The sequence below is a fragment of the Kitasatospora sp. NPDC098663 genome, from assembly GCF_044760075.1.
Taxonomy (GTDB): domain Bacteria; phylum Actinomycetota; class Actinomycetes; order Streptomycetales; family Streptomycetaceae; genus Kitasatospora.
Genome location: NZ_JBIWAP010000023.1, coordinates 1 through 56,183, shown reverse-complemented (window position 1 = coordinate 56,183; position 56,183 = coordinate 1). Strand labels below are relative to the sequence as shown.

At 72.6% G+C, this 56,183-nt stretch carries 49 protein-coding genes, 1 tRNA gene and 1 riboswitch; of the genes, 26 read left to right on the top strand and 24 right to left on the bottom strand.

All coding sequences use genetic code 11. The features are described from left to right. Nucleotides 1–91: 91 nt before the first annotated feature. On the top strand, nt 92–283 hold the full coding sequence (locus ACIQVZ_RS24355) for a hypothetical protein (RefSeq protein ID WP_350879703.1): 192 nt from the start codon (nt 92–94) through the stop codon (nt 281–283). A gap of 42 nt (nt 284–325) precedes the next feature. Continuing rightward, the gene (locus ACIQVZ_RS24350; RefSeq protein WP_350879702.1) at nt 326–1,441 is read left to right on the top strand and encodes a PDZ domain-containing protein; all 1,116 of its coding nucleotides are present in this window, start codon (nt 326–328) and stop codon (nt 1,439–1,441) included. Between the two features lie 79 nt (nt 1,442–1,520). Here the strand turns inward: ACIQVZ_RS24350 and ACIQVZ_RS24345 are convergent, their stop codons facing one another. Then, the gene (locus ACIQVZ_RS24345) at nt 1,521–2,102 is read right to left on the bottom strand and encodes a PPA1309 family protein (protein ID WP_350879701.1); all 582 of its coding nucleotides are present in this window, start codon (nt 2,100–2,102) and stop codon (nt 1,521–1,523) included. 199 nt (nt 2,103–2,301) lie between these two features. Between ACIQVZ_RS24345 and ACIQVZ_RS24340 the strand changes: the two genes are divergently transcribed. From ACIQVZ_RS24340 to ACIQVZ_RS24330, 3 genes are all read left to right on the top strand, one after another. Further along, entirely contained in the window at nt 2,302–5,271 is a 2,970-nt protein-coding gene (locus tag ACIQVZ_RS24340; protein WP_402452755.1) for a UPF0182 family protein, read from the top strand. An 88-nt stretch (nt 5,272–5,359) separates the two neighbouring features. After that, nucleotides 5,360–5,433: transfer RNA gene (locus tag ACIQVZ_RS24335), tRNA-Met, on the top strand. Nucleotides 5,434–5,789: 356 nt separating this feature from the next. Beyond that, nucleotides 5,790–7,766 carry a tetratricopeptide repeat protein gene (locus ACIQVZ_RS24330; RefSeq protein ID WP_402452753.1) on the top strand — a complete coding sequence of 659 codons (1,977 nt, stop codon included), beginning with the start codon at nt 5,790–5,792 and terminating at the stop codon, nt 7,764–7,766. Between the two features lie 37 nt (nt 7,767–7,803). On the opposite strand, the gene ACIQVZ_RS24325 is transcribed toward ACIQVZ_RS24330, so the two are convergent. Then, on the bottom strand, nt 7,804–8,223 hold the full coding sequence (locus ACIQVZ_RS24325; protein WP_063347892.1) for a Fur family transcriptional regulator: 420 nt from the start codon (nt 8,221–8,223) through the stop codon (nt 7,804–7,806). 103 nt (nt 8,224–8,326) lie between these two features. Here ACIQVZ_RS24325 and ACIQVZ_RS24320 point away from each other — a divergent pair, with 103 nt between their 5' ends. Then, complete coding sequence (locus tag ACIQVZ_RS24320) at nt 8,327–9,802, top strand: catalase (RefSeq protein ID WP_350879698.1); 1,476 nt, start codon at nt 8,327–8,329, stop codon at nt 9,800–9,802. Nucleotides 9,803–9,890: 88 nt separating this feature from the next. Here the strand turns inward: ACIQVZ_RS24320 and hisN are convergent, their stop codons facing one another. From hisN to ACIQVZ_RS24295, 5 genes are all read right to left on the bottom strand, one after another. Then, nucleotides 9,891–10,688 (bottom strand): histidinol-phosphatase, encoded by a 798-nt coding sequence (gene hisN / locus ACIQVZ_RS24315; protein WP_350879697.1) that lies wholly within the window; start codon nt 10,686–10,688, stop codon nt 9,891–9,893. A 63-nt stretch (nt 10,689–10,751) separates the two neighbouring features. After that, nucleotides 10,752–11,075, bottom strand: coding sequence for a multidrug efflux SMR transporter (locus ACIQVZ_RS24310; protein ID WP_063347889.1), 324 nt, complete (start codon nt 11,073–11,075; stop codon nt 10,752–10,754). Nucleotides 11,076–11,206: 131 nt separating this feature from the next. Beyond that, a complete protein-coding gene (gene rsgA, locus ACIQVZ_RS24305) occupies nt 11,207–12,262 on the bottom strand; it encodes a ribosome small subunit-dependent GTPase A (RefSeq protein ID WP_350879696.1) in 1,056 nt (351 codons plus the stop codon). Nucleotides 12,263–12,277: 15 nt separating this feature from the next. Continuing rightward, nucleotides 12,278–13,609, bottom strand: a complete 1,332-nt coding sequence (aroA, locus tag ACIQVZ_RS24300; protein WP_063347887.1) for a 3-phosphoshikimate 1-carboxyvinyltransferase — start codon at nt 13,607–13,609, stop codon at nt 12,278–12,280. A gap of 110 nt (nt 13,610–13,719) precedes the next feature. Further along, nucleotides 13,720–14,451 carry a M50 family metallopeptidase gene (locus ACIQVZ_RS24295; RefSeq protein ID WP_350879695.1) on the bottom strand — a complete coding sequence of 244 codons (732 nt, stop codon included), beginning with the start codon at nt 14,449–14,451 and terminating at the stop codon, nt 13,720–13,722. Between the two features lie 138 nt (nt 14,452–14,589). On the opposite strand from ACIQVZ_RS24295, the gene ACIQVZ_RS24290 reads away from it, so the two are divergent. From ACIQVZ_RS24290 to def, 8 genes are all read left to right on the top strand, one after another. Further along, nucleotides 14,590–15,342, top strand: coding sequence for an SOS response-associated peptidase (locus ACIQVZ_RS24290; protein WP_402452749.1), 753 nt, complete (start codon nt 14,590–14,592; stop codon nt 15,340–15,342). A 65-nt stretch (nt 15,343–15,407) separates the two neighbouring features. Further along, the gene (locus ACIQVZ_RS24285; RefSeq protein WP_402452747.1) at nt 15,408–16,043 is read left to right on the top strand and encodes an alpha/beta family hydrolase; all 636 of its coding nucleotides are present in this window, start codon (nt 15,408–15,410) and stop codon (nt 16,041–16,043) included. Between the two features lie 310 nt (nt 16,044–16,353). After that, nucleotides 16,354–17,097: a sigma-70 family RNA polymerase sigma factor gene (locus ACIQVZ_RS24280; protein WP_350879692.1), complete on the top strand. Its 744-nt coding sequence runs from the start codon at nt 16,354–16,356 to the stop codon at nt 17,095–17,097. Then, complete coding sequence (gene rsrA, locus ACIQVZ_RS24275) at nt 17,094–17,498, top strand: mycothiol system anti-sigma-R factor (RefSeq protein ID WP_350879691.1); 405 nt, start codon at nt 17,094–17,096, stop codon at nt 17,496–17,498. The genes ACIQVZ_RS24280 and rsrA overlap by 4 nt, the downstream gene beginning before the upstream one ends. Before the next feature lie 359 nt (nt 17,499–17,857). Next, entirely contained in the window at nt 17,858–19,306 is a 1,449-nt protein-coding gene (locus ACIQVZ_RS24270; protein WP_350879690.1) for an HD-GYP domain-containing protein, read from the top strand. After that, complete coding sequence (locus ACIQVZ_RS24265) at nt 19,303–20,703, top strand: HD-GYP domain-containing protein (protein ID WP_402452744.1); 1,401 nt, start codon at nt 19,303–19,305, stop codon at nt 20,701–20,703. Before ACIQVZ_RS24270 ends, ACIQVZ_RS24265 begins: the two co-directional genes overlap by 4 nt. 247 nt (nt 20,704–20,950) lie before the next feature. Beyond that, complete coding sequence (locus tag ACIQVZ_RS24260; RefSeq protein WP_350879688.1) at nt 20,951–21,943, top strand: hypothetical protein; 993 nt, start codon at nt 20,951–20,953, stop codon at nt 21,941–21,943. An 83-nt stretch (nt 21,944–22,026) separates the two neighbouring features. After that, nucleotides 22,027–22,671 carry a peptide deformylase gene (def, locus tag ACIQVZ_RS24255; protein WP_350879687.1) on the top strand — a complete coding sequence of 215 codons (645 nt, stop codon included), beginning with the start codon at nt 22,027–22,029 and terminating at the stop codon, nt 22,669–22,671. Between the two features lie 121 nt (nt 22,672–22,792). Here the strand turns inward: def and ACIQVZ_RS24250 are convergent, their stop codons facing one another. After that, entirely contained in the window at nt 22,793–23,806 is a 1,014-nt protein-coding gene (locus ACIQVZ_RS24250) for a LacI family DNA-binding transcriptional regulator (RefSeq protein ID WP_350879686.1), read from the bottom strand. Between the two features lie 182 nt (nt 23,807–23,988). Between ACIQVZ_RS24250 and ACIQVZ_RS24245 the strand changes: the two genes are divergently transcribed. The 5 genes from ACIQVZ_RS24245 to ACIQVZ_RS24225 all read left to right on the top strand — a co-directional run bounded on the left by ACIQVZ_RS24245 (nt 23,989) and on the right by ACIQVZ_RS24225 (nt 31,185). Further along, nucleotides 23,989–25,803, top strand: a complete 1,815-nt coding sequence (locus ACIQVZ_RS24245; protein ID WP_402452741.1) for a glycoside hydrolase family 13 protein — start codon at nt 23,989–23,991, stop codon at nt 25,801–25,803. Continuing rightward, nucleotides 25,800–27,167 (top strand): alpha/beta hydrolase, encoded by a 1,368-nt coding sequence (locus tag ACIQVZ_RS24240; RefSeq protein WP_402452739.1) that lies wholly within the window; start codon nt 25,800–25,802, stop codon nt 27,165–27,167. The genes ACIQVZ_RS24245 and ACIQVZ_RS24240 overlap by 4 nt, the downstream gene beginning before the upstream one ends. A 118-nt stretch (nt 27,168–27,285) precedes the next feature. After that, nucleotides 27,286–28,581 carry an extracellular solute-binding protein gene (locus ACIQVZ_RS24235; RefSeq protein WP_402452737.1) on the top strand — a complete coding sequence of 432 codons (1,296 nt, stop codon included), beginning with the start codon at nt 27,286–27,288 and terminating at the stop codon, nt 28,579–28,581. 106 nt (nt 28,582–28,687) lie between these two features. Then, nucleotides 28,688–30,304, top strand: a complete 1,617-nt coding sequence (locus tag ACIQVZ_RS24230; RefSeq protein ID WP_402452735.1) for an ABC transporter permease subunit — start codon at nt 28,688–28,690, stop codon at nt 30,302–30,304. Further along, the gene (locus ACIQVZ_RS24225) at nt 30,301–31,185 is read left to right on the top strand and encodes a sugar ABC transporter permease (protein WP_350879681.1); all 885 of its coding nucleotides are present in this window, start codon (nt 30,301–30,303) and stop codon (nt 31,183–31,185) included. The genes ACIQVZ_RS24230 and ACIQVZ_RS24225 overlap by 4 nt, the downstream gene beginning before the upstream one ends. A 262-nt stretch (nt 31,186–31,447) precedes the next feature. Here the strand turns inward: ACIQVZ_RS24225 and ACIQVZ_RS24220 are convergent, their stop codons facing one another. The 10 genes from ACIQVZ_RS24220 to ACIQVZ_RS24175 form a co-directional block, all read right to left on the bottom strand. Further along, nucleotides 31,448–31,867: a hypothetical protein gene (locus ACIQVZ_RS24220; protein ID WP_402452733.1), complete on the bottom strand. Its 420-nt coding sequence runs from the start codon at nt 31,865–31,867 to the stop codon at nt 31,448–31,450. An 83-nt stretch (nt 31,868–31,950) separates the two neighbouring features. Beyond that, a complete protein-coding gene (locus ACIQVZ_RS24215; protein WP_402452731.1) occupies nt 31,951–32,187 on the bottom strand; it encodes a DUF397 domain-containing protein in 237 nt (78 codons plus the stop codon). Further along, nucleotides 32,184–32,525: a hypothetical protein gene (locus ACIQVZ_RS24210; RefSeq protein ID WP_402452729.1), complete on the bottom strand. Its 342-nt coding sequence runs from the start codon at nt 32,523–32,525 to the stop codon at nt 32,184–32,186. Before ACIQVZ_RS24210 ends, ACIQVZ_RS24215 begins: the two co-directional genes overlap by 4 nt. Before the next feature lie 249 nt (nt 32,526–32,774). Next, entirely contained in the window at nt 32,775–33,389 is a 615-nt protein-coding gene (locus tag ACIQVZ_RS24205) for a DUF5753 domain-containing protein (protein ID WP_402452727.1), read from the bottom strand. 40 nt (nt 33,390–33,429) lie between these two features. Continuing rightward, nucleotides 33,430–34,263, bottom strand: coding sequence for a helix-turn-helix domain-containing protein (locus ACIQVZ_RS24200; RefSeq protein ID WP_402452725.1), 834 nt, complete (start codon nt 34,261–34,263; stop codon nt 33,430–33,432). After that, entirely contained in the window at nt 34,260–34,787 is a 528-nt protein-coding gene (locus ACIQVZ_RS24195; RefSeq protein WP_402452723.1) for a DUF6879 family protein, read from the bottom strand. The genes ACIQVZ_RS24200 and ACIQVZ_RS24195 overlap by 4 nt, the downstream gene beginning before the upstream one ends. Further along, nucleotides 34,771–34,956, bottom strand: a complete 186-nt coding sequence (locus ACIQVZ_RS24190) for a hypothetical protein (protein ID WP_402452860.1) — start codon at nt 34,954–34,956, stop codon at nt 34,771–34,773. The genes ACIQVZ_RS24195 and ACIQVZ_RS24190 overlap by 17 nt, the downstream gene beginning before the upstream one ends. A gap of 138 nt (nt 34,957–35,094) precedes the next feature. Next, the gene (locus ACIQVZ_RS24185; protein WP_402452721.1) at nt 35,095–35,406 is read right to left on the bottom strand and encodes a hypothetical protein; all 312 of its coding nucleotides are present in this window, start codon (nt 35,404–35,406) and stop codon (nt 35,095–35,097) included. A gap of 155 nt (nt 35,407–35,561) precedes the next feature. After that, complete coding sequence (locus ACIQVZ_RS24180) at nt 35,562–36,557, bottom strand: ribonucleotide-diphosphate reductase subunit beta (RefSeq protein WP_079136257.1); 996 nt, start codon at nt 36,555–36,557, stop codon at nt 35,562–35,564. A 20-nt stretch (nt 36,558–36,577) separates the two neighbouring features. Next, nucleotides 36,578–38,989, bottom strand: coding sequence for a ribonucleoside-diphosphate reductase subunit alpha (locus ACIQVZ_RS24175; protein ID WP_402452857.1), 2,412 nt, complete (start codon nt 38,987–38,989; stop codon nt 36,578–36,580). 191 nt (nt 38,990–39,180) lie between these two features. Continuing rightward, nucleotides 39,181–39,323: riboswitch (cobalamin riboswitch) on the bottom strand. A 421-nt stretch (nt 39,324–39,744) separates the two neighbouring features. Between ACIQVZ_RS24175 and ACIQVZ_RS24170 the strand changes: the two genes are divergently transcribed. The 5 genes from ACIQVZ_RS24170 (at nt 39,745) to ACIQVZ_RS24150 (ending at nt 46,197) form a co-directional block, all read left to right on the top strand. After that, entirely contained in the window at nt 39,745–40,752 is a 1,008-nt protein-coding gene (locus ACIQVZ_RS24170; protein WP_402452719.1) for a hypothetical protein, read from the top strand. A gap of 140 nt (nt 40,753–40,892) precedes the next feature. Continuing rightward, nucleotides 40,893–42,347, top strand: a complete 1,455-nt coding sequence (locus tag ACIQVZ_RS24165) for a glycoside hydrolase family 26 protein (protein WP_402452717.1) — start codon at nt 40,893–40,895, stop codon at nt 42,345–42,347. A gap of 203 nt (nt 42,348–42,550) precedes the next feature. Next, nucleotides 42,551–43,438 (top strand): hypothetical protein, encoded by an 888-nt coding sequence (locus ACIQVZ_RS24160; RefSeq protein ID WP_402452715.1) that lies wholly within the window; start codon nt 42,551–42,553, stop codon nt 43,436–43,438. Nucleotides 43,439–43,521: 83 nt separating this feature from the next. After that, entirely contained in the window at nt 43,522–44,973 is a 1,452-nt protein-coding gene (locus ACIQVZ_RS24155; protein ID WP_350879670.1) for a glycosyltransferase family 2 protein, read from the top strand. 15 nt (nt 44,974–44,988) lie between these two features. Next, on the top strand, nt 44,989–46,197 hold the full coding sequence (locus tag ACIQVZ_RS24150) for a glycoside hydrolase family 113 (protein WP_402452713.1): 1,209 nt from the start codon (nt 44,989–44,991) through the stop codon (nt 46,195–46,197). 3 nt (nt 46,198–46,200) lie between these two features. Here the strand turns inward: ACIQVZ_RS24150 and ACIQVZ_RS24145 are convergent, their stop codons facing one another. Next, complete coding sequence (locus ACIQVZ_RS24145; RefSeq protein WP_402452711.1) at nt 46,201–48,360, bottom strand: acyltransferase family protein; 2,160 nt, start codon at nt 48,358–48,360, stop codon at nt 46,201–46,203. Between the two features lie 134 nt (nt 48,361–48,494). Next, the gene (locus ACIQVZ_RS24140; protein WP_371517178.1) at nt 48,495–48,989 is read right to left on the bottom strand and encodes a GNAT family N-acetyltransferase; all 495 of its coding nucleotides are present in this window, start codon (nt 48,987–48,989) and stop codon (nt 48,495–48,497) included. A gap of 397 nt (nt 48,990–49,386) precedes the next feature. On the opposite strand from ACIQVZ_RS24140, the gene ACIQVZ_RS24135 reads away from it, so the two are divergent. Continuing rightward, nucleotides 49,387–50,346: a helix-turn-helix domain-containing protein gene (locus ACIQVZ_RS24135; protein WP_350879666.1), complete on the top strand. Its 960-nt coding sequence runs from the start codon at nt 49,387–49,389 to the stop codon at nt 50,344–50,346. Nucleotides 50,347–50,424: 78 nt separating this feature from the next. Here the strand turns inward: ACIQVZ_RS24135 and ACIQVZ_RS24130 are convergent, their stop codons facing one another. The 4 genes from ACIQVZ_RS24130 to ACIQVZ_RS24115 all read right to left on the bottom strand — a co-directional run bounded on the left by ACIQVZ_RS24130 (nt 50,425) and on the right by ACIQVZ_RS24115 (nt 54,403). Beyond that, nucleotides 50,425–51,213, bottom strand: a complete 789-nt coding sequence (locus tag ACIQVZ_RS24130; RefSeq protein ID WP_402452708.1) for a histidine phosphatase family protein — start codon at nt 51,211–51,213, stop codon at nt 50,425–50,427. 155 nt (nt 51,214–51,368) lie between these two features. Further along, entirely contained in the window at nt 51,369–52,982 is a 1,614-nt protein-coding gene (mctP, locus tag ACIQVZ_RS24125) for a monocarboxylate uptake permease MctP (protein WP_350879664.1), read from the bottom strand. Continuing rightward, nucleotides 52,979–53,245, bottom strand: a complete 267-nt coding sequence (locus ACIQVZ_RS24120) for a DUF3311 domain-containing protein (protein WP_350879663.1) — start codon at nt 53,243–53,245, stop codon at nt 52,979–52,981. The genes mctP and ACIQVZ_RS24120 overlap by 4 nt, the downstream gene beginning before the upstream one ends. Nucleotides 53,246–53,611: 366 nt before the next feature. Next, nucleotides 53,612–54,403 (bottom strand): GntR family transcriptional regulator, encoded by a 792-nt coding sequence (locus tag ACIQVZ_RS24115; protein ID WP_244293370.1) that lies wholly within the window; start codon nt 54,401–54,403, stop codon nt 53,612–53,614. A gap of 337 nt (nt 54,404–54,740) precedes the next feature. On the opposite strand from ACIQVZ_RS24115, the gene ACIQVZ_RS24110 reads away from it, so the two are divergent. Beyond that, nucleotides 54,741–56,033 carry an extracellular solute-binding protein gene (locus ACIQVZ_RS24110; RefSeq protein ID WP_350879662.1) on the top strand — a complete coding sequence of 431 codons (1,293 nt, stop codon included), beginning with the start codon at nt 54,741–54,743 and terminating at the stop codon, nt 56,031–56,033. The last annotated feature ends 150 nt before the right edge of the window (nt 56,034–56,183 follow it).

Here is a 56,183-nt window from a genome sequence, read left to right as displayed (position 1 = left end):
ATCGGCCGTCCCGTAACCCGGACGGCGCCGCCCGCGTTGTCCGCCGGAGTGGTTAATCTGCTCGTAGACACGACGAGCTGGGAGTACTGATATGGGTGCGCTCGCCTGGTTGATCATTCCGGTCATCGCCGTCCTGCTCGCCGCCCTGTGGGCGGGCTGGGCCCAGCGAGCCCCGAGAGCCACGGGGGACCCCGCCTCGCTCGCCGAGCACCGGCGCTTCATGGCCGCGATGGAACGCACCACCGCCGGGAGCGCCGCCTCCGAGGACGGTTCCGGCCGGTAGCCCGGGGGGCGCCCGCTCATCCGCGTCCCGTACTGTCGAGGCATGCCACGCCGCTCCGCGACGATGCTCGCTGCCACCCTGCTGCTCATAGCGCTGCTCTGCGTCTCGGTGCTGATGAAGGTGCCGTACACGGAGATGAGCCCGGGGCCGACGTACAACACGCTCGGCAACCAGGGGGGCAAGTCGGTGATCACCATCACCGGGCGCGACTCGTACCCGACCACCGGGCACCTCAACATGACCACCGTCCAGGTCACCGGGGCCAAGTACGAGCCCAGCCTGGTCAACGCGGTGGTCGGGTGGCTGCGCGACGACGTGCTGGTGGTGCCGCACGACAACGTCTATCCGAAGGGGCAGACGGACGCCGACGCCAAGAAGCAGAACGCCGAGGAGTTCGCCTCCTCCGAGGACAGCGCCCGCACCGCCGCGCTCAACCAGATGGGCATCCCGGTCGGCACCGAGCTGATCATCAAATCGGTCACGGCGGGGGCCCCGGCGGAGGGCCGGCTGCACGCGGGCGACCAGATCGTGGCCGTCGACGGCACTCCGGTCAGCACGGCCGAGCAGGTGGTGGCCGCGGTCACCAAGCACAAGCCGGGCGAGTCGGTGGTCTTCACCGTCGTCCCGCGGGTCAAGGACGCGACCGGCAACGGCGGCGCCAACCCGGGCGACCGGACCGACGTCACCGTCCCCACCGTGCGGGCCAAGGACCTCGACCCGAAGGCCCCGGCCGAGCGGGCGGAACTCGCGGTGGTCGGCATCGGCACCACGATCCGGCACACCTACCCGTTCCAGATCGACATCGGCCTCCAGGACGTCGGCGGGCCGAGCGCCGGGCTGATGTTCTCGCTCGGCATCATCGACAAGCTCACCCCCGGCGGCGACCTCACCGGCGGCCGGTTCGTGGCGGGCACCGGCACCATCGATGACGACGGCAAGGTCGGCCCGATCGGCGGGATATCGATGAAGCTGATCGCCGCCCGGGACGCCGGTGCCGAGTACTTCTTCACCCCGTCCTCGAACTGCGCCGAGGCGACCAAGAACGTCCCGTCCGGGCTGAACCTGATCAAGACGGACACGCTGGACGGCGCGCTGAAGTCGCTGGAGCAGATCCGCTCCGGGCAGACCTCCGCGCTGCCGTCCTGCGCCGTGAAGTAGTGCCGTGAAGTAGTGCCGTGACGTAATGCCGTGACGTCGTGCGGTGAACCTGAAGGGCGGCCGCCGGGGCGGCCGGGGGCTACGAGAAGGTCGCCAGCAGCGCAGCGGTCAGGCCGGGCACCAGGTCCGGGCCGGTCAGCACCTCACGGGCGACGTCCTTGGAGCGCAGCCGCAGCGCGATCTCCTTCTTGCCGTTGCGCAGCACGGCGGCGGTGATCCGCACCTCCTCGCGCTTGGGGTGGTTGGCCACCCACTCGGCGAGCTGGGCGTCGCTGGCGTTGCGCGGGCGGGTCTGCTCGGAGCCCGGCGGCAGCATCAGGCGCTCGACGACCAGGGCGCAGCCGACCACCGCGTCGGGCCAGGCGATGGTGCCGAGGAACTTGTCCAGCTCCATGCCGGCCGGCAGCTCGTCCTGCTCGACCGGGGTGAGGCCGGCGGTGTCGTCGTCGGCGAGGCCGAGCTGGGCGGCGATCTTCGGGTCGGCCTTGCGCAGGGCGGTGCTGTCCACCAGGGCGAACAGCCGGGCCGGGAGGTCCCAGCCGAGCGTGGCGGCGTACTCGTCGATCTCCAGCGCGGCCCGGGTGAGCGGGGTGGCGGCGGGGAGCTTGGAGACGTCGTCGGGGGAGCCGGGGGAGTTGAGTGCATTGGACGCGTCGGACATGCCTCAATCCTCACACGCCGGGCGGGGGCCCGGGCGCCGGGCGCCGCGAGTGGGCCGGGGAACGGCCGGGACGGGGAACGTCGTCGTAACCGTCTGCTAACGGTGGGAACTCGGCCAAAGCCTGGTTAAGTTTCCCTGAAGACCGACTGACTCCAGTGACTCCAGACGACACAGCTGAGGTGCCACCGTGGTATTCCAGATGCCGGAACGCTCAGGGCCGGGTTTCCGGCGCAGGGTAGGGCCGCCCTCCCGGCGGGCGCGGGTGGCCCTGCTGACCCTGGGCGTGCTCGCGGTGCTGTTCCTGCTGTTCGTCATGTTCGCCGGGTTCTGGACGGACTGGCTGTGGTTCAGGTCCGTCCGCTACTCCTCGGTGTTCACCACGCAGCTGTGGACGAAGATCGGCCTGTTCGCGGTGTTCGGCCTGCTGATGGCGGTGATCGTCGGCTTCAACGTCTGGCTGGCGCACCGGCTGCGGCCGCCGCTGTCGGCGATGTCGGTCGAGCAGCAGAGCCTGGACCGCTACCGGTCGGGCCTGGCGCCGTTCAAGCGCTGGGCGCTGATCGGGGTCTCGCTGGTGATCGGCCTGGTGGCGGGCGCCGCGGCGTCCGGCCAGTGGCGGACCTGGCTGATGTGGACGAACGCGACGCCCTTCGGTGAGAAGGACGCCCAGTTCGGCATGGACGTCTCGTTCTACGCCTTCGACCTGCCGTTCTACGAGTTCGTGCTGGGCTTCGCGTTCAGCGCGGTGATCGTCTCGCTGCTGACCTCGGCGCTGGTGCACTACCTGTACGGGGGGCTGCGGCTGCAGGGCCCGGGCCGTCGGGCGAGCGCGGGCGCGCAGGGGCACCTGGCGGTGCTGCTGGGCGTGTTCGTGCTGCTGAAGGCGGTGGCGTACTGGCTGGACCGGTACGCGCTGGCGGTGAAGACCGGCTCCTACAAGGGGGTCTCCGGCTGGACCGGCCTGCGCTACGTGGACGCCAACGCGTTCCTGCCGGCCAAGACGATCCTGTTCTTCGTGGCGATCATCTGCGCGCTGCTGTTCTTCCTGACGCCGGTGCGCCGCACCTGGGCGCCGGCCCTGATCGGGCTGGGGCTGATGGTGCTGTCGGCGGTGCTGATCGGCGGGCTGTACCCGGCGATCGTGCAGCAGTTCCAGGTCAAGCCGAACGAGCAGGCCAAGGAAACGCCGTACATCCAGAAGAACATCGACGCGACGCGGCAGGCGTACGGGATCGCGGACGCGCAGACCACCCAGTACAGCCCGCAGGGGTCGACGACGGCCGAGGCGCTCAAGCCGGACGCGCAGACCATCTCCGACATCCGGCTGCTGGACCCGAACGTCGTCTCGCCGACCTTCCAGTCGATCGAGCAGCAGCGCAACTACTACGCCTTCCCGAACACCCTGGACGTGGACCGCTACGGCTCCGGCACGGACAAGCAGGACACCGTGATCGGCCTGCGCGAGCTGGACCTCAACGGCGTGCAGCGCAACTGGATCAACGACCACTTCAAGTACACCCACGGCTACGGCGCGGTCGTCGCCAAGGGCAACCAGGTCAGCGACAAGGGCGAGCCGGTGTTCACCGAGTCCGGCCTGCCGGCCACCGGCGCGCTGGGCGACTACCAGCAGCGGATCTACTACGGCGAGAAGACGACGTCGTACTCGATCGTCGGCGGCTCGAACAAGGAGATCGACTACACCACCAAGACCGGCGAGAACAAGGAGTACACCTACACCGGCAACAGCGGTGTCTCGCTGGACAACCCGATCACCCGGGCCGCGTACGCGGTGCGCTTCGCCGAGCCGCAGATCCTGTACGCGGGAGCGATCACCGACGGCGCGAAGGTGATCTACAACCGGACGCCGAAGGAGCGGGTGGAGAAGGTCGCCCCGTGGCTGTCGATCGACGCCGACGCGTACCCGGTGGTGCAGGACGGCCGGGTGGTCTGGGTGCTGGACGGCTACACCACCTCGGACGGCTACCCGTTCTCGTCGAAGACGACGCTGGGCACCGCGACCAAGGACTCGCTGACCAACCAGCGCGGTGAGCTGCTGACCGTCGCCAACCAGGTCAACTACATCCGCAACTCGGTCAAGGCCACGGTGGACGCCTACACCGGCGAGGTGAAGCTCTACCAGTGGGACGAGCAGGACCCGGTGCTGAAGACCTGGATGAAGGCGTTCCCCGGCACCGTCGAGCCGAAGGCGGACATCCCGGGCACGCTGCTGCCGCACCTGCGCTACCCGCAGGACATGTTCAAGGTGCAGCGCGACCTGCTCGGCCAGTACCACGTGACCGACGCCAACTCCTTCTTCAACGGCAGCGACATCTGGCAGATCCCGGTCGACCCGACCAGTGACACCAAGCAGGTCCAGCCGCCGTACTACGTGACGGTGCGGATGCCGGACCCGCAGGTCACCTCGGCGAGCTTCTCGCTGACCACGACCTTCGTGCCCAACGGCCGCCCGAACCTGGCCGCGTTCATGGCCGTCAACGCCGACCCGGGGCCGGACTACGGGAAGATCCGCATCCTGAAGATCTCGGGGGACAACAGCGCCCCCGGCCCCGGCCTGGTGCAGTCGACGTTCAACTCCCGGCAGGAGGTGGCCTCGCAGATCTTCGCGCTGAAGAGCGGCGGTGACACCGAGCTGGAGTACGGCAACCTGCTGACCCTGCCGGTCGGCGGCGGGCTGCTCAACGTCGAGCCGGTGTACGTGCGCGGACGCGGCGCCAAGTACCCGACGCTGCAGAAGGTGCTGGCGGTGTACGGGAACGACAACGTGGCGTTCGAGAACACCCTGGAGGACGCGCTGAAGAAGGTGTTCGCCGGGGCGGCCCCGGGGACCACGCCGACCGCGCCGTCCACGCCCAACAACCCGGGAACGCCCACCAACCCGGGAACGCCGACGAGTCCGGGGACGGCGACGCCGGGCGGGACGATCTCGCCGGAGCTGCAGAAGGCGCTCGGGGACGCGGAGAAGGCGTACAACGACAGCCAGACCGCGTTCAAGAACGGCGACTGGGTGGCCTACGGCAACGCCCAGAAGGCGCTGGGCGATGCGCTGAAGGCGGCCGAGGCGGCCCGCGGCGGGAGCCCGGCGCAGGCCCCGACGCCGGGCGCGACCCCGGGCGCGACGCCGACCGGATCGCCGTCCGGCCAGCCGTAGCCGTAGCCGTAGCCGCAGCCGTGGCCCGCTGAGCTGCGGCAACCGATTGCTGTTCCACCCCGCGCCCGTGCTATGGTTTAACCACCGACGCGGGGTGGAGCAGCTCGGTAGCTCGCTGGGCTCATAACCCAGAGGTCGCAGGTTCAAATCCTGTCCCCGCTACTCAGTGGCCAGAGGCCCGGAGGATTCTTCCTCCGGGCCTCTGGTGTTTTCCCCCCGAAGCGGCGGGAACCGCTCCGGTACCATCAACCGTCGCCAACGACGACGGCACGGGGTTTGTGAGGCCCGAGTGTCGGGAAATCGACAAAGCGCCGAAGCAATTTCGTCGGCTTCGGGTCGGCCCCGCCCGAATTCGGCCGGGGCAGGTGTACGCGGGTTGCGGGTGGTGCGACGATGGGACACATGGGGGACGGTGCGCGGCTGCTGATCGGCCGTCGGTTCCGGCGCCTCCCCTGGGGGTCCCCCCGGCCGCGGGCCGGGGCACGATGCCGCGACACTCTGGGGGAGCGGGAGTCGGCATGAGGCTGATCGGCAAGTACGGGTCAGGCACCAAGTCCGCGGCGGCCACCGAGACGGACACCGACGCCTGGGCGGAGAGCCCCGAGAGCCGCCCCGGAGCCCTGCCCGCCCAGCGCACCAGCGGCCTGTCCGAGCGCCCCCCGGTCGCCGGCTACGGCCCCGACAGCCTGGTCCGGGTGCCCACCCGTCAGTTCGCTGACGCCGTCCGCCCGTACGGGCCCGACGGTGGCGCCGCCGACGGCCCGAACGCCGCCGCACTCGACCCGGCCGGTCTGGACACCACCAGCTTCGAGACCGCGCTGGCCGCCCGCGAGAGCGCCGCGCTGGAGGCCCGCCACCGGCAGGCCGCCGACGACGGCGACCAGGACGCCGCCAGCCGGCTCGGCACCCTGCTGCTGCGCCGCGGCGACCTGGAGGACGCCGAGCCCTACCTGCGCGCCGCCGCGGCCGCCGGAACGCGCGCCGCCGCCAACAACCTCGGCGTGCTGCTGCACCAGCAGGGCCACCGCGCCGAGGCCGCCCAGTGGTGGCGCCAGGCCGCGGTGGCCGGCAGCGCCCCCGCCGCGCACGCGCTCGGGCTCCAACTGCGCGACCAGGGCGAGGAGGAGGCCGCCGAGTACTGGCTGCACTTCGCCGCCGACCACGGCCACCCGCTCGGCGCCTACGCGCTGGGCGACCTGATGGAGCACCGGCGCGACGTGCGCGCCGAGCGCTGGTTCAAGGTCTCCGCCGACGCCGGGCACCGGGAGGCCGCCTACCGGCTGGCCCGGATGCGCGAGGCCGCCGGGGACAAGGAGATCGCCGAGGCCTGGTACCGCACCGCCGCCGCCCGCGGCCACGCCCGCGCCGCGCTGCGCCTGGGCGTGCTGCTGGAGGAGCGCGCCGCCACCGACCAGCCGCTGCTGGAGGAGGCCGCCCGCTGGTACCGGCAGTCCGCGCAGAACGGCGAGCCGCGCGCCGCCTGCGCGCTGGGCTTCCTGCTGCGCGACTCCGGGGACCTGGCCGCCGCCGCCGAGTGGTGGCGGGAGGCCGCCGAGGCCGGCGACGGCAACGCCGCCAACGCGCTGGGCGCCCTGCACGCCGGGCGCGGCGAGTCCAAGGAGGCCGAGCACTGGTACCGCACCGCCCTGGACGCGGGCGACCAGAACGGCGCCTTCAACCTCGGCCTGCTCTGCGTCGCCACCGGCCGGGACCAGCAGGCCGAGCAGTGGTACCGCCGGGCCGCGTACGCCGGGCACCGGGAGGCCTGCAACGCGCTGGCCGTGGTGCTGTTGCAGCGCGGCGAGGAGACCGGCGCCGAGCCGTGGTTCTCCAAGGCGGCCGAGGCCGGCAGCGTGGACGGCGCGTTCAACCTGGGCGTGCTGCACGCCGGGCGCGGCGAGCAGCGGCAGGCCCAGGAGTGGTACGCGCGGGCCGCCGCCGAGGGCCACGGCGAGGCCGCGCTGCAACTGGCCGTCGCCCAGGAGCAGCGGGGCAACCTGGCCGGCGCGCTGGAGCGCTACCGGCAGGCGGCGTCCGGCGGGTCGGCGGAGGGCGCGTTCCGGCTGGCCTCGGTGCTGGACCGGCGCGGTGACGCGGACACCGAGGCCGAGCACTGGTACGCGCTGGCGGCCGATGCCGGGCACCGGCGGGCGCAGGTGCGGATGGGGGTGCGGGCGGCCGAGCGCGGCGCGCTGGAGATCGCCGAGAGCTGGTACCGGCGGGCGGCCGAGGCCGGCAGCCGCAGCGCCGCCTTCAACCTGGGGCTGCTGCTGGCCCGGCAGGACCGCGAGGCGCAGGCGATGCTCTGGTACACCCGGGCGGCCGACGCCGGGCACGGGCGGGCGGCGCTGCGCCTGGCGCTGCTGGCGCTGCGCCGGGGGGAGCCGGTGCAGGCGGAGAACTGGTGCCGCCGGGCGGCCGACTACGGGCCGGCCGAGGTGGCGGAGCGGGCCGGGCGCCTGCTGGGCGCGCTGCACGCGGAGCTGAGCGCGTAGGGCGTGTCCGGCGGTTCCCGCCGGTCGGTCGGTGCCGTTACGGCGTGCCCGTGCAGTCCGGGCAGAGGCCGCGGTAGGTGACCTCGGCGGTGGTGACGGTGAAGCCGAAGCGTTCGCCGGCCGGGAGGGCGGCGAGCGGGTCGCCGTGCGGGTGGACGTCGCGGATGGCGCCGCAGCCGGAGCAGACCAGGTGCTGGTGGGCGCGGTGGGCGTTGGGGTCGTAGCGCTTGGCGCGTCCGTTGGTGGCGACCTCCAGGACCTCGCCGAGGCCGACCAGTTCGCCGAGGGTGTTGTAGACGGTCGCGCGGCTGATCTCGGGCAGGCGGGCGACGGCGCGGGCGTGCACCTCGTCCGCGGTGAGGTGCACGTGGTCGCCGTCGAGGACCTCGGCCACGACCCGGCGCTGTGAGGTCAGCCGCCAGCCGCGTCCGCGAAGTCGTTCCAGCAGGTCGCTCATGGGAACAGGATAAGTCACGCTCTGAGATTGGTTCCAGTGTTGACTTGGACAAAGTCCAAGTTAGGATCGAGTCGTCACGACCGGATAACGCGGAGGCCCTCTTATGACGACCCAGGACGAGCTGCGCCCCACCCTCACCACGGAGGCGGGTGCCCCCGTCGCCGACAACCAGAACACCGAGACCGCGGGCCCCGGCGGCCCGGCGCTCATCCAGGACCAGCAGCTCTTCGAGAAGCTCGCGCACTTCAACCGCGAGCGGATCCCGGAGCGCGTGGTGCACGCCCGCGGCGCGGCGGCCTACGGCACCTTCACGGTGACCGCCGACCTGACGCCCTACACCCGGGCCTCGTTCCTGTCCGAGGTCGGCAAGCAGACCGAGGTCTTCCTGCGGTTCTCCACGGTGGCCGGCAACCTCGGCTCGGCCGACGCGGTGCGCGACCCGCGCGGCTTCGCGCTGAAGTTCTACACCGAGGAGGGCAACTACGACCTCGTCGGCAACAACACCCCGGTGTTCTTCATCAAGGACGCCGTGAAGTTCCCCGACTTCATCCACACCCAGAAGCGCGACCCGTACACCGGCTCCCAGGAGGCGGACAACGTCTGGGACTTCTGGGGCCTGTCGCCCGAGGCCACCCACCAGGTGACCTGGCTGTTCGGCGACCGCGGCATCCCGGCCAGCTACCGCCACCTCAACGGCTACGGCTCGCACACCTTCCAGTGGCAGAACGAGGCCGGCGAGCACTTCTGGGTCAAGTACCACTTCAAGACCGACCAGGGCATCAGGAACCTCACCCAGGACGAGGCCAACCGGCTGGCCGGCGAGGACCCGGACAGCCACCAGCGCGACCTGCGCGAGTCGATCGAGCGCGGCGAGTTCCCCAGCTGGACCGTGCAGGTCCAGATCATGCCGGCGGCCGACGCGGCGCAGTACCGCTTCAACCCCTTCGACCTCACCAAGGTCTGGCCGCACGCCGACTACCCGCCGGTCGAGATCGGCCGGCTGGAGCTCAACCGCAACCCCGACAACGTCTTCGCCGAGGTCGAGCAGTCGATCTTCTCCCCGTCGCACTTCGTGCCCGGCATCGGCCCGTCCCCCGACAAGATGCTGCAGGGCCGCCTGTTCGCGTACGCGGACGCCCACCGCTACCGCGTCGGCATCAACGCCGACCACCTGCCGGTGAACCGCCCGCACGCCACCGAGGCGCGCACCAACAGCCGCGACGGCCACCTGTACGACGGCCGCCACGGCCGCCAGAAGAACTACGAGCCGAACAGCTTCGGCGGCCCGGTGCAGACCGGCCGCCCGCTGTGGGCCGCCACCGCGGTCACCGGTGCCACCGGCAACCACGAGGCGCCCTCGCACGCCGAGGACGACGACTTCGTGCAGGCCGGCAACCTGTACCGGCTGTTCTCGGAGGACGAGAAGCAGCGGCTGATCGCCAACCTGGCCGGCTTCATCGCCAAGGTCTCCGCCGACCGCGAGGACATCGTCGAGCGGGCGGTCGACAACTTCCGCAAGGCCGACGCCGACTACGGGCAGCGGCTGGAGGCGGCCGTCCGGGAGCTGCGCAAGCAGTAGCCGGGACGCGCCCCGACGAGCGGCGGGCCCGGTCGACCAGAGGACTGGTCGACCGGGCCCGCACCATGTTCAAGCGGCCGGACAGGGCCTAGACACTCAGGCGGCGCAGGGTCTCCTCGTGGAGGATGCCGTTGCTGGCGACGGCGTCGGCGCCGCCGGGGCCGGGCACGCCGTCCAGACCGGTGAAGCGGCCGCCGGCCTCCTCGACGATGACGCAGTTGGCGGCCATGTCCCAGAGCGACAGCTCGGGCTCGGCGGCGATGTCGACCGCGCCCTCGGCCACCATCATGTAGGACCAGAAGTCGCCGTAGGCGCGGGTGCGCCAGCAGGCGCGGGTGAGGTCCAGGAAGGGGTCGAGGCGGCCGCGCTCCTCCCAGCCGGAGAGCGAGGAGTAGGAGAAGGAGGCGTCCTCGATCCGGGACACGCCGGAGACGTGGATCCGGGAGGCCTTGGTGAGGCTGCGGCCGGCGTAGGCGCCGAGGTCCTTGGCCGCCCACCAGCGGCGCTGCAGCGCGGGGGCGGAGACGATGCCGACCACCGGGCGCTCGACGCCGTCCGGGCCGTCCTCCAGCAGGGCGATCAGGGTCGCCCAGACCGGGACGCCGCGGATGTAGTTCTTGGTGCCGTCGATCGGGTCGACCACCCAGCGGCGCGGGCCGGAGCCCTGGAGGCCGAACTCCTCGCCGAGCACCGCGTCGCGCGGGCGGGCGCGCTGCAGCACGCTGCGGACGAGCTCCTCGGCGGCCTTGTCGGCGTCGCTCACGGGGGTGAGGTCGGGCTTGGTCTCGACCTTCAGGTCGAGGGCGCGGAAGCGCTCCAGGGTGACCGAGTCGGCCGAGTCGGCGAGGACGTGGGCGAGTCGGAGATCGTCGTGGTAGTCGGCCATGTCCGAAACCCTAGCGATCCCGCCCGGATCGGGACAGCCGGGCTCGCGGGCCGGGACGGCCGCTCAGTGCGCCGAGCCGCTGAGCTGGAGGCCGATCACGCCGGCGATCACCAGGGAGATCGAGACCAGCTTCAGCACCGAGGTGGTCTCGTCCAGGAAGACCATGCCGTAGATGGCGGTGCCGGCCGCGCCGATGCCGGTCCACACCGCGTAGGCGGGGCCGACCGGCAGGCTCTTCAGGGACAGCGTGAGCAGGCCGAAGCTGCCCAGGGCGAACACGCAGAAGCTGATGGTGGGCCAGAGCTTGGTGAAGCCCTCGCTGAGCTTGAGGTTGATCGCGAAGCCGGTCTCCAGCAGGCCGGCCAGGACCACCAAGGCCCATGCCATCGCGTGCCCTCCCTGTCGATCGACGGGTCGGACCGCGCTGTGGCCCGACCTTCCTATGATCGCCAGGCCGGCGCGGTCCGACACCTCGAACGGTCGGGAAACCCCATGGGACGGTAAAACCGCCGCCCGGGTCAGTCGCCCTCGCGGGCCTCCTTGCTGGCCAGCAGGCGGCGCAGCGAGTAGAGCCGGGCGCCCTCGGCGTGGCCGCCGGCGACCCAGGCGTCCAGCGCGCAGTCCGGCTCGTCGTGGCTGCAGGCGCGCGGGCAGTCGACGGTGCCGGGCTCCAGGTCGGGGAAGGCGTGGATGACCCGGGACGGGTCGATGTGCGAGAGGCCGAAGGAGCGGAAGCCCGGGGTGTCGATCACCCAGCCCGGGTCCAGCGCCTTCTTGGAGCCCGGCTTGGCCCCGGGCGGCGGGGGCAGCCGCAGCGCCAGGGCGGACACGGTGGTGTGCCGGCCGCGCCCGGTGACCGCGTTGACCCGGCCGGTCTGCCGCTGGTGGTCCGGGACGAGGGCGTTGACCAGGGTGGTCTTGCCGACGCCGGAGTGGCCGATGAACACCGTGGAGAGCCCGCGCAGGTGCGCGCGGACGGCCTCGGCGCCCTCCGTCTCCAGGTCGTCCCGACGGGTGACCACGTAGTCGATGCCGAGCGGCGCGTACGACTCCAGCAGCGGTTCGGCCGGGGCGAGGTCGGCCTTGGTGAGCACCAGCAGCGGCTCCATGCCCGCGTCGTACGCGGCCACCAGGCAGCGGTCGATCAGCCGGGGGCGGGGCTCCGGGTCGGCCAGCGCCGTGACGATGGCCAGCTGCTGGGCGTTGGCGACGACGATCCGCTCGTACGGGTCGTCGTCGTCCGCCGTGCGCCGCAGCACCGAGCTGCGCTCCTCGACCCGGACGATCCGGGCGAGCGTGTCGGTGTCCCCGGAGAGGTCGCCGACGATGTTGACCACGTCGCCCACGACGACGCCCTTGCGGCCCAGCTCGCGGGCCTTCATGGCGACGATCTCGCGTTCCTGCTTGGTGCCCGGGTCGATCAGGCAGGTCAGCCGGCCGCGGTCGACGGTCAGCACCATCGCCTCGGCGGCGTCCTCGTGTTTGGGCCGGATCCGGGTCCGCGGCCGGGAGCCCCGGCGGGCGGGGCGGTTGCGGATGTCGTCCTCGTCGGCGTCCTTGCCGTAGCGGCGCATGTGCTCAGTCTCCGCTCAGGCGTCCGCCACCGCTTCGCCGAGCAGTTCCGCCCACATCTTCGGGAAGTCCGGCAGGGTCTTGGCGGTGGTGGCCACGTTCTCCACCTCGACGCCGGGCACGGCCAGGCCGACCACGGCGGCGGCGGTGGCCAGCCGGTGGTCCTCGTAGGTGTGGAAGACGCCGCCGTGCAGCGGGCGCGGGCGGATCCGCAGGCCGTCCTCGGTCTCGGTGACGTCGCCGCCGAGGTCGTTGATCTCCTTGGCGAGCGCGGCGAGCCGGTCGGTCTCGTGCAGCCGCAGGTGGGCGATGCCGTACAGGTGGGACTCGGAGTCGGCCAGTGCGGCGACGGCGGCGATCACCGGGGTGAGCTCGCCGACGTCGTGCAGGTCCGCCTCGATGCCGTGGATCCGGCCGGTGCCGGTGAACTGCAGGCCCTCGTCGGTGAACTCGCAGGCGCCGCCCATCCGGGTGTAGATCTCGCGCAGCTGGTCGCCGGGCTGGCTGGTGTGCTTGGGCCAGTCGCGCACGGTGACCCGGCCGCCGGTGACCAGGGCGGCGGCGAAGAACGGCGCGGCGTTGGAGAGGTCCGGCTCGACCACCAGGTCGCGGCCGATCAGGGCGCCGGGGGTGACCCGCCAGACGTCCTTCTCGCCGCCGTCCTCGGGGGCGTCGACCTGGACGCCGGCCAGGCGCAGCATCTCGACGGTCATCCGGATGTGCGGCAGCGACGGCACCGGGCCGCCGACGTGCCGGACCTCGACGCCCTGGTTGTAGCGGGCGCCGGAGAGCAGCAGGGCGGAGACGAACTGGGACGAGGAGGAGGCGTCCAGCTCGACCGGGCCGCCGTCGAGCGCGCCGGTGCCGTGCACGGTCAGCGGGAAGGCGCCGCGGCCGCCGTCGTCGATCCGGGCGCCGAGCGCGCGCAGGGCGTTGATCACGCCGTGCTGGGGGCGCTCGTAGCTGCGCGGGTCGCCGTCGAAGTGCACGGGGCCGTCGGCGAGGACGGCGAGCGGGGGCAGGAAGCGCATCACGGTGCCGGCGTTGCCGACGTCGATCGAGGCGGGGCCGCGCAGCGCGGGGGTCGGGATGACCCGCCAGGCCTCGCCGCCACCGGTGCCGCCGGAGTCGTTGTTGACCTTCTCCTCGATGCCGACGCCGAGGGCGCGCAGGCCGTCGGCCATCAGCTGGGAGTCGCGGCTGCGCAGCGGTCGGCGCACCCAGCCGGGCTCGTCGGCGAGCGCCGCCAGCACCAGGGCTCGGTTGGTGACCGACTTGGAGCCGGGGATGGTGACGGTGGCGTCAACGGGGGTGGTCGCGACGGGGGCGGGCCACAGGGTCTCGGTCATGGGGCCAAGTTTAGGGGCCGTACCGGAACGGCCCCTGCGCCAACCGCATGGCGGGACGGGGGAGGCCCGGTGCAGGGGTTGTAGCAGTCGGCCCGCGCCGCGGGCGGGGGTCAGTACAGGGGCTGGAGCAGCCAGCTCGCGCTCAGGGCGAGGCAGGCGAGGGCGGTGAGCAGGAAGACGGTGATCCAGGCGAGGCCGGGGATGTGGGTGAGGCGGGCCAGTTGGTCGGCGTCGGAGTCGCGGGCCCAGCCGATGCGGCGCTGGTGCTGGAGTTCGAGGACCGGGCGGACGGCGCCGAACAGCAGGAACCAGCAGCCGAGGTAGGCGAAGCCGGCCTGGACCTCGGCGCTGCCGAACCAGGAGACCAGGAAGAAGGCGCCGCCGGCGACCAGCACGGTGAACAGGCCGAAGGCGTTGCGGATGCGCACCAGGAGGGCGAGCAGCAGGACGACGGCCAGCCAGAGCAGCAGGGTGATCCGGCCGGTGGAGAGCAGGGCGGCGCAGCCGAGGCCGAGCAGGGCGGGGGCGGTGTAGCCGGCGGCGGCGGTGAGGATCATGCCGGGGCCGGTGGGGCGGCCGTAGGAGAGGGTGAGGCCGGAGGTGTCGGAGTGCAGCCGGATGCCGGCGAGCCGGCGGCCGGTGACGAGGGCGATCAGGCCGTGGCCGCCTTCGTGGGCGATGGTCACGGCGTTGCGGGTGACGTGCCAGAGCGGGCGGGCGAGGACGGCGAGGAGGGCGGCGCCGGCGGTGGCCAGTACCAGCCAGCCGGGCGGCGCGGGCTGGGTGCCGGTGACCTGGTTCCACAGTTCGCCGAGGTTCTGGTCGGTGGGTTGTGCGCTCATCGTCTCGTCTCCGCCTCCGTCCGCTGCGTTGGGCCGTTCGGGGCAGCCTCCCATGCGGGGACGGGCGGGCGGGAGCGGACGGTTCTCCTGGCGGGATGAAGAAGTGGTGAGCGGGGCCGGCATGGCAAGCTGGCCCGCATGTGCGGTCGCTTCGCAGCCAGTGGCAAGCCCGAGGACATCGTCGAGCTGTTCGGCGTCGAGCAGTGGGATCCGGCGCAGACGCTGGCCCCCAACTGGAACGTCGCCCCGACCACCAGCGCCTTCGTGGTGCTGGAGCGGGTGCCGAAGGGCCGGGCGCGGCCGGTGCGCCAGCTGAGGGTGCTGCGCTGGGGCCTGGTGCCGCAGTGGTCGCGGTCGGCCGAGACGGCGGTGAAGATGATCAACGCCCGGTCGGACACGGTGCACGAGAAGCCCTCGTACCGGCAGGCGTTCGCCTCGCGCCGGTGCATCCTGCCGGTGGACGGCTACTACGAGTGGCAGACGGTGCCGGGGGAGCGCGGCAAGGCGCGCAAGAAGCCGTTCTTCGTCTCCCGGGCGGACGGCACCCCGCTGGCGCTGGCCGGGCTGTACGAGTTCTGGCGTGACCGGACGGTGCCGGCCGACCATCCGGCGGCCTGGCTGGTGACCTTCACCATCGTCACCACCGACGCCGAGGAGTCGCTGGCGCCGATCCACGAGCGGATGCCGCTGTTCCTGGACCCGGGCTCCTACGACGAGTGGCTGGACCCGGGGCTGGACGACCCGGACGAGCTGCGCCGGCTGCTGATACCGCCGCCGCCCGGTGCGCTGCTGGCCACCCCGGTGTCGCCGGCGGTCGGCAGCATCCGCAACAACGGACCGGAGCTCAAGGAGCCGTGGGCCGAGGCGGAGTACGAGACCACCCTGTTCTGACGTCCGACGATTCACGATCGAGTCCTGACAGCTGAGGGAGCCTGAGCCGGTTGGAGCGACCGACGATGACCACCGAACTCGTCCCCACCGAGGTGGGGGACGCCCGGATCACCTACCACCGGGCCGGTGCGCCGAAGGCGCTGCTGGCGCTCGGTCACGGCGCGGGCGGCGGGATCGAGGCGCGGGACCTGGTGGCGCTGGCGGCGGCGCTGCCGGCGCGCGGGATCACCGTGGCGCTGGTGGAGCAGCCCTGGCGGGTGGCGGGCAACCGGCTCGCCCCGGCGCCGCGCACGCTGGACCGCGGCTGGATCCCGGTCGCCGGGCGGCTGGCCGGCCAGGGGCTGCCGCTGGTGGTCGGCGGGCGCAGCGCCGGGGCGCGGGTGGCCTGCCGCACCGGGGCGCAGAGCGGGGCGGTGGGGGTGGTGGCGCTGGCGTTCCCGCTGCACCCGCCGGGCCGGCCGGAGAGGAGCCGGGCGCAGGAGCTGCTGGAGTCGGGGGTGGCGACGCTGGTGGTGCAGGGTACGGCGGATCCGTTCGGCGGGCCGCAGGAGTTCCCGGAGCCGCCGACCGGGCACGAGCTGGTGGCGGTGCCGTACGGCGGGCACGGTTTCGACGTGCCCAAGCGGGCGCCGGTGGGGCAGGACGAGGTGCTGGAGGCGATCTGCCGGGCGGTCGGGGACTGGGTGCTGCGGGTCGTCTGAGGCGGCGCTGGCGGTGGGGGCGGCCGTGAGCGGGGGGTTTCCGCTCGATCACCCGTACGAGCGATTTCGGGGCGGGCGCGGGAATGCGGGCGGGGTCGGGGTGGTTGGCACTCTCGTCAGCACGATTCCCGGTTGAGAGGCAGGGCAGATGGGTTCGATCGCGTGCCCCGAGCGGTCAGAGCAGCGCGAGGCCGCCGCGGCGTTCGGCCCCGCCTGGTCCGACTGGATTGCCGCGGGCGAGAAGCCCGTCAGCCCGATATCCTCCATTTCGGGGCGGCCCGCCGTGGGTCGTGCCCGCCATGCCGAGGAGGTGGGTCCGGTCGTCGGGACCGAGCACGAGGCCGAGCCGGGCCGGGGCCCGGAGGAGGGCCGGCCCACGGGCGAGGCGCTCACCGGTGAGGAGCTGGCCGAGGCGATCGGTGAGGACACCTTCCGGGTGTCGGCACAGGAGAGCGAGGAGGCCCGGCGGGAGCGCTTCGAGCGCGACGCCCTGGGCTACCTGGATCCGATGTACTCGGCGGCGCTGCGCATGACGCGCAACCCCGCGGACGCGGAGGACCTGCTCCAGGAGGCGTTCGCCAAGGCGTACGCGTCCTTCCACCAGTTCCGCGAGGGCACCAACCTCAAGGCCTGGCTGTACCGCATCCTCACCAACACGTTCATCAACTCGTACCGCAAGAAGCAGCGCGAGCCCCAGCGCACGGCGGCGGAGGAGATCGAGGACTGGCAGCTGGCCCGCGCCGAGTCGCACATGTCGACCGGTCTGCGCTCGGCCGAGACCCAGGCGCTCGACCACCTCCCCGACAGCGATGTGAAGGACGCGCTCCAGGCCATTCCGGAGGAATTCCGGATCGCCGTGTACCTCGCGGACGTAGAAGGCTTTGCGTACAAGGAGATCGCGGACATCATGGGTACTCCCATCGGCACGGTGATGTCCCGGCTGCACCGCGGCCGCCGTCAGCTGCGCGGCATGCTGGAGGATTACGCCCGTGAGCGCGGGCTCGTCCCGGCCGGCAGCGGGGCAGGGCAGGAAGCGAAGGGCTCGGGCTCATGAGCTGCGGCGATCCGCACGACACGGAGTGTGGCGAGGTCCTCGACCACCTCTACGAATTCCTCGACAACGAGATGGCCGAGGGCGACTGCGCCAAGCTGCGGGTGCACTTCGAGGAGTGCTCGCCCTGCCTGAAGCAGTACGGGCTGGAGCAGGCGATCAAGGCGCTGATCAAGCGCTCCTGCGGCTGCGACGACACCCCGGCCGACCTGCGCAGCAAGGTGCTGGCCAGGATCGACTCGATCCGGGCGGGGCAGCGTTCGGGCGAGCAGGTGGTGGTCGCCGTCGACACCACGGTCGAGTTGCACGTCGAGACGGACCGGCCGGCGCCGGGCGCCGGCGAGGCCCCGGAGGAGCCGACGGTCCGCGGTGCCGCCGTCGAGGCGGGCGCCCCGGCGGAGTAGCCGGGCGGCCGTTCGACGGCCGTTCGACGGTCGTTCAACAGCCGGGCGGAGCAAGCGGACGGGCCTGCCGGCGAGGGCGGGCCGAGCGGTCCGGACACGGTGTCAGACGGCCCCGGGGGCGTGCGCTCCCGGGGCCGCTCCCTTTGTGCTTGCATGCGCCCCTCACTCGTTCGAGTGAGTTGGCGGTGCGCCAGCAGCGTCGTCGCGCCATCATGCGTCCCTGCGCCCGGGTGGCGGCCTATCCTCCTGACGGACGCTCACCGCCGTTCCACCCGGCGAGCTGAGGCAACGCGGGCCTGGACGTCGGGGAGGTCGAGATCGCTGTCGACGGCGAAGACGCGGCCCTGCCGGAGGGGGCGATGCGCTACCTGGTGGCCGTCCCGGTGGCGGCGCTGTGCTGCCTGCTGCCGCTGCTGCCGACGGGTGTGCCGCCCGCGGTCCCGCGCTGGCTCGGCGCCCCGGTGGACTGGCCCAAGGTCGGGCTGCTGGCCTTCCTGCACGGCTGCTGGGAGTCGCTGGCCCAGGGCCTGCCGACGCCCTGCCTGCGTCTGGTCCGCCGGCTGCTGCGCCGCCCGCCGCCGCCCGAGCGGGCGCTCTCCCGCCCCGGGGTCAACGCCTTCTTCCCGGTGCTGTTCGCCGGCGTGCTGATGCTGCCGCCGGCCGCCGCCGCGCTGGTCGCGGTGCCCGCCGCGGTGCTCGGCGGCCCGGCCGGGCGCGACTGCCGGACCCGCCGGCTGTGGAACGGCTCCCAGCTCGCGCTGTGCGCCTTCGCCTCCGCGGCCGCCTTCCACCTGCTGCACGGGCCGCAACTGCTGCTCGGCTCCCGCTTCCCGGCCGCGCTGCTGCCCGGCTTCGCCGCCGTCGTCACGTTCTGCCTGGTCAACGGGGTGCTGGTGGGCGCGATGCTGATGCTCGCGGAGGACCGCCGGCCCGTCGTGCTGCTGCGCGGGGCGGTCGCGGTGTGCGGGCTGCCGGTGCTGGTGCACGCGGCCGGCGGGCTGATGGTGGCCGTGCTCTGGCAGGGCCCGTACGGGGCGTTCGCGGCGCTGCTGGCGCTGCTGCCGCTGTCGATCTCGGCCTGGGTGTTCGCCCAGGGGCAGCGCGAGCGGGACGCCCACCAGGCCACCGTGCAGTCGCTGGTGCAGGCCGTGGAGATCAAGGACTCGTACACCCGCGGGCACAGCGAACGGGTCGGCCGGGCGTCGGTGCTGATCGCCGGTCAGCTCGGGATGGAGGCCGAGCGGCTGCGCACCCTGCGCTTCGCGGGGATCCTGCACGACGTCGGCAAGCTGGGCGTGGCCACCGAGTTGCTGCGCAGAAACGGTCCCCTCAGCGAGGCGGAGCGGCGGGCCGTCGAGATCCACCCCGTGTACGGGTACGAGCTGGTGCGCGGGATCGCCTTCCTCGGCGAGGCGCACGCCGGGATCCTGCACCACCACGAGCGGATGGACGGCCGGGGTTACCCGAGCGGGCTGGTCGGCGAGCAGATCCCCGAGTTCGCCCGGATCATCTCGGTCGCCGACGCCTTCGACTCGATGACCTCCACCCGCTCCTACCGGCGCGGCCGCCCGGTCGCCGAGGCCGTGGCGGAGCTGGAGCGCTGCTCGGGCAGCCAGTTCGACCCGGTGATGGTCCGGGCGCTGATCGACGCGCTGGCCGGGCACGACTGGCAGCCGGTGCTGCCGCCGCCCGGGGACGGCATCCGGGCCGTCCCCGACATTCCGCTCGGGGTGCCCGAGCCGGCCCGGGCGGCGCCCGGCCGGGTGCCCGCGCAGGGCGGGAGCGTCCCCACGGCCGGGCAGCCGTGACCGCGGTCGGCCGGGAGGCCCGCGTGGTGCACGCGGCGGCGGCCGCGCTGCTGGTGTTCGCGGTGGGCGCGGTCGCGCTGCGCGGGGTGGCCGGGGCGCGGGTCGCGCTGGCGTTCACGGCGCTGATCGCGCTCGGCGAGTGCGTGCGGATCACCCTTCCGGGCGACCGCGAGCAGGCGCCGATCGGCGCGGCCGGCGCCCTGGCGTACGCCCTGCTCGGGCCGCTGCGCGGGGTGCCCACCGCGCACGGGATGCTCCAGGTGGTCGCGGTGACCGGCGTCGGCCTGCTGCTGGCCTGGCTGCCCGGCCTCGCGCTGCCCTGGCTCAGGGCGTGCCGCCCGGGCCGGGGTCGGCCGGGCCCGATCCGGCGGGCCCGCACCGGCCGCTCGCACCGGCGCCCGCCCTGGGCCGACCCGGCCCGGCGGGACAGCGCCGCCCGCCGGCTGCTCGGGGTCGGCTTCGCCGCCGCCGTCTTCCAGCCGCTCTACAACGGCGGACTGGTCGACCGCTTCTCGCCCGAGGGCCCGGCGTACGGGGCGTTCCTGACCGCCGTCGCCGCGCTGGCCGCGCTCTGCGACGCGACCCTGGCGGCGCTGCTGCGCCGGTCGGCGGCGGGTCTGGAGGGCGGGCTGCGGTTCCCGGCGGCGCTGGAGGACGAGCTGCGCTCGCTGTTCGGGATCGGCTCGGCGATCGTCGCCACCGGGATGCTGGTCAGCCTGGCGGCCGGCGAGGTCGGGCTGTGGGCGCTGCCGCTGTTCTGCACCCCGCTGCTGCTCGCCCAGGTGTCCTTCCGGCGGGCCGCGGCCGTGCGGGCCACCACCGGGCAGACCATCGCCAGCCTGGCCCGGGCCACCGAGGTGGCCGGCTACACCCCGCACGGGCACGCCCGCCGGGTCGCGGACACGGCGTGCGCGCTGGGGCGCGAGCTGGGGCTGGGCACCCGGGAACTCGCCCTGCTGGAGTACGCGGCGCTGATGCACGACGTGGGCCAGCTGTCGCTGGTCGAGCCGGTGCCGGACGGCGCGACCGCGCTGCTGCCCTGCGCCGAGCAGCAGCGGATCGCCCGGCTGGGCAGCGAGGTGATCCGCCGCACCGGGGTGCCCCGGCAGGTCGCCGAGCAGGTCGCCCGGCTGGCCGATCCGGTGCTCGGCACGGCCGGCGGGGACGGCGCGGTGCCGCTGGCGGCCCGGATCATCCGGGTGGCCAACGCCCACGACGACCTGCTGACGGCGGCCCGCGGCCGCGGGGTCGGCGAGGCGGCGGGCCGGCTGGAGGCGCTGGAGGTGCTGCGGCTGGGGCGCGGCCGGCTGTACGACGCCCGGGTGGTGGACGCGCTGGCCCGGGTGGGCGGCCAGGGCTCGGGCGGGCGCGGGCGCGGGCCTGAGTCCGGGGGCTGACCCGGGCTCCGGCGGAGCGCCGCCGACCGGCGGGCCTGCGCCGGGGTTGAGGCGGGGCGGCCGGGCGGGCAGGCTGGGTAGGGGCGGCCCCAACCTCGGCGGTGGGGAGCGCGGGCGGGGGCGGGCGTGGTTGGATGCGGTCGTAGCGTGGAACACCGACCCGGGGCACCGTGCCCCGGACCCCCGCGGAAGTGGATCCGGACGCGGCGGTACGGGACTTGAGCGGACGACGACGGCAGGGACGAACGTGAGGATCTTCCACCGGGCACGGCACCGGCCGTCCGCCACCTGGCGGCAGACGACCGACCGGGCCTTCACGCTGATCGGCGACGGCCGCTACGAGGACGCCGGCGCGCTGCTGGTGATGGCCGCCGACCTGGAGCCCTGGCTGTCCGACTCCTGGTTCAACCTCGCCCTGCTGCACAAGTTCCGCCGGGACTGGGAGCAGGCCCGTTCGGCCGGACTGCGGGCCGTCGCCCTGCTGGACCGCGAGCACGGCGCCCCCGACTGGTGGAACCTCGGCATCACCGCGACCGCCCTGCAGGACTGGCCGCTGGCCCGCCGCGCCTGGCAGGCGTACGGGCTGAAGCTGCCCGGCGGCCCGGGCGGGCAGCAGGACGGCCCGGTCAGCCTGGACCTCGGCACCACCCCGGTGCGGCTCTCCCCGGACGGCGAGTCCGAGGTGGTGTGGGGCCGCCGGCTGGACCCGGCCCGGATCGAGGTGCTGTCCATCCCGCTGCCGTCCTCCGGCCGCCGCTGGGGCGAGGTGGTGCTGCACGACGGCGCCCCGCACGGCGAGCGGGTCACCGACGGGGTCGCCTACCCGGTGTTCGACGAGATCGAGCTGTGGGCGCCGTCCCCGGTGCCGACCTACGTGGTGCTGCTCCAGGCCGCCACGGCGGGGGACCGGGACGCGCTGGAGCGGGTGGTCGCGGACGCCGGCTACGCGGCGGAGGACTGGACGTCCTCGGTGCGGCTGCTCTGCCGGGCCTGCTCGGAGAGCCGGATGGCCACGGACGACGGGAACACCGCCCACCACGACCCGCACGACGACGGCGACGCCGCGCACCCCGGACACCTCAGCCACCTCAGCCAGGGCGGGGACGCCGGGATGTCCTGGTTGGTGGAGCGGGAGTGCGGGATCGCCGCGCCCGCGCTGCTGGTCCGCTCGCTGCTGGACCGCTGGGCCGCGGCCTCGCCCGGCACGCGGGCGTACCGCGATCTGGAAGAAGTCTGTTGAGCGCGCCGCTTACCCTTGAGCGGTGTACCCGGCGAGAGCCGAATACCTGGACCATTCTCGGAAGCGGAAGCGGATAAGCAGCGATGGCGGAGCAGCAGGACCACCAGCACGACCACGACCATGACCAGGAGTCGGCGGCCGACGAGGCCCCGCTGAAGGTGGTCGGCGAGCAGCCGGACCTCTCCAAGGGCACCGCCCGCCCGATCACCGTGGTGGGCAACCCGGTCCTGCACCGCGAGGTCAAGGACGTCACCGCGTTCGACGGTGAGCTGTCCGCGTTGATCGACGACATGTTCCAGTCGATGTACGCGGCCGAGGGCGTGGGCCTGGCGGCCAATCAGATCGGCGTGGACCTGAAGGTCTTCGTCTACGACTGCCCGGACGACGAGGGCGTGCGCCACATCGGCCACGTGATCAACCCGAAGCTGGAGGAGTACCCGGCGGACCGTCGGCGGGTGCTGGACGACAGCAACGAGGGCTGCCTGTCGGTGCCGGGCGCGTACGCCGAGCTGCCCCGCCCGGAGTACGCGGCGGTGACCGGTGTGGACAAGGACGGCCGGCCGATCCGGGTCGAGGGCACCGGCTTCTTCGCCCGCTGCCTGCAGCACGAGACCGACCACCTGTTCGGCACCCTCTACATCGACAAGCTGTCGAAGCGGGACCGCAAGGACGCGCTGAAGCAGATGGCCGAGGGCACCGCGCGGTACGCGACCGTGGCGAACGACTGACGGACCGCCGAGGGCCGGGGCGCGACGGGCGTCCCGGCCCTTGTCGTTCCCGCTCTTGAGTCCCCGTCGGGTGCGCTCCCGCTCCTGACGCCGCCGGTCGCGCTCGGCCGGTCGTGGCCCGTCAGCCGGGTGCCCGGCCGGTGGACTCGCGGGCGACCAGCTCCGGAGTGAACAGGTAGTCCCGGGCCTGCCCGCCGTGTCCCTCCAGCTGGCGCCACAGGGCCTCGGCGACCGCCGCGCCCATCTCCTGGATCGGCTGGCGCACGGTGGTCAGCGGCGGGTTGCTGTGGGCGGCCAGGTAGCAGTCGTCGTAGCCGACCACGGAGAGGTCGCCGGGCACCGAGCGGCCCGCCTCGCGGGCGGCCTGGGCGACGCCGAGGGCCATCAGGTCGCTGCCGGCGATGACCGCGGTGACGCCCGCGTCGAGCAGCTGGCGGGCGGCCGCGGCGCCGCCGGCGATCGAGTACGAGGACTCGGCGTACCAGTCGGCGGGGGCGTCCTCGCCGAGCAGTTCGCGCATCGCCCGCCGGTAGCCGTCCAGCCGGTTGAGGGAGGGGCGCAGGTAACCCTGGCCGCCGGCCAGGCCGATCCGGCGGTGGCCGAGTTCGCGCAGGTGGGCGACGGCGATCCGGGCGCCGATCGCCTCGTCGGTGGCGACCGTGGGCACGGCCAGGCCCTCGACCTTGCCGCTGACCAGCACCATCGGGATGCCGCGCTCGTGCAGCAGCCGGTAGAAGCCGTGGTCGGCGTGCGGGTTGGCGTGCCGGCCGGAGACCAGGACCAGTCCGGACACGCCCTTGCGGAGCAGGACGTCGATGTAGCCCAGCTCGGCGGTGCCCTGCCGGGTGGAGGTGCCGACCACGGCGGTCAGGCCGTGCTTGGCGAGCTGCACCTCGATGGCGGAGGCGAGCAGCGGGAAGACCGGGTTGTCGAGCTCGGGGACGACGATGCCGATCAGTGCGCCCTGGTGCGGGTCGTAGCCCTGGTCGGGCTGCCAGCCGAGTTCGCGCATGGCCTCGGCGACCTTGAGGCGGGTGTCGTCGGAGACGCCCGGCCGGTCGTTGATCACCCTGCTCACCGAGGCGGCGCTGACGCCTGCCCGGGCGGCGATGTCCCGTAGTGACGGGCCGCTCAATTGGTCCTCCCGACCTGGTCGAGCCTGCATCTTACAAATCCCCGGACGTGGGCCGACGAGGCCGATGAAACAATCTTAGCAACGTATTGCGCAACAGTTTCATCGCCGTTACGGTTCCCTCGTCGGCCCCGGTAAGCGGAACGCCGCCCTCCATCAGCCTGTTCACCCGACCGAGGAGCTCCATGGACACGGCCCGCAGCCACCGCCTCGCCGCCCGCCACCAGCCGCACCACGACGGCTCCGCGCGGTACGTCGGCGACCTCGCGCCCCGGCTCGGGCAGCAGGTCGACCTGCTGGTCCGGATCCCGGCCGGACAGGAGGTGGAACGGGTCTTCCTGCGCTCCGTCCCCGACGGCGAACCGCACTTCGAGGCCGCCGTACCGGTGCCCGAGCGCGCCGACGCCGACGCGACCTGGTGGCGGGCCCGCCTGACGATGGTCAACCCGGAGATGAACTACCGGTTCTGGCTGCACACCCCCGACGGCGGGCGCTGGCTCACCGCCGCCGGCCTGCACGACCACGACCTGCCCGACGCCACCGACTTCCGCCTCACCACCCACCCGGCCCCGCCCGCCTGGACCGCCGACGCCGTGGTCTACCAGATCTTCCCGGACCGCTACGCCCGCGCCGGCGACGCACCCCTCGCCGCCTGGGCCCGCCCCGCCGACTGGGACACCCCGCTGCACACCGGCGACGCCGCCGCCCTCCAGCAGATGTACGGCGGGGACCTCTGGGGCGTGGTCCGCAGGATCGACCACATCCAGCGCCTCGGCGCCACCGTCATCTACCTCACCCCCTTCTTCGAGGGCCGCTCCAACCACCGCTACGACGCCGTCTCCTTCGACCGCGTCGACCCCGCGCTCGGCGGCGACGAGGCGCTCATCGCGCTCACCGCCGAGGCCCACCGGCGCGGCATCAAGGTCATCGGCGACATCACGCTCAACCACTCCGGCAGCGACCACGACTGGTTCCGCGCCGCGCAGCAGGACCCGCACAGCCCCGAGGCCGGCTTCTACTTCTTCGGCGAAGGCGGCCCGGACGACTACGCCACCTTCCTCGGCGTGCGCACCCTGCCGACCTTCGACCACCGCTCGCCCGAACTGCGCCGCCGCCTCTACGAGGGCCCCGACTCGGTGATCGCCAAGTACCTCAAGGCGCCGTTCCACCTGGACGGCTGGCGGGTCGACGTGGCGCAGATGGCCGGCCGGCGCGGCGAGGTGGAGCTCAACCAGCAGGTCGCCACCACCACCGCGGCCACCGTCCGGGCCGCCAACCCCGACGCCGTCCTGCTCGCCGAGCACCAGCACGACGCCTCGCTCACCCTCAAGGGCGACGGCTGGCAGGGCACCATGAGCTACGCGGGCTTCACCCGCCCGGTGTGGTCCTGGCTCGCCGAGCGGCACGACCAGAAGGACTTCTGGGCGGTGCCCGGGCCGATCCCCGACTACGGCGGCGCCCAGGTACGGGCCGTGATGACGGTGTTCGGTGCCGCCCTGCCCTGGCGCAGCCGGGTGCACAACCTCACCCTGCTGGACTCGCACGACACCGCCAGGTTCCGCAGCTTCGCCGGCCCCGAGCGCCAACTGCTGGGCGCGGCCCTGCTGTTCACCCTGCCCGGCACCCCGATGGTGTTCTCCGGCGACGAGGTCGGCGTCGAGGGCGAGGGCCTGGAGGAGGGCCGCAAGCCGTTCCCCTGGGACGAGTCCGCCTGGGACCGGCACACCTACCGCACCTACCGCGAGCTGATCCGGCTGCGCCGCAGCCACAGCGCGCTCAGCGGCGGCGGGCTGCGCTGGCTGCTCGCCGAGCGCGACGTCCTGCTGTTCGAGCGCGAGGACGAGCGGGAGCGGATCCTGGTGCAGATCAGCCGGGCCGACCACCCGCCGGTGGCCGGCGAGTGGCACGCCACCCACCTGCTCGGCGGGCCCCAGCTCGTCCCCGGCCGCGACCTGCCCGCCGAGGGCCCGGCCGTGCACGTCTGGTCGGTGGCCCGATGAGCGCCGTGCGCACCACGGGGGCCGCCGGGGCCGCCGTGCGCCGCGGCCGGATCGAGCGCATCCCCGGCTTCCGCTCCGAACCGCTCGGCAACGAGCGCGAGTTGCTCGTCTACCTGCCGCCCGGCTACGACGACGACCCGGACGCCGACTACCCGGTGCTCTACCTCCAGGACGGCCAGCAGGTCTTCGACCAGGGGCAGCGGCCCACCTGGGCGCTGGACCGGACGCTGGAGCAGTTGTACGCCGAGGGCCTGATCCCCGAGCTGATCGCGGTCGGCGTGCCCAACGCCGGCGTCGAGCGCGGCACCGAGTACTCGCACGTCGCCGAGTACTGGCGCACGCCCGGCACCCCGCTCAAGGGGCACCGCTACGAGGCGTTCCTCGCCGACGAGGTCAAGCCGTTCGTCGACGCCCGCTACCGGACCAGGACCGGGCCCGAGCACACCGCGGTGATGGGCTCCTCGATGGGCGGCCTGGTCGCCTACCACATGGCCTTCCGCCGCCCCGAGGTCTTCGGCCTGGCCGCCGTCCTCTCGCCGTTCCTCACCCACGTCGACCCGGCCGACCTCGGCGAGAAGGTCGTCCACGAGCGCTACCGGCGACGCGGCCCGCGCCGGCTCTGGCTGGACATCGGCGGCCGGGAGGGCCTGATCATGGCCAGGCCCGCCCGCGAGCTGGCCGTCCAGTTGCTCGACGAGGCCGGCTACACCTCCGGCGCCGACCTCCTCTACTACGAGGACCCGGCCGCGCCGCACCACGAGGACGCCTGGCGACCCCGCTCCCGGCACGCGCTGCTGCACCTGTTCGGCGCCCCCTCGCCGGTCGTCTCGCTCAGCGCCGCCGAGCGGCTGCGGCTCGCCCCCGACGAGACCTGGAGCGCCGTCAACCCGGTCGCCGTCCGGGCCGACGGCGTGCGGTACACCGCCCTGGAGGCCGACTACCGGGTGGAGCGGCCCGAGGTCGCGGCCGTCTCGCCGCACGGGCTGCTGCGCCCGCTGGCCACCGGGCGCACCGCGCTGACCGTCCGGGCGCACGGCCTGGCCGCGCACTCCGAGATCGAGGTGGTGCCCGAACTGCCCGCGCGGCCCGTCCTGGAGGTGGTCGTCACCGTCCCGGACGGCACCCCGGGTGACGCGCCGGTGATGTTCGGCCCGCTGCCCTGCCGCCCCGACGGCCCCGGGCGCTTCCGCGGCCGGATCGCCGTCCCGCGCGGCACCGGCTTCGACGGCGGCATCTCGCGCGGCTGGGGCCTGGACGCCGTCGACGAGGACGGCCTGCGGGTGATGCACCCGCTGACGGTCGAGCGCGACACCCGTCTCGACCTCACCGTCGACCGCTGGCACCGGCCGGTGGACGGCATCTGACCCGCCGCCCCTCCTCGGGGCCCCGGCCCTTCCCGGGGCCCCGGCCCTTCCCGGGGCCCCGGCCCTTCCCGGGGCTCCGGCCCCACCCATCCCAGCCCAGACGAAGGAGTCTCGGACGATGCGCCACCGCAGACACGCCGCCCTCGGCGTCCTCGCCCTGCTGGTCACGGCCTGCGGCGGCACCTCGCCCGCCGGCGCCCCGTCCGCCGACGCCCTGTCCGGGAGCGGGGCGGCGGGGGACTCGATGACCGCCCCGCCGATCGCCGGCCCGGAGGGCGACCTGGTGATCTGGGCGCAGACCCAGCAGGCCGCCGCCCTGCAGCCGCTCGCCGACCGGTTCGGCAAGGAGCACGGCGTCAAGGTCACCGTCGCCCCGCAGTCCGTCAACACCCAGCAGGCCTACGTCTCGGCCACCAACGCGGGAAAGGGGCCGGACCTGGTGGTCGGCGCCTCCGACTGGCTGGGCAACCTGGTGCAGAACGGCGTCGTCGCGCCCGTGCCGCTGACGCAGGCGCAGAAGGCCCGGTTCCAGCCCGCCGCGATGGAGGCCGTCAGCTACGACGGCCGGCCGTACGGGCTGCCGTACGCGACCGAGAACCTGGTGCTGTTCCGCAACACCGAGCTCGCGCCGGACGCCCCCGGCACCTTCGAGGACCTGGCCGCCACCGGGCAGGACGCCGTCAAGGCCGGGAAGAGCGACATCCCGCTCGCCCTGCCGATCGGCCAGCAGGGCAACGCGTACGCCCTGCAGCCGCTGTTCACCTCGGCCGGCGGCTACCTGTTCGGCGCCAAGGCGGACGGCGGCTACGACACCGCCGATCTCGGGGTCGGCGGCCCCGGCTCGATCGCGGCCGGCGAACTCTTCAAGCAGTACGGCGAGAAGGGTGCCGGGCTGTTCAACCGTTCGGTGGACACCAACGCCATCGCGCTGTTCACCGGGCGCAGGACGCCGTTCCTGGTGGCCGGACCGTGGGCGCTCGGCCAGCTCAAGCAGGCCGGGGTGCCCTACGCGATCTCGGCCGTGCCCGGGTGGGCGGGCAAGGGCCCGGCCCGCCCGTTCATCGGGGTGCAGAGCTTCTACCTCTCCGCCAAGGCCAGGAACCTGCCGCTGGCCCAGGAGTTCCTGCTGCGCGAGATCGGCGGCGAGGAGGGCCAGCTGGCGCTCTACCACGCCTCGCCGGAGCCGCCCGCGCTGACCTCCGCACTCGCCGAGGCGTCCGCGAACGACCCGGACATCGGCTCCCTCGCGGCGGCCGGGGCGGGCGGCCAGCCGCTGCCGACGATCCCCGCGATGAACGCGATCTGGGGGCCGCTCGGCCAGGCCGAGGCCAGCATCGTGGCCGGTGCCGACCCGGCCGCGACCATGCGGCAGGCCGGCGACGCGATCCGCGCCGCCCTCGGCCCCGCGCACTGAACACCCGTCGGGCCCGCCCGCCGGGCCCTCGCGTGCCGACCCCCCGCACGCGCCGACACCCGGACGGCCACCACCGCCGGGCGCCCTCCGGACCAGGGACCCACCCATGACCTCCCCCACCCTTCAGGACAGCAGGCACCCGGCCGACCGGTCCGCCGGCGCCCCGGACCGCCCTCCCGCCCGCCCGCCCCGTCGGGCGGGCGCCGCCACCGCGCAGCTGGTGAAGATCGCCCTGCTGGCCGGCGTCGCCGCCCTCGCCCTCTACGCGGCGCCCAGGCTCTACGACGACGGGCAGTGGGCCGCGCTCGGCGTACTGGCCGCGGCCGTCGGCGCGACGTTCTGGATCTACCTGTCGCCGCGCCGGCTGCCCGCCAAGTACCTGCTGCCCGCCACCGCGCTCTTCCTGGCCTTCGTGGCCTACCCCGTGCTGTACATCGTCGCGGTCTCCTTCACCGACTACGGCGACGGCCACCTGCTCACCAAGGACCAGGCGGTGCGCAGCCTCGTCGAGCACTCCGTCGAGCCCGCCCCCGGCAGCCCCTCGTACGCGCTCACCATCGCCACCGGCCCGGACGGCGGCCCGCTGGTGCTGCTGCTCACCGACCCGGACACCGGGCAGGTCTCGGCCGGCACCGCGCGCGGCCTGGCCCCCGCCCCCGCCGGGACGGTCACCGGGCCGGACGGCCGGGTGAAGACCGCCCCCGGGCTGAAGCTGCTCACCTTCGGCCAGGTCAACGGCCGGTCCGGCGAGCTGACGGACCTCCGGGTGCCGGTGGACGGCGGGTTCATCGTCAGCCAGGGCCTCTCGATGGCCACCGCGGCACGGCCCACCCTGGTGTACGACCGGCAGGCCGACACCCTGACCGACACCCGCGACCACACCGTCTACCAGCCCCGCGGCGGCCGGTTCACCGCCGCCGACGACTCCGGGCGGACCCTGCCCACCGGCTGGCACCGCACCGTCGGCTTCGCCAACTTCACCGCCGTGCTCACCAGCCCCGCCATCCGCGGGCCCTTCCTCGGCGTCCTCGCCTGGACCTTCGGCTTCGCCCTGCTCTCCACCGGCGCGTCCTTCGCCCTCGGCCTCGGCCTCGCGCTCACCCTGCACCACCCGCGGCTGCGCGGGCAGCGGGTCTACCGCTCGCTGATGCTGCTGCCGTACGCGATGCCCGCGTTCATCGGCATCCTGATCTGGCAGAGCATGTACAACCGGGACTTCGGGCTGCTCAACCAACTGCTGCACGCCAGGGTCGACTGGCTGGGCGACGCCTGGAACGCCCGGTTCGCGGTGCTGCTCACCAGCCTCTGGCTCGGGTTCCCCAACATGCTGCTGATCTGTACGGGCGTGCTGCAGGCGATGCCCGCCGAACTCAACGAGGCCGCCCGGATCGACGGCGCCGGGCCGTGGACGGCGTTCCGGGCGGTCACCTTCCCGCTGCTGCTGGTCGCCGCCGCACCGGTGCTGATCTCGTCCTTCGCCTTCAACTTCAACAACTTCAACGCGATCCAACTGCTCACCGGCGGTGGGCCGTTCGACGGCGCGGGCGGTACGGCCGGATCCACCGACATCCTGATCAGCTACACCTACCGGCTGGCCTTCGGCGGGCAGGGCGCGCAGTACGGCTTCGCCGCCGCGCTGTCCATCGTCATCTTCCTGCTGGTCGGCCTGATCACGCTGGTGGGCTTCCGCCGCACCCGCGCCCTGGAGGAGCTGAACGCATGACCGCCACCACTGCCCCCGTTGCCCGCGCTGTCGTCCGCTGGCTGCGCCGCTTCGGCTGGCGGCACCTGATCGCCGTGCTCGCCGTCTGCTTCGCGCTGTTCCCGCTGCTGTTCGTGCTGTCCGCGGCGCTCAACCCGCTCGGCACGCTCCAGTCGTCCACGCTGCTGCCCCGGCACGCCTCGCTCGCCAACTTCACCGCGCTGTTCACCAGCGGGCAGTACCCCTTCGCCCGGTGGCTGGGGAACACGGCGCTGGTCTGCGGCACCTTCGCGGTGCTGAACGTGCTGCTCGGGGTGCTGGCCGCGTACGCCTTCTCGCGGTTCCGCTTCCGGGGCCGGCGGATCGGGCTGATGGCGGTCTTCCTGGTGCAGATGTTCCCGCAGTTCCTCGCGGTGATCTCGCTCTACCTGATGTTCGCCAAGATCGGGGACGTCCTGCCGGCGATCGGCCTGGACACCCCGTGGGGCCTGGTGCTGGTCTACCTCGGCGGCGCGATGGGGGTGAACACCTGGCTGATGAAGGGCTACCTGGACACCATCCCGCGCGAGATCGACGAGGCCGCCAAGGTGGACGGCGCCGGGCACGCGCAGATCTTCTTCCGGCTGATCCTGCCGCTCGCCGCGCCGATGCTGGTGGTCATCTCGATCCTGTCGCTGACCGCCGCGCTCAACGACGTGATCCTGGCGAACATCTTCCTGACCTCGAACGACTCCAAGACCGTCGCGGTCGGCCTCTACGGGATCATCTCCGGCCAGCAGGACCAGAACTACGGGCTGTTCGCGGCCGGGGCGCTGGTGACCTCGCTGCCGGTGATCGTCGTCTACCAGTTCCTCCAGCGCTACCTGGCCCAGGGCCTGACCGCCGGGTCGGTCAAGGGCTGATCGGCCGGACGCCGCCGCCCCGTACGGGAGTTCCGTGCGGGGCGTCGTCGTCGGACGGGGGTGGGGCCGCGGGTTTGCATCCGCCCGGGTATCAGGGGGGCGCGCGGCCTGACGTCGATGTGGGCGAGGAGGCCGATGCGTCCGGTATCTGCCGTATCGCGCCCTTGTCCGTCGCCGCCGCTCGCCGCCGCTGACTGCCACCGCCCGCCGGAAACCAACAGCGTCGAAACCCCGACGGGCCCCCGCAGGCGGGGCGGCAGCGTCAGCCCGAGACCGGTGGTCGAGCGGTGTGCCGGGTCGGGCACGGGATGTCCGGCCTGGTCTTGTGGGGGCATGCGATCACGTAGTGGCCCGACCAGCGGCTGTCGGACACCCAGCGGGACCACACCACGTCTGCGGCACCCTCCAATTGCTCGACCGCGCGGAGTCGCCGCGCCTCGGTGGGAAGCCGAGGATCGCCGCCCGGCGCGTGTTCCTCGTACCGTGCCGCAAGCCAGTCGGCCGCGTCGGCCGCCGTCTCCCAGGTGCCCCGGACCTGGGCGGTCGGTCGGAGCAGCCACCAGCCGGTCATCATCGGCGGCAGCTCCGAGAGCCTGAAGCCCGAGCCCTCGACCGGCCGCCGCTCGGACTCCTTCGCCAGCAGCCGGCCGTCACCGGTCCACTCGTAGCCGTGGAAGTGCAACTGTGCTTCTCCTCGGTGGCGTTGGTGCCCCGGCCGCCCGCACGGGACTGCGGGTGGCCGGGGCGGGCTGGGCGGGCGGAGGGTCAGGCCGAGAGCCCGAACCGCGCCGGGTCGATCCCGGCGGCGCTCAGCTCCTCGGCGGTGAACAGCAGGGGCTCGCGGTCGGGACGCTTGCCGTCGCCCAGGGCGTAGACGCCGTGCTCGACCAGGCCGAGGGTCACGCACGACTCGCCGTCGTCGCCCCCGCCCTGGTTGCCGTCGCACGCGCGGTTGAACTCGACCTGGGAGAGGTCGAGTTCGTACAGGTTGTGGTCAGTCATCGCCTGCACCTTCCGGTATCGCTTCGGGGCGCGGAACGGCCCCGCCCCGCCCAGGACTTGGGCGGAAGAATGAGGGGGAAGCCGCTCCGTCGGCGCCAGAGGCCGATGCGGGTGGTGAGCAGGTCGGCCGGCACCTGGCGCGGCGGCGCATCCGGCTCGAACAGCGGCCGGACGAGGGCCCTGCCGTCCTGTGCGCCCACGATTTCGACCAGACTTCCGGTCGTCAGGTCTTTTCGGACCGGATTGTCGTCGATCCGCTCCATGAGTTCCGCGTGCGTCCGGCGCCGCTTCGGCGGCCGGCTCGTGTCGCTCGGCTGTGCGGAATTCGCGGTGGACATGGAAACGCTCCCACGGCTCTCGGATCGTTGTGGCGAGTCACCAAATTACGGGGGAGCTCCGGTGATTTCTGCACGCTTTCCTGTTCCTGAAAGAACTCCTCTCCGGTCCCTTCGGCCGGTGTGTGAATTCGCCTTCCGCGTCAGCTCATGCGCAGGAAGTCGGACCGGCCGACTTCCTGCGCATGAGGGTCTGGCCGGAGTGGGGTTTCTGATGGGGGCATTCGGCCACCGGCAGAGGCACTGGGGCGCTCACCGATGGCGGGAAGCCCACTCCTTGAGCCTGGCCCGAGCGTCCCCGCCCCAGAGTGAGTACCCCTCAAAGGTCTGAAACGTGTCCAGATGGGTCCGGACGTCATGGGAGTCACGGAACACGAGCACGCCCGTGGCCACTTCAACGGTGGCCAGGGACGCGTCGTAGACGGTGAAGACGTTCATCGGAGCCTTCGGCATGTGGCCTGCCAGTGGGATGACTCCGAGCCGGACGTTCGGCAGACGGGAGACCGAGGCCAAGTGGTCGAGCTGCGTCGCCATGGCCTGCGCTGGTACCAGCGGCCAAAGACAGGCCTGCTCCGTCAGGACGAAAGTGAAGCTCTTGGTGGCTTCGGGCAGTACGGCCTGCCGTTCGAGCTTCTTGGCGATGGCTGCCGAGTGATCGCCGGGGATCAGAGCCAGACTGGCGTCGACGTACTCCGGCGTCGCGAGCAGGCCGGTGATCATGGTCGGCAGGAAGTAGCGGAGCTCCGTCGAGGTCCGTTCAAGGGCCGCCAGCTCGATCTGTTTTGTGTTCCCGCCGTTGCGGCGAAGGGTCTTGGCGTCCTGCCACTCCATGCCCGTGATCTGCGGTGAATCCGGCCTGTCACCCATCGCAACTCCCTTGGTTTCTCTTTGGGCTGAGGATTCCGCGCTATGGGGCGCTTCCCTGCTCCCCCAGGAACTCGTCCCGAATGTCTTCGAGCATGCGCCGCATCGCGTCGCCGGACACGGCGGCGCCGGAGAACCCCTTGAACTTGCGGACGTACACCTCGACGTCGCGCGGGTCAGTGACCGTGACTTCGGCATGCACGGTCTCGACCGTGACCATTCGGTCATCGCGGATGACGAAGGAGTGCGCCGGCACGTCGGTCTGCGGCGCAGCCAGCGGAACGACCCGGATATCGACATGGCCGAGACGGGAGGCGGAGATGATGCGGTCCAGCTGCCCCGCCATCATCGCGGCAGGGACGAGGCGCCAGCGGAGAACGGGTTCGGTGATGACGAACTGCAGGGTCTTGGTGGCATCGTAGAGTGCCTGCTGCCGTGCGAGCCGCGCTGAGACGGTCAGCGAAAACTGCTCCTCGCTGAGGCCCTTCCGCCCGAACACGGCTCGGACGTATTCGGGGGTCTGAAGCAGTCCGGGAACGAGAGAGGGCTGAAACACGCGAAGAAGCCCGGTCGAGTCGTCCAGCGCTTTGATCTGCTGCTGCTTGCGGTGGTACCCGAGCCGCCGGACGAGGCGCCAGGCCGTCGCCTCCGTGGTCTCGGCTCTCGCGGCGGCCATGTACTCGGCCTTGACCTCATCGGACACGCCTATGGCCGCAAGGATGCGTTCCACGTCGACAACGGTGGGTGCCACCCGGCCGGTCTCGATCTTGCTCAACTTGCTCGGAGACATGACGGCGCTGCGGGCCACGGCCTTGGCTTCTTTCCCAGAAGCCTGCCGAAGTGCCCGCAGCGCCGCCCCGAGCCGTGTTCTGTTCACTTGCCGTGCTCGGCCCACCACTGGGTGAACGGGACGGAGTTCGCCATCGCGACATCGCGGTAGGACTTGAACTGGGCGATCCGGCTGCCGCTGAGGAATTCGGGTCGCAGGTACTTCCCGTTGCCGTCATAGATCATCTCGGCAACGGTCTCGTCATCAAAGAGCCAGAAGTCCGGTGCCTTGGGAACGGGATTTTCCCGGTCTGTGGTGTCGAGGATGAAGAATTCCTCACCAGCCGCCATGTTCCGGTGGTACCCCCAGGCGAGCTCGAACCGGAGATAGTCCGTGAGTGGGCGCGAGAGGGCGTGTACGCGGTACATCCGCTTACCGGCCCGAGTGGCATCGGCCACGGTGTTGACCCAGTCGGCGGTCTTGAAGTCGTCCGGCTGCTCCTCGCCCGCGAGGAAGGCGTGATAGGCGCCCACTCCGCCGGACTGGCCGTAGTCGTCCAGCGTTTCCAGCCGGAATGCCTGTCGATTGAACTCCGAGAACCAGTCCCCGAGGGTCCTAGATGTAGTTGTCACGGATGGCCTTTCGGATGAGCTCGATGGGAATTTCGACCAGGGACTCGTGCGCCGGAATCTGAAGAGCATGCTCGGTTAGATGCTCGCCCTGGACGGCGAGGGTGCCTCGATCCGTCAGGTAGAGCGTCGGGCAATCGCCATCTTCACAGGAACCCAAAAGCCGTGTCAGCTCACGTTGCCTCCTCACTAGGTCTCCCTACGATGCTCCCGAGTCGGGCCGGGCGTAGGCAAGAGGTTCACGTTTCCGATACTGGAAATCAGCCCAAATTCGAACAGGCGAGCGCAGGGTTTTTCCCAAGTGGCCCGTTCAAGCTGCCGAGTACTCCCCGAAGGGGACGGCGTGCGCGAGGGCGATGTCTCGGTACCGCTGGATGGGGTGGGTGGTCCAGCTGGTCATCTCGCCGATGTAGCGGGTGACGCTCCAGTGGCCGCCGCGGGCGAGGCAGTAGGCGATGCCCTCGCCGCCGCCGGGCCCGATGCAGAGGCGGATGAAGTCCCGGTGGGCCGCGTGGATCGGGAGTTCGCGGACGCGCTCCCAGAGGACGGGCAACGCGTGGTCGAGGCTCGGGAAGACGGCGGGCAGCATGATGCCGGTGATCCGGGCCCGGATGGCGATCACGCGGCGGTCGCCTCGGGGGAGACGTGACACCAGACGAACTTGCCGATGCCGCCGGCGCGCGGGCAGCAGCCCCACTGTGCGGCCAACTCCTCCAAAACAGAGGTGCCCCGCGCGGCCACGGGCCGTGCGGGGCACCTCTGTCAAAAGCCGGTGGCTTAGAAGTCGTCGTCGAAGGCGACGGAGCCCTCGACGGCGACCTGGTACGCCGACACGCGGCGCTCGAAGAAGTTGGTCAGCTCCTGGACGTTCTGGAGCTCCATGAAGCCGAACGGGTTGGTGGACCCGTAGCGGATCGGCAGGCCGAGGCGGGCGAGGCGCTGGTCGGCCACGGCCTCCAGGTACTGGCGCATGGAGTCGGTGTTCATGCCGGCGAGGCCGTCGCCGCACAGGTCCTGGGCGAACTGGAGCTCGGCCTCGACGGCCTCTTCCAGCATCTCGGTGACCTGCTTGGCCATCTCGTCGTCGAAGAGGTCGGGCTCCTCCTCGCGAACCGTGTCGACGACCGACATCGCGAAGTCCATGTGCATGGACTCGTCGCGGAACACCCAGTTGGTGCCGGTGGCCAGGCCGTGCAGCAGGCCGCGCGAGCGGAACCAGTACACGTACGCGAACGCGCCGTAGAAGAAGAGGCCCTCGACGCACGCCGCGAAGCAGATCAGGTTCAGGAGGAACGCGCGGCGGTCCTCCTTGGTCTGCAGCGAGTCGATGTGGTCGACGGCGTTCATGTACTTGAAGCAGAACTGCGCCTTCTGGCGGATGGAGGGGATGTTCTCCACCGCGGCGAAGGCCGCGTTGCGGTCCTCGGGGTCCGGCAGGTAGGTGTCGAGCAGCGTCAGGTAGAACTGGACGTGCACGGCCTCCTCGAACAGCTGGCGCGACAGGTACAGCCGCGCCTCCGGGGAGTTGATGTGCTTGTAGAGGCTCAGCACCACGTTGTTGGAGACGATCGAGTCCCCGGTGGCGAAGAAGGCGACCAGACGGCCGATGAGGTGGCGCTCGCCCTCGCTGAGCTTGGCCAGGTCGGCGACGTCGGAGTGCAGGTCCACCTCCTCGACGGTCCAGGTGTTCTTGATCGCGTCCCGGTACCGGTCGTAGAACGACGGGTAGCGCATCGGGCGCAGGGTCAGCTCGAAGCCGGGGTCGAGCAGCATCTTCTCGCGGTCGGGGGTGCTCACTGGCAGGCCTCGCAGGACTCGGGGTTCTCCAGGGAGCAGGCCAGCGCGGCCTCCTCCTCCGGGGTGAGGGTCGGGGAGTTCACCGGCACGGGCGCGGGCGCGGCGGCGCGGGCGGTGCCGGAGGCGGCCTGGGCGATCCGGGTCGCCGGGCGCGAGCGCAGGTAGTAGGTGGTCTTGAGACCGACCTTCCACGCGTAGGAGTACATCGAGCTGAGCTTGCCGATGGTCGGCGCCGCCATGAACAGGTTCAGCGACTGGCTCTGGTCGAGGTACGGCATGCGGGCCGCGGCCAGGTCGATCAGCGCGCGCTGGGGCAGCTCCCAGGCGGTGCGGTAGAGCGAGCGGACCTCGGCGGGCAGCCAGCCCAGCTCCTGGACGGAGCCGTTGGCCTCGCGCAGGGCGTCGCGGGTCTGCTGGTCCCAGACGCCGAGCTCCTTGAGCTCGCGCACCAGGTACGGGTTGACCTGGAGGAACTCGCCGGACAGCGTCTCGCGCTTGAACAGGTTGGAGACCTGCGGCTCGATGCACTCGTAGACGCCGGCGATGGACGCGATGGTCGCGGTCGGCGCGATGGCCAGCAGCAGCGAGTTGCGCAGGCCGGTCTCGGCGATGCGGGCGCGCAGCGCGGTCCAGCGGTCGGCCCACTGCGGGGCGGCCGTCGGGAAGTGGTCGATGTGCAGCTCGCCGCGGGCGGCGCGGGTCTCGCCGTAGGCCTCGTGGCGGCCCAGCTGCTCGGCCAGGTCGGCGGAGCGCTCGTACGCGGTGAGCATGATGCGCTCGGCGATGAGGGTGGACAGCCGCGCGGCCTCGGCGGAGTCGAAGTCGATCCGCAGCTTGAAGAAGACGTCCTGGAGGCCCATCACGCCGAGGCCGACCGGGCGCCAGCGGGAGTTGGAGGTGCCGGCCTCGGTGGTCGGGTAGAAGTTGATGTCCACCACGCGGTCGAGGAACGTCACGGCGGTGCGGACGGTGGCGTCGAGGCGCTCCCAGTCCATGGCGCCGAGCAGGTCGTCGACGGAGGCCCCGGGGGCGACGTGGGCGCCGAGGTTGACCGAGCCGAGGTTGCAGACGGCGGTCTCGGAGTCGTCCGTGACCTCCAGGATCTCGGTGCACAGGTTCGAGGAGTGCACCGTGCGGCCGGGCAGCGCGGTCTGGTTGGCGGCGCGGTTGGAGGCGTCCTTGAAGGTCATCCAGCCGTTGCCGGTCTGCGCGAGGGTGCGCATCATCCGGGCGTACAGGGTCTGCGCGGGGATGGTGCGCACGGCCTTGCCGGCCAGCTCGGCCTTGCGGTAGGCCTCGTCGAAGTCGGAGCCCCACAGGTCGACGAGCTCGGGAACGTCGGCGGGGGAGAACAGCGACCAGTCCTCGTTGGCGTTGACCCGGCGCATGAACTCGTCCGGGATCCAGTGCGCCAGGTTGAGGTTGTGGGTGCGCCGCGCCTCTTCGCCGGTGTTGTCGCGGAGCTCCAGGAACTCCTCGATGTCGGCGTGCCAGGTCTCCAGGTAGACGCAGGCCGCGCCCTTGCGGCGGCCGCCCTGGTTGACGGCGGCGACCGAGGAGTCGAGGGTGCGCAGGAACGGGACGATGCCGTTGGACTTGCCGTTGGTGCCGCGGATCAGGCTGCCGCGCGAGCGGATGCGCGAGTAGGACAGGCCGATGCCGCCGGCGTGCTTGGACAGCCGGGCGATCTGCGCGTAGCGGTTGTAGATCGAGTCCAGGTTGTCCAGCGGGGAGTCGAGCAGGTAGCAGCTCGACATCTGCGGGTGCCGGGTGCCGGAGTTGAACAGGGTCGGCGAGGAGGTCAGGTACTCCAGCCGGCTCATCAGGCCGTACAGCTCGGCGACCTCGCGCACGGACTGCTCGCTGTCGCCGACCGCCAGGCCGCAGGCGACGCGGAGCAGGAAGTGCTGCGGGGTCTCGATGACCTTGCGGGTGATCGGGTGGCGCAGCAGGTAGCGGGACTGCACGGTGCGCAGGCCGAAGTACTCGAAGCGGTCGTCGCCGTGCGCGTCGATCAGCGCGTCCAGGGCGGCGGCGTGCTTGGCGACGAAGGCGGCGGTGGTGTCGCCGATCAGACCCTCGTCGTGGCCGACGGCGATCGAGGCGGCGAAGGAGCGCGAGCCCTGGCTGTTCGCCTCGTCGACGATCTCCAGGGCGAGCAGCCGGGCGGCCAGCTTCGAGTACTGGGGGTCCTCGGCGATCATCGACGCGGCGGCGTCCACGGCCAGCCCGCGCAGCTCGGCGAAGTCCGAGCCGGCGTGGCGGCCGCGCAGCGCGGCGGCGGCGACATGGCCGGGGTCCACCTGGGGGAGATCGACGCTGCGGTCGGTGAGCAGCCGAAGGAGCGCGCCACCGGGGTCGGAGACCGTCGGGTCGGTGGGGGCGGGGCCGGTGCCCTGGGCGGGCAGGGTGGCTGAGGCAGCGGTGGTCAAGGCGCTCTCTCCTGGCGGCGATCGGCGGTGGTGCTCGGGGGGTACCGGGCCGTTCGGGGCAGGGGAGCACGGCACGTACGCAGGAAGCGTCGCGCGACAGTGGCGTCCCCGGCCCGCCCGCGAGGCCCGGAAGGTGGTTCTCGTGCTGGCGCGGCCTCTGCGGGAGGGCCGGTGCGCACACCGTCGGCAGGTACTCGGACTCGCGGGGCGGCTGCTGGAGCCGCCCGCTCACCGCTGCGGGGCAGTCCCGGATTCGCACCGGGTTCCCCTGCATCGACAGCAGGATTGAGCATACATCTAGTGGTGTCTCTCTGATGCGACCCCACATGTAGTACGGCGCGGTGTGTCGGAGCGATAACCGGGGGTGCCGGGAGGGGGCGGCTCGTGGCCTTGGGGCGCCTCGGATCCGGGCTTCCGGGGCCCTGATTCCGGGCCCCGGCGCCCTGGTTTCGATACGGAACGGTCACCGGGCGGCCCGGTTGCCGGGGGCATGCCCTACGATCTGGGCGCATGAGCGAGCGAAGCGCCGAGGGGCGCGTTTCGCGAAGCGATCATCGAGCGAAGCGAGGGGGCGCGTGAGCGACGGAACAGGCGCACCCGGGCAGGGTCCGCAGGGAACGCCTCCCACCGGGCCGGGGGGCGTGCACGGTCAGCAGCCGCCGGTGGTGCCCGGTCCGGTGTTGCCGCCGAGCGGGGGCTTCGGGCCGCCGCCGGCCTCGTACGGGCCCCCGGTGTCGCCCGCGCAGCCGGTGGCCCAGCCGGTGGCGCAGCCGGGACCGCCGGGGCAGCAGGTGCCGCCGCAGTGGCAGCCGAACCCCCAGCCGTATCCCCAGGCACATCCCCAGCCGCACCCCCAGACCCAGCCGTACCCCCAGACGCAGCCGTACCCGCAGCCCCAGGCGCCGCAGCGCGCCGAGCCGAACTGGGAGGCGCTGGCGGACCGCAACGCGGCGGACGGCAAGCGCCGCCGCCGGCTGCGGGCCCTCGGCGTGGCGGTCGGGGTCGTCCTGGTCGGCGGCCTGATCGCGGGCGGGGCGGTGCTGCTGACGAAAAGCGGCGACGACAAGCCGGTCGCCGGGCCGGTCGCCTCGGCCTCCGACCGGCCGTCCTCCGCCGCATCGGGTGCCGCGCCGAGTGCCGCCGCAACCCCGGGCGGGAACCCGTCCGGCACCCCGGGCGGTGCGCCGGACGACCCGTCGAAGCCGATCTGGGAGGCCGCCACCGACCCGGCGCCGCAGGACGCGGGGGCACTGTTCTCCGCGCTCCAGGTGACGGTCAACGGCGCCACCTGGAACCGGACCTTCGTCTCGCTGGACTCGCCCTGCTGGGACGGGAACTCGACGACCGGCGGGCTCGGCAAGGTCCTCGGTGACCAGGGCTGCCAGAAGGTGCTCCGGGCGACCTACGTCTCCGGCGACAGCGCGGTGACCGTCGGCGTCGCGGTCTTCGACCACAAGATCCAGGCCGAGACCTCGATGAAGAGCTACACCGGCCACCTCAAGGGCGCCGTCGCGCCGGGCACGCCGGCCTTCTGCGCCACTCCGGGCTGCACCAACACGCACAACACCCTGGGCCGGTACGCCTACTTCACGGTCGAGGGATCGGCGAAGGGCGGCGACACCGCCGACGCCACCGCCACCGCGGCGGCCGCCGGCTTCGGCGAGCACGTGAAGGGCCAGCTGCTCCAGCGCGCCAAGGCCGCGTCCGCGGCCGCGCCGGGGGCCGCCGCGGCCAGCTGATCCGCCGTGAGACCCCGGCCCCGGCGGGTTCGCTCGCCGGGGCCGGGGGAGTGTGGCAGGCTCTCGGGGCAGTCATTCGCACGAGTGTTCCGGTTGTGTCCGCCTGGGCCGGTGCCGGCGACCAACCGGAGGAGCGGTCCGTGGCCCTGCCCAGAGCCCTGCGCGGCAAGCCCGCCGTCCTGGCCGCGGCCGGGGTCGTGGTCGCCGCGGGCGCCGTGGCGCTGTTGCAGCGCGACGGCCGGGCCGACGGCGAACAGCCCGCCCGCGCCCCGGTGACGGTCGGCCTCCCCGGCCGCACCCTGCCGCCGGAGGTCGGCCGTGACCTGCTCGCCCGGGACCCGCAGGCCTCGCCGAACGCCCGGGCCGTCCAGCAGCTGCTCGCCGACCTGGAGGGCCAGGCCCGCACCGGGCAGAGCGGCGGGACGGTGATCGGCCAGCACGTCGAGGCGCACAACGAGCGCAACAACCCCGAGTACGGGGACTACCGCGGCACCAAGCAGGTCGGCTACTACTACAAGAAGGCCGCCGACCTCACCGGCAAGCTGCCCGGCTTCGTCGAGACCGACCTCGGCCCCGGCTACGGCCAGACCGGCTGGGGCGTCGGCGACCCGCGCTCCTACTCGGCCGGCCGCTGGCCCACCTGCCGGGCCGGCTGGCAGTACACCGACGACGCCGTCGACCTGCTCTCCGCCGTCTGGGCCGGCCACCCGCGCGCCGACGACGGCAGCTACGGCACGGCCGGCGTCCAGCACAACTGCGACGGCACCACCACCGAACTGCCCGACAACGGCGGGGGACCGGCCGGGATCGTCGGCATGTCCTTCCACCAGCCCTACCCCGGTTCGGACGTCAAGTCCTTCGAGCAGGTGCTCTGTTCGAACTCCCCGGCCGCCAAGGACAAGAGCTGGTTCGGCCGGGTCGTCGACAGCGCGCACGACACCCCCGAGTACCGCGCGCTGATGACCGATCTGTCCTACCTGGCCGACCACCTGGAGTACCTGGCCGCCCACGACGTGCCGGTGCTGCTGCGCCCGTACCACGAGATGAACGTGCAGGACTGCTCCCGCAGGTTCTGGTGGTCGGGCCAGAAGCCGGCCGACTACCAGGCGCTGTGGCGGATCACCTACCGCTACCTGGTGGAGACCAGGGGCCTGCACAACCTGCTGTTCGTCTGGACGCCGGTGTCCTGGGACGGAGCCCCCGGCGCGGATCCGTGGGACTACTACCCGGGCTCGCAGTACGTCGACGTGGTCGGGGTGGACGACTACAGCGGCAGCCCCGCGCACCCGATCGGCACCGGCGAGGTGTGGACCAAGCGGTACTACGACGGGCTCGCCGCCTACGGCAAGCCGCGGATCCTGGCCGAGTCCTTCGCCGTCCCGGTCAACTCCCGCCAGCCGGACACGCTGCGGCGCACGCCCTGGACGATCTGGACGGTCTGGGGGCAGTCGCTCACCTCGGACAACCTGACGCCGGACCAGCCGCGCAACTCCGGCGCCGACGTCAACGCCACCTACCACAGCCCGCTGGCGCTCACCGGTGGCGCCGGACCGTTCGGCGCGAACGTCGACTGGGGCGGCCTGCACGTTCGTTGAGCCGGTCCGCACGTCCGCCGAGCCGCCCCGCACGTCCGTCGAGCCGCCCCCGCACGTCCGTCGAGCCGGTCGCCGTGAGGTGCGCCATACCGCCGAATTCCGTTGAACGGCCGGAATACCGTGTCCGTTGTGCCGTGTGGCATCCTGTGGCGGCGAAGCCGAGGGCTGAGGCCGGGACGGGCCCGGCGGGGCGGGGGTGCGGGATGGGACAGGCGCGTGCGATGCGCGCGGCCGGCGGCATCGCCGTCGGCTGGGGCGTGCTGCTGCTCGCTTGGGCGGCGTACAACTGCTTCGGCCAGGTCGGGTTCGCGACCTACGTCAAAGGCATCTTCTACTACGGCGGCACCTCGGTGGACGCCGAGACCGGCAGCCTCAACTACGGCCTGATCTACCTGCTTTCGGGAATCCTGCTGCTGCGCGGGCGCACCTGGGCGCTCGGGGTGGCGGCCGGCGTCGCACTGGTCGAGGGGTACAACCGGGTGCGCAGCCTGACCGGCGCGCTCCTGGACAAGCCGCAGCGGGAGTGGTTCACCAGCACCACCGAGGGCGGGCTCAAGCTCGCGACCTTCGCGCTCGGCGTGGTCGTCACCGCGGCGCTGATCCTGCTGCTGGTCCGGCTGAAGTGGCGGGAGCAGGGGGCGCCGGAAGCCGCCGCGGCGCCGGGCGGCCAGGTGCACTGGTCGCTGCTGCAGACGATCCCCGCCGAGCCGGCCCCGGGCCCGCAGCCGTACCAGCAGCAGCAGTTCCAGCCCCAGCCCCAGCCCGCCTGGCCCCAGCAGCCGCAGGCCGCCTGGCCGGCGCAGCCGCCGTTCCAGCAGCCGCCGCAGCCCGGGTGGCCGCAGCAGCCCCCGGCCCCGCAGCAGCCGCAGTCGCAGCCCGCTGCCTGGCCGCAGCCGGCCCAGCCGTCGCAGCCGGTGCCGTACGCGCAGCAGCCCGCCCAGCCGGCCCCGCACCCGTCGACGCTCGCCCAGCAGCCGTGGCCCGCCGCACCGCCGGTGACGCCCGGTCCGGTCGCCCCCGGCCCGGTCGTGTCCCCGGCCGACCGCCCGCCGACGGACCACCCGCCGGTGGACCGCCCGCCGCAGACCTGAACCTCCGAAGCCCTGGACCGCCCACGAACGATCCGGCTCCCGCACGGGATCGGCCCGACACCAGACGAGGAGCGACTTTCGCCATGCCATCGACAGCCCCCGCACGGACGGTGCTCACCACGTCCCGCGAGGCCGCCCGGCTCGCCGAGCGACAGATGTCGTGGAAGCCCCGGGTCCTCCCGTTCTACTTCTCCTTCACGGTCATCTTCGCCTTCTCGGTCTGGGCCTACGTGCCCAACCCCACCCCGCTCGGTTGGACGATCACCATCCTGTGGGGGATGCCGGTGTTCGGCGTCCTGATCGGCTTCCAGGGCGTGCTGATGGTCCGCCGCCGGCTGCGCCAGGTGAGCCGGATGACGCCGGCCGTGCCGGTCGAGGACGACTTCCTGATCGTGCTGGTGCCGACCATCGGCCGCCACGACACCTATCCGGCGCTGGAGCGTTCGGTGCTCTCGTACGTCGAGCACCTGCCGGCCTACTTCCCGTGGATGCGGGTGGACGTCCTCACCGAGGAGGGCTGCGCGGCCGCCGAGAAGATCGACGATCTGGCCGCCCGCAACCCGCTGATCCGGGTGGTGACCGTGCCGAAGGCCTACGAGACGGCCAACGGCACCAAGTTCAAGGCCCGCGCCAACCACTACTCGCACGAGCTGCGGATCGAGGAGGGCGAGGCCGAGGACGACGTCTGGGTGCTGCACATGGACGACGACACCGGCGTCGGCCCGGACACCGCCGCCGCCGTCGCGCAGTTCGTCAACCGGCAGCGCCGGGCCGGGGACGACGCCAAGCACATGGCGCAGGGCATCCTGACGTACCCGCGGGAGAACGCCGTCTCCACCTTCACGTGGCTCGCCGACGCGATCCGCCCGGCCGACGACATCGCCCGCTTCCGCGCGATGACCGGCACCGGCACCCCGATCGCCGGCGTGCACGGCGAACTGCTCCTGATGCGCTCCTCGGTGGAGGCGACCATCGGCTGGGACTTCGGCCCCAAGACCATCGTCGAGGACGCCCAGATGGCGCTGAACTTCTGCCAGCGCTACCCGGGCCGCAGCGACTGGTTCAACGGGCGCTGCTACGGCGCCTCGCCGGCCGGGATCAAGGACTTCCTCAAGCAGCGCGAGCGCTGGGCCTGGGGCCTGGTCGCGCTCTGCTTCAACCGGACGATCCCGCTGCGGTACCGGCTGTTCATCGGGATGGGCATGGTCAGCTGGGTGCTCGGCCCGCTCCAGCACGTCGGCCTGGTGCTGCTGGTCGCCTGGTTCACCGGCACCTGGAACACCTCCCCGGTCACCCAGTCCGTGGTGCTGGTCTGGTCGATCAACTTCGCCTACGTCATCTGGACGTACTGGGAGGGCCTGCGCCTGAACGTGGTCGCCTCGGCGAACCACCGGCGCAAGTGGTGGGAGCCGATCGTCGTGGTGGCGGCCATCCCGCTGTTCTCGTTCCTGGAGGGCTGGGGCGGCCTGCGCGGGCTGATCAAGTTCCTCAAGGGCGAGGAGAACAAGTTCGTCGTCATCGCCAAGCCGGCCTGATCGGAGGTCACCGCTGTGAAGCGCCCCGCCATCTTCATCCTGCCGACCGTGGTGGTCGCCGTCACCGTCGCCGTCCCGGTGGTCTGGGGGGACCACCCGCTCAAGTTCGTCCACCAGCGCCCGACCGCCGTGCACTGGGCCGGCTCCGCGACCGAGCAGGGCCGGGTCTGGGGCTTCGGCAAGGACGCGCCGCCGGCCGAGGACACCGGCCCCAAGGTGGCCCGCCCGTGGGCCGAGGGCAGCCCCGAGTGGGGCGTGCAGGTGTACTGGCTGGACGATCCGGCGGACCCGGACAACTTCGTCCAGGGCAAGGTCGACCGCATCGTCAAGTACGTGGTCGGGCTGAACGCCAACTCCCTGTCGGTGACCTTCCCGTACTACACGACGGGCACCAGGTCGAACGCCGTGGCCGCCCGGCCGACCACCCCCACCCCGGAGCGGCTGGCCCTGCTGCTGGACGCCGCCCACCGGGCGGGCCTGCGCACCACCATCCGTCCGATCATGGACGAGGACGTCTTCGACTACCTCAACACCCTCAAGTGGCGCGGCAACATCGCGCCGACCGACCGGGACGCCTGGTTCGCCAGCTACGCCGCCTTCCTGGCGCCCTACCTGAAGACCGCCCAGGAGCACTCGGTGGCCGAGGTCACCATCGGCACCGAGTTCAACTCGCTGGAGGGCGACCCGCGGTGGCCCGGTCTCATCGACCAGGCGCGGAAGGCCTTCCACGGCGAGCTGGTGTACGACGCGAACTTCGACAACTGGTCCAAGGGCCCGATAGCGGTCCCGGCGGACGGCACGGGTGTGGACGCCTACCCGCCGGCCAGGTCGGCCGGTGACGACGCCCCGGTCGCCGACCTGAAGGCCAGCTGGAACGCCTGGCTCGACAAGCGCGGCAGCGGTCCGCAGCCGACCACCAAGCTCACCGAGGTGGGCATCCCGGCGCAGAAGGGCGCCTACAAGACGCCCGGCGAGTACTACAAGAAGACCGAGCTGAACGAGGTCGTCCAGGCGACCTGGTTCACCGCGGTCTGCCAGGTGGCGCAGGAGCGCAAGCTGCGCGGGCTGTACTTCTGGTCGCTGTACTTCGGCATCGACCCGAACCTGCCGACCAACCAGGACACCCCGCGGATGGACTACGCCGGGCGCCCGGCCTCCGAGCGGGCGATCCGCGACTGCTTCGCGCAGACCTACGAACTGCCGCCCTCCCAGGCTCCGGGCTAGGCCCTAGGGAGTGGGCCGGCCGGGCTTGGTCGAACTCGGTTGGCCCGTGGGCTTGGTGGCCGTCGGAGTCGGCGTGAGGGTGGGCGTGGGCGTGGGCGTCGGTGTCGAGGCCGGCGTCGGGGCGGCCGTGGGCGGCCCCGCCGGCGGTCCGGTCAGTCCGTCCGCGATCTGCTGCTCCAGCCACGGCGTCACGAACCGCATGCCGGCCGGAGTGAGGTGCACCCCGTCGTTGGCGGGGGTGACCCAGTGGCCGTCGCGGTCCTTCCACGCGCAGGTCTCGTACGGGCAGAAGAAGGTGTCGAGGTCGACCAGCCGGACGGCGCCGGCGGTGGTCTTCACGTAGGCGGCGACCTGCTGGTCGTAGCAGGTGCCCCAGCCCTTGTTGATGGCGCCGTTCTCGACCCGTTCGTTCATCAGCAGGACCCGGGCGCCGGGCGCGCGGCGACGGACCTGGTCCACGGCCTGGGTGAGCTGGGCGGTGTAGCGGCTCCGGTAGTCCTCCTCGCAGGGGCTGAGCCAGGTGCCGTCGAGGTACTGCTCGGCGGCGTCCCAGCCGAGGTGGATCACGACGGCCTGCGGGGCGGCGCCGGTGAGCTGCCGGTCCCACGCGGCGGCCCGGTCGCGGCACTCCCGGCTGGTGTCGAACTCCTCGCCGGAGGTGGTGCGCACCTTGTCCGGATCGAACACGCCGCAGCCGCTGATCCCGCCGTCGACCACCCGGTAGCGGTCGCCGTGCCGGTAGAGGCCGGTGGCGAGGTCCTGGGCGAAGGAGTCGCCGAGGACGAGGACCGCGGGCTTGCCGCTCGGCCCGGACCGCATGTCGTACTGGACCCAGGCGGGCAGGTACCAGGCGCCGGTGGTGGCCACCGCCGTGGCGACGGCCAGCAGCGGGACGGCCGGGAAGGCCCGCCAGCGCAGCACCCGCAGCTTCTCGGTGCCGGTGTGCATCAGCCAGGCCAGCACCCAGGAGAGCGGTGCGCCGACGGCGAGCAGCAGTTGCGGCGAGATGTCGTCGACGTAGTGCTGGAGCAGCCAGTACACCGGCAGGTGGAGCAGGTAGAGGCTGTAGGAGATGGTGCCGGTGAGCCGCAGCGGGGGCAGCGACAGCAGCCGGACCAGCGGGCCCCGGTGGTGGCAGAGCGAGGCGGCCAGGACGGCGGCGAGCGCCGCGACCACGGCCAGCCCGCCCTGGTAGAGCAGCGGCTCGTGGTAGCCGCTGACGGACAGGCTGGCCCAGACCAGGCCGCCGAGGGCCGCCGTCCCGAGCAGGGCGGGCGCCAGGCCGCCGGCCGCCGCGGAGCGGTCGAGCAGGCGCCGCCGGGAGCGGGTGGCGCCGCCGTCGGGGGCCGCCGCGCGGACCTGGCGGCGCAGCCGCAGGTAGACGGCGAAGGCGGCGGTGGCGCCGGCCGCGAAGCCGACCGCGCGGGTCTCGGTGCCGAGGTAGAGGCGGTCGCTGTTGTCGCCGTTCCACATCAGCGGGGCGGCGAGCGCGGCGACGGCGAACAGCCCGGCGGTGACGACGCCGGTCGCGCGCAGCGAGCGGCGGCAGAGGCCGAAGACCGCGAGCAGCAGCAGCGGCCAGAGCGCGTAGAACTGCTCGGTGATGCTGAGCGACCACATGGCCGCGAGCGGGTCGATGGAGGCGAAGTGCTGCCAGTAGGCGTCGCCGCGGGCCAGCTGGGCCCAGTTGGCGACCTGGCCGAGCGCGGCGAGTGCCTGCGGGCGGAGGTCCCTGACGTCCCGTAGCGGGCTGACCAGTGCGGACAGCGCGACGACGAGGAGGACGGTGGCGAGCAGTCCGGGCAGCAGCCGCTTGGCCCGGCGGCGGTAGAAGACGCCGAGCCGGATGCCGTCGGTGCGGTCCAGTTCGCGGATCAGCACCAGGGTGACCAGGAAGCCGGAGAGGACGAAGAAGACGTCCACGCCGAACAGGCCGTTCTGGAACCAGTTGGTGTGGTAGAGCAGGACGGAGGCGATGGCGAGGCCGCGCAGCCCGTCGACCGCCGGGAAGCGGACGGAGGGCGGCAGCGGCCCGCGCGGCCGGGGCACGGGTGCGGGGATCGCGTAGCGGCTGGTGGCCGGCGGCTCGATGCCCCGGGACGTGCGCATGTCCTGGAGCGTGGGGCCGCTCGCGGGCGTGCCGAGGCCGGGCCCGTCCTCCATGTGGTGCGTCCCCCCGGGATCGGTCGGCCGCCGCGACGTGGCATCGGACGTGATCTGTGGTTTATATCAAAAGACGTCCGTTGATCGTCTGTCATCACCGGGGAGGAGCGGGGCCGACGACGCCCCGGCCGGGCTCAGAACGCCAGGCTGTAGACCATCAGGTCCATGCCCGGGTACGGGGACCAGTCGCGCTCGGGGGTGCGGCGGAAGCCGGTCCGCTCGTAGACGCGGTGGGCGGCGGTCATCTGCGGGCGGGTGGAGAAGGCCATGCCGTCCAGGCCGAGTTCGCGGCTGCGGGCGATGGTGGCGCGGACCAGGGCCTCGCCGACGCCGCGGCCGCGGGCGGCCGCGGCGGTGGCGAGCATCCGGATCTCGCCCTCGCGCGGGCCGGCTATGTCGGCCCACTCGGTGCCGCCGACGGCGTAGGTCACGCAGCCGAGGACCCGTCCTTCGGCCTGGTCGACCGCGACCAGGAGCTCGGCCTCCCGGGCCCGGCGGGCGGCGTCGCGCAGGAGCTCGACGTAGCTGCTCTCGGGCGAGGTGTGGCCGTCGCCGACGAAGGCCTCGACGGTGATGCGGCCGGCGTCGTCGAGGTCCTCCGGAAGGGCCTGGCGGATGAGGATGTCCATCCCGTCAGTGTGCCGGAACCGTCCGGGGTGATGATCTCCGGGGTGGCCCGGACCGGGAGGGTGGCCGGGTCGGCGGAGGGGCGCAGCGAGGCGGCGGGCATGGTGCCGTACAGCCGGTCCAGGCGTTCCGGGCCGGCCGGGTAGCCGCCCGGGCGGTGCCAGTTGTCGCGGCCGGCGGCGGCGCCGCGGGCGACCTCCCGGCCGATCAGGGTGCCGAGCAGGCCGAAGCCTGCGACGGCCCCGACCAGGGCGATTGCGCTTGCGAGAGTCCCGGTGTCCATGGCTCCACTCTGGCCGGGCGGCGCGGCGGCCACGAGTGGCAGGAATGACTGATCTCCTCGAAAAACTGCCACCCGGCCCTTCCACCGCCGGGGCCCGCCGGGGCATCCTGGGCGGCATGCTGAAGAACGTGGTCGCGGTGGTGCTGGAGGAGATCCACCCCTTCGAGCTCGGTGTCGCCTGCGAGGTCTTCGGCCTCGACCGCACGGCCGACGGCCTGCCCGGGTACGACTTCGCGATCGCCGGCGCCCGCCCCGGGCCGCACACGACGCACTCCGGGTTCGCGGTGGACGTCCCGCACGGCCCCGAGCGGCTGGCCGGGGCCGACCTGGTGGTGGTCACCGCGACGACGATCCGCCCGGAGTACCCGGAGCCGCTGCTGGCGGGGCTGCGCTCGGTGGTGGCGGACGGCGGCAGGGTGCTGTCGATCTGCAGCGGCGCCTTCGTGCTCGGCGCGGCCGGGCTGCTGGACGACCGCCGTTCCACCACCCACTGGCGGCACAGCGAGGACCTGGCCCGGCGCTTCCCGCGGACCGTCGTCGAGCCGGACGTGCTGTACGTGGACGACGACCCGGTGATCACCTCGGCCGGGACGGCCGCCGGCATCGACGCCTGCCTGCACCTGGTGCGCAAGGCGCAGGGCGCCGAGGTGGCCCGGGGGATCGCCCGCCGGATGGTGGTGGCGCCGCACCGGGAGGGCGGGCAGGCCCAGTTCGTGAGCCGCCCGCTGCCCGGCGGCGACGGCGACTCGCTGGCGCCGCTTCTCGACTGGATGCGCCACCACCTGGACCGGGACTGCACCGTCGAGCAGTTGGCCGCCAGGGTCCACATGTCCCCGCGCACCTTCGCCCGCCGCTTCCAGCAGGAGACCGGTACGACGCCGCACCGCTGGCTGACCGGACAGCGGGTGCTGCTCGCCCAGCGGCTGCTGGAGTCCACCGCCGAGCCGGTGGACGCGATCGCCGCCCGCTGCGGCTTCGGCAACGCGGCCGCGCTGCGGCACCACTTCGGGCGCCGGCTGGGGACCACGCCGCTGGCCTACCGGCGCTGCTTCGCCGGCCCGGACGAGGGGGCGTGACCGGACGAGGCGGCGTGGCCGGACGAGCAGGCGTGGCCGGACGAGCAGGCGGGCCGGACGCGGGGGTGCGGCGGCTCGTCAGTTTCCCGGGGCGAGGTGGTCGACGCTGTTCCAGCGGTCCGGGTGCAGCCGCCCGTCCTGGGCGCGCCACAGGCTGGTGGAACAGTTGCGCACCGGCGCGAGCGCGGTGAGCCGTTCCTCGGTGAGCCGCTCCAGCACGTAGCGCAGCATCAGCACCGTGCAGTCGTGCGCGACCAGCAGGACGGCCCGCCCGGCCTCCTCCTCGCAGACGTCCCGCAGCAGGCTGCGCACCCGCAGCGCGACGTCGGCCCAGGACTCGCCGCCGGGCGGCCGGTAGTACAGCTCGCCCATCTTGCGCCGCCGGGCGGACTCCTCCGGGTGCTTGGCCTCGATCGCGGCCCGCGTCAGCATCTCCAGGACGCCCAGTTCGCGGTCGCGCAGCCGTTCGTCGTGGCGCACGGCGAGGGTGACCGGGACGGCGCCGAGCCCGGCGGCCTGGGCGAGCGCGATCCGGGCGGTCTCGGTGGTGCGCACGTACGGCGAGCACCAGACGCTGCGCGGGCGGTCGGCGCTGGGCAGGCCGGCCCACCAGCGGCCGAGCGCCTGGGCCTGCTGCTGGCCGTGCGGCGACAGCGGGATGTCGGCGTCCCGGCAGCTGATCGGAACGCTGAGCGCGCCGGCGGCCTCGGCCAGCTGGAACTCGACGTTGGCGGTGGACTCGCCGTGCCGGGTGGCGATCAGCACGGACGGCAGCCGGGTGGCCGACGCCGGGCGGTGGGTGGTGAGGTGGTGCGGGCTCTGGGTGGACTGGTGCTGGCCGTTGAGGGTGGTGCCGAGTTCTGCCATGGCCGCGTGCTCCCCGTGGGTCGATCAGTTGCCGGCCGGTCGCCGGTCCGGTCTGGTGGTGCCCTGCGAAGGCGGCTGTTCATACATATGATCGCGCCGCCTTCTCCAGTGTTCACGGAGAGGGCGGCGCGATCACAGGGCGCGTGCGGCGCGAATCAGTGCGCCGCTACGGGCTCCGGCGCGTTCTTCGGCTCCTCGTCGCCGGCCTCGGCGCTGTAGTCGGCGGGCCTGGTCTCGTCCGGGCCCTCGGGCGCCTTGACCGCGCGCAGCACCAGGGTGAGCGCCACGGCGACGATCAGGTTGAGCGCGAAGGCGGTCAGGCCGATGTAGCCGATCTCGCCGATGCCGGGGATCGCGGCCGCGTTGCCGCCGAAGTGCTTGGTGGCGGGGCTCGCGATGCCGTAGGCCTTCCAGGTGCCATAGGCCATGCCGGCCGCCCAGCCGGCGAACAGCGCCCAGTGGTGGAACCAGCGGGTGAACAGGCCGCCGACGATCGCCACGAAGGTCTGCAGGATCCACAGGCCGCCGAGCAGCTGGAGGTTGATCGCGGCCTGCTTGTCCATGCCGAGCACGAAGACCAGCGCGCCGACCTTCACCAGCAGCGAGACCAGCTTGGCGATCCGGGTCTCGTCCGCCGGGGTGGCGGCGGGCTTCAGCCACTCCTTGTAGACGTTGCGGGTGAACAGGTTGGCCGCCGCGATCGACATGATGGCGGCCGGCACCAGCGCGCCGATCCCGATCGCCGCGAAGGCCACGCCGGTGAACCAGTCCGGGAACATGTCGGCGAACAGCTGCGGCACGGACAGCTGGGCGTTGAACTTCTTGTCGCCCTTGCCGACGCCCGCCGCGATGGCCATGAAGCCGAGCAGCGCCAGCAGGCCCAGCATCAGCGAGTACGCGGGCATGATCGCCATGTTGCGGCGCACCGTGCCGCGGGATTTGGAGGCCAGCACGCCGGTCACCGAGTGCGGGTACATGAACAGCGCCATCGCCGAGCCCAGCGCCAGCGTCGCGTACGTCCACTGCTTGTCGCCCGGGAGGGTCAGCGAGCCGGCGGACTTGGGGGCGCTGAACTTGTGCGCGGCCGCGTCGAAGATGTGCCCGTAGCCGCCGAGCCGGATCGGGATGTAGATCACCGCGACGATGATCACGATGTAGATCAGGGCGTCCTTGACGAAGGCGATCAGCGCCGGGGCGCGCAGCCCGGAGGAGTAGGTGTACGCGGCCAGCACGCCGAAGGCGAGGAACAGCGGCAGGTCCTTGACGAACCAGTTGGCGTTCTCGCCGCCGCCGACGCCCAGCACGTCCAGCACCGCCTGGATGCCGACGAGTTGGAGCGCGATGTACGGCATGGTGGCCAGGATCCCGGTCAGCGCGACGACCAGGGAGAGCGGCCGCGAGCCGTACCGGCCGCGGACGAAGTCGGCGGGGGTGACGTACCCGTGCACCCGGGAGACCGACCACAGCCGGGGCAGGAAGAGGAAGACCAGCGGGTAGGCGACGATCGTGTACGGCACCGCGAAGAAGCCCGCCGCACCGGTTGCGTAGACCGCGGCCGGGACGGCGACGAAGGTGTACGCGGTGTAGAGGTCGCCGCCGAGCAGGAACCAGGTGACCCAGGTCCCGAAGCTGCGGCCGCCCAGGCCCCACTCGTCCAGGTGCGCCGCGTCGTCCGCGCGCCGCCAGCGGGCGGCGAGGAAGCCCATCACGGTGACCAGGACGAAGAACAGCACGAAGACCGTGAGGGCCGGCACGTTGACGTGGCTCATCGCGCGCCACCCGCCTTCCGCGCCGCCTTGCGGGCCTTCTCGTCCCGGTTGATCAGCAGGTACGCGGCCACGGTGAACACCGCCGACACCGGCACCCAGAGCAGCTGGTACCAGTAGAAGAACGGCACCCCGCCGACGCCGGGGTCGGTCTTGTCGTACGAGGACACCCACAGCATCGCGACGATCGGCACGAGCAGGGCGAGCCCGGCCAGCACCCGTTCGGGGGTCACGGCGGGCACCCGGTCCCCGGGTGGCTCGGGCATGACAGGTTCGACGGTATCGGGATCAGACGGCATCTTCGGCTCCGCTCCGGAGGGTTCTCCCCGTCGGCGCCGCAGCCCGCGGGGCACCGCACGCCCCCGCGAACCCGCCGAGCAGCACCATCGGTGATCGACAGTCAGTACGGCTGCGCAATCTAGGGCATGGAGTGATCCATGTCACCGGGGTCGGGGCGACTTCCCGCCATCCGGACGGCATCCGGTCGCATTCGACCGGTACTGCCCCTCCCGTGACGCGAACGGGCACCGGCGCGCGTGGGTCGCGCGCGCCGGTGCCCGTGGTGCGCGGGGGGAGTGCCCCGCCCGGACTGCCTCGCCCGGACTGCTCCGCCCCGCCCTGCTCCGCCCGGACTACTCGGGGCGCTTGAGCCGGGTGATGAACTTGTAGCGGTCGCCGCGGTAGATCGAGCGGACCCACTCCACCGGGTCGCCGTCGGCGTCGAAGGAGTGCCGGGAGAGCTGGAGCATCGGCAGCCCGAGGTCGGAGCCGAGCAGGCCGGCCTCGCGCGGGTTGGCGAGGGTGGTCTCGATGGTCTCCTCGGCCTCGGCCACGGTGACCCCGTACACCTCGCGCAGCGCCGCGTACAGCGAGTTGTGCTTGGCGAGGTTGCGCCGCAGCGCGGGGAAGCGCTTGGCGGACAGGTGGGCGACCTCGATGGCCATCGGGTCGCCGTTGGCCAGCCGCAGGCGCTCGATCCGCAGCACCCGGCCGCCGGGCTTGATGTCGAGCAGCGGGGCGAGCCGGTCGTCGGCGGTGATGTAGCCGATCTCGATCAGCCGTGAGGCGGGCTCCAGGCCCTGGGCCCGCATGTCCTCGGTGTAGGAGGTGAGCTGGAGGGCCTGGGCGACCTTGGGCTTGGCGACGAAGGTGCCCTTGCCCTGGATGCGCTCCAGCCGGCCCTCGACGACCAGTTCCTGCAGCGCCTGGCGCACGGTGGTGCGGGAGGTGTCGAACTGGGCGGCCAGCGCGCGCTCGGGCGGGACGGGGGTGCCGGCGGGCTGGGTCTCGGTGAGCTGGAGCAGGTGGCGCTTGAGACCGTAGTACTTGGGGACGCGTGCGGTCGGGTCGGCGCCGGCCTGCGTCGGGAGGTTTTTCACCTCGGGGTCGTTGACCTGGGCGGTGGTTCCCCCGTCGCTGCTCATCGGACCTGTTCTCCCGCTTCTCGCGGCGCCTTTACGGGCCCCGCCACATAGTTAACGGGTGACATCGTTGCATGTATGGCTACGGAACGAATACCTCATCACGCGATGAACGATGTGCGGTGTCGGCTTGATAACGGGTGGTCCGGATCGGTCGAACAGCCGTTGACAGGCCCATTGGTCTAGGCCAAGCTCCAGGCATCTGGTCTACACCACTAGGCCGGACACTATGAATCCCCCCACCCGCTCGAAGGGGTCCGCGGCACCTTTCCCCCCGCTTTACGTGGGTCTGCCGCTGCCGCCCGACGGGGGTAACCCAGGCATCCCTCAGGAGGATGGCGTGAAGCGTCAGCTCATCGCGGCGGTCGGCGTCGCAGCAATGGTCGTCGGCCTGGCGGCCTGTGGCTCGGACGGCAAGAGCAAGGACAACGCCGGTTCGAACTCGTCGTCCGCGGCGGGCGCCAAGAACTACAGCGGCAAGACGCTGAAGGTGTGGCTGATGACCGGCTCCGCCCCGAAGGGCTGGACCGACGCGGTCAAGAGCGAGTTCGAGACCACCTACCCGGGCTCCAAGGTCGACTTCCAGATCCAGGAGTGGGACGGCATCGGTCAGAAGGTGACCGCCGCGCTGTCCGAGGGCTCGGTCGACGTCGTCGAGCTCGGCAACACCCAGACCTCCGGCTACGCCGCCTCGGGCGGCCTGCTCGACATCACCAAGGACAAGTCCGCCCTGGGCGGCGACGGCTGGAACGCCAACCAGAACGAGGCCGCCCAGCTGGACGGCAAGCAGTTCGCCGCCCCGTGGTGGGTCTCCAACCGCGTCGTCGCCTACAACAAGGACCTCTGGGCCAAGGCCCAGCTGACCGACGCGCCGAAGACCCTGGACGAGTTCTACGCCGACCTGGACAAGCTGAAGGCCACCGAGGGCGTCGTCGACCCGATCTACCTGCCGGGTCAGGAGTGGTACACCTACTTCGGCCTGCTCACCGGTGAGGGCGGCAAGATCGCCAAGAAGGACGGCGACAAGTGGGTCGGTGGCCTGTCCTCGCCCGAGGCGCAGAAGGCCTTCGAGACCTACAAGAAGCTGCAGGGCTACTCGGCCACCGGTCCGAAGGACAAGGACGAGGCCACCCCGCAGCAGAAGGACGTCTTCGGCAAGGGCAACGTCGGCACCATGATCGCCCTCGGCTGGGAGCTCCCGGCGGAGAAGGACATGGCGAAGGACAAGATCGGCTTCTTCCCGCTCCCGGGCAAGACCGCTGACAAGCCCTCCGGCGTCTTCCTCGGCGGCTCGAACCTGGCGATCGGTGCGCAGAGCAAGAACACCGACATGGCCAAGGACTTCCTGAAGATCGCCCTCAACGACAAGAACGAGGGCGCGGTCGCCGCCGCCGGCAACATCCCGAACAAGGCGGCGCTGAACAGCCAGCTCACCGGCGACTTCGCGAAGGCCGCCCAGTCCGCCTCGGCGGTCGGCGCGGTCACCCCGATCACCCCGAACTGGGCGAGCGTCGAGGACAAGCCGAACCCGATCAAGGAGTTCCTGACCGCCGCCCTCCAGGGTGGCGACTACGCGGCCACCGCGAAGAAGTACGACGACGAGATCGCGAAGCGGCTCAACCAGAAGCAGTAGGCACCGAGCGGCGGGGGGGGCCCCCCCCCCCCCCCGGGGGGGGGGGGGGGGCCCCGGGGGGGGGGGGGGGGGGGGGGGGGGGGGGTTCGAACGCCGGGTGGCGGAGCTGGGGGGGGGGGACGCCCGACCCCCCGCGAAATGTAGGGGGAC

What these genes read in the sequence shown, in the direction of transcription:
- ACIQVZ_RS24355 (WP_350879703.1), top strand. Translation starts at nt 92, where the DNA reads ATGGGTGCGCTCGCCTGGTTGATCATTCCGGTCATCGCCGTCCTGCTC.
- ACIQVZ_RS24350 (WP_350879702.1), top strand. Translation starts at nt 326, where the DNA reads ATGCCACGCCGCTCCGCGACGATGCTCGCTGCCACCCTGCTGCTCATA.
- ACIQVZ_RS24345 (WP_350879701.1), bottom strand. Translation starts at nt 2,102, where the DNA reads ATGTCCGACGCGTCCAATGCACTCAACTCCCCCGGCTCCCCCGACGAC.
- ACIQVZ_RS24340 (WP_402452755.1), top strand. Translation starts at nt 2,302, where the DNA reads ATGCCGGAACGCTCAGGGCCGGGTTTCCGGCGCAGGGTAGGGCCGCCC.
- ACIQVZ_RS24330 (WP_402452753.1), top strand. Translation starts at nt 5,790, where the DNA reads ATGAGGCTGATCGGCAAGTACGGGTCAGGCACCAAGTCCGCGGCGGCC.
- ACIQVZ_RS24325 (WP_063347892.1), bottom strand. Translation starts at nt 8,223, where the DNA reads ATGAGCGACCTGCTGGAACGACTTCGCGGACGCGGCTGGCGGCTGACC.
- ACIQVZ_RS24320 (WP_350879698.1), top strand. Translation starts at nt 8,327, where the DNA reads ATGACGACCCAGGACGAGCTGCGCCCCACCCTCACCACGGAGGCGGGT.
- hisN (WP_350879697.1), bottom strand. Translation starts at nt 10,688, where the DNA reads ATGGCCGACTACCACGACGATCTCCGACTCGCCCACGTCCTCGCCGAC.
- ACIQVZ_RS24310 (WP_063347889.1), bottom strand. Translation starts at nt 11,075, where the DNA reads ATGGCATGGGCCTTGGTGGTCCTGGCCGGCCTGCTGGAGACCGGCTTC.
- rsgA (WP_350879696.1), bottom strand. Translation starts at nt 12,262, where the DNA reads ATGCGCCGCTACGGCAAGGACGCCGACGAGGACGACATCCGCAACCGC.
- aroA (WP_063347887.1), bottom strand. Translation starts at nt 13,609, where the DNA reads ATGACCGAGACCCTGTGGCCCGCCCCCGTCGCGACCACCCCCGTTGAC.
- ACIQVZ_RS24295 (WP_350879695.1), bottom strand. Translation starts at nt 14,451, where the DNA reads ATGAGCGCACAACCCACCGACCAGAACCTCGGCGAACTGTGGAACCAG.
- ACIQVZ_RS24290 (WP_402452749.1), top strand. Translation starts at nt 14,590, where the DNA reads ATGTGCGGTCGCTTCGCAGCCAGTGGCAAGCCCGAGGACATCGTCGAG.
- ACIQVZ_RS24285 (WP_402452747.1), top strand. Translation starts at nt 15,408, where the DNA reads ATGACCACCGAACTCGTCCCCACCGAGGTGGGGGACGCCCGGATCACC.
- rsrA (WP_350879691.1), top strand. Translation starts at nt 17,094, where the DNA reads ATGAGCTGCGGCGATCCGCACGACACGGAGTGTGGCGAGGTCCTCGAC.
- ACIQVZ_RS24270 (WP_350879690.1), top strand. Translation starts at nt 17,858, where the DNA reads ATGCGCTACCTGGTGGCCGTCCCGGTGGCGGCGCTGTGCTGCCTGCTG.
- def (WP_350879687.1), top strand. Translation starts at nt 22,027, where the DNA reads ATGGCGGAGCAGCAGGACCACCAGCACGACCACGACCATGACCAGGAG.
- ACIQVZ_RS24245 (WP_402452741.1), top strand. Translation starts at nt 23,989, where the DNA reads ATGGACACGGCCCGCAGCCACCGCCTCGCCGCCCGCCACCAGCCGCAC.
- ACIQVZ_RS24240 (WP_402452739.1), top strand. Translation starts at nt 25,800, where the DNA reads ATGAGCGCCGTGCGCACCACGGGGGCCGCCGGGGCCGCCGTGCGCCGC.
- ACIQVZ_RS24235 (WP_402452737.1), top strand. Translation starts at nt 27,286, where the DNA reads ATGCGCCACCGCAGACACGCCGCCCTCGGCGTCCTCGCCCTGCTGGTC.
- ACIQVZ_RS24230 (WP_402452735.1), top strand. Translation starts at nt 28,688, where the DNA reads ATGACCTCCCCCACCCTTCAGGACAGCAGGCACCCGGCCGACCGGTCC.
- ACIQVZ_RS24225 (WP_350879681.1), top strand. Translation starts at nt 30,301, where the DNA reads ATGACCGCCACCACTGCCCCCGTTGCCCGCGCTGTCGTCCGCTGGCTG.
- ACIQVZ_RS24215 (WP_402452731.1), bottom strand. Translation starts at nt 32,187, where the DNA reads ATGACTGACCACAACCTGTACGAACTCGACCTCTCCCAGGTCGAGTTC.
- ACIQVZ_RS24210 (WP_402452729.1), bottom strand. Translation starts at nt 32,525, where the DNA reads ATGTCCACCGCGAATTCCGCACAGCCGAGCGACACGAGCCGGCCGCCG.
- ACIQVZ_RS24205 (WP_402452727.1), bottom strand. Translation starts at nt 33,389, where the DNA reads ATGGGTGACAGGCCGGATTCACCGCAGATCACGGGCATGGAGTGGCAG.
- ACIQVZ_RS24180 (WP_079136257.1), bottom strand. Translation starts at nt 36,557, where the DNA reads ATGCTGCTCGACCCCGGCTTCGAGCTGACCCTGCGCCCGATGCGCTAC.
- ACIQVZ_RS24160 (WP_402452715.1), top strand. Translation starts at nt 42,551, where the DNA reads ATGGGACAGGCGCGTGCGATGCGCGCGGCCGGCGGCATCGCCGTCGGC.
- ACIQVZ_RS24155 (WP_350879670.1), top strand. Translation starts at nt 43,522, where the DNA reads ATGCCATCGACAGCCCCCGCACGGACGGTGCTCACCACGTCCCGCGAG.
- ACIQVZ_RS24145 (WP_402452711.1), bottom strand. Translation starts at nt 48,360, where the DNA reads ATGGAGGACGGGCCCGGCCTCGGCACGCCCGCGAGCGGCCCCACGCTC.
- ACIQVZ_RS24140 (WP_371517178.1), bottom strand. Translation starts at nt 48,989, where the DNA reads ATGGACATCCTCATCCGCCAGGCCCTTCCGGAGGACCTCGACGACGCC.
- ACIQVZ_RS24135 (WP_350879666.1), top strand. Translation starts at nt 49,387, where the DNA reads ATGCTGAAGAACGTGGTCGCGGTGGTGCTGGAGGAGATCCACCCCTTC.
- ACIQVZ_RS24130 (WP_402452708.1), bottom strand. Translation starts at nt 51,213, where the DNA reads ATGGCAGAACTCGGCACCACCCTCAACGGCCAGCACCAGTCCACCCAG.
- mctP (WP_350879664.1), bottom strand. Translation starts at nt 52,982, where the DNA reads ATGAGCCACGTCAACGTGCCGGCCCTCACGGTCTTCGTGCTGTTCTTC.
- ACIQVZ_RS24120 (WP_350879663.1), bottom strand. Translation starts at nt 53,245, where the DNA reads ATGCCCGAGCCACCCGGGGACCGGGTGCCCGCCGTGACCCCCGAACGG.
- ACIQVZ_RS24115 (WP_244293370.1), bottom strand. Translation starts at nt 54,403, where the DNA reads ATGAGCAGCGACGGGGGAACCACCGCCCAGGTCAACGACCCCGAGGTG.